The organism is Flavobacterium cerinum (assembly GCF_004028155.1).
Classification (GTDB): Bacteria; Bacteroidota; Bacteroidia; order Flavobacteriales; family Flavobacteriaceae; genus Flavobacterium; species Flavobacterium cerinum.
On the sequence record NZ_SBII01000005.1, the window covers coordinates 229569 to 281328 of the forward strand.

At 34.6% G+C, this 51760-nt stretch carries 65 protein-coding genes (1 of these 65 running past the window's edge); 28 read left to right on the top strand and 37 right to left on the bottom strand.

Annotation, left to right across the window (positions count from 1 at the left end; genetic code table 11):
• The 5 genes from rocD to EPI11_RS09715 all read right to left on the bottom strand — a co-directional run.
• Window positions 1-385, bottom strand: partial view of an ornithine--oxo-acid transaminase gene (gene rocD / locus EPI11_RS09695; RefSeq protein ID WP_128389766.1) — the beginning only. The gene continues 860 nt to the left of window position 1, outside the view; 385 of the gene's 1245 nt are visible here — the first part of the coding sequence; it begins with the start codon at window positions 383-385; its stop codon lies off the left edge, out of view.
• 167 nt (window positions 386-552) lie between these two features.
• Window positions 553-1050, bottom strand: coding sequence for a DinB family protein (locus tag EPI11_RS09700; protein ID WP_128389767.1), 498 nt, complete (start codon window positions 1048-1050; stop codon window positions 553-555).
• 45 nt (window positions 1051-1095) lie between these two features.
• The gene (locus EPI11_RS09705) at window positions 1096-2076 is read right to left on the bottom strand and encodes a helix-turn-helix transcriptional regulator (protein ID WP_128389768.1); all 981 of its coding nucleotides are present in this window, start codon (window positions 2074-2076) and stop codon (window positions 1096-1098) included.
• Between the two features lie 106 nt (window positions 2077-2182).
• On the bottom strand, window positions 2183-2599 hold the full coding sequence (locus EPI11_RS09710; protein WP_128389769.1) for an OsmC family protein: 417 nt from the start codon (window positions 2597-2599) through the stop codon (window positions 2183-2185).
• 95 nt (window positions 2600-2694) lie between these two features.
• Window positions 2695-3249, bottom strand: a complete 555-nt coding sequence (locus EPI11_RS09715; RefSeq protein ID WP_128389770.1) for a DUF1697 domain-containing protein — start codon at window positions 3247-3249, stop codon at window positions 2695-2697.
• Between the two features lie 67 nt (window positions 3250-3316).
• On the opposite strand from EPI11_RS09715, the gene rlmD reads away from it, so the two are divergent.
• The 3 genes from rlmD to EPI11_RS09730 are packed head-to-tail and all read left to right on the top strand — an operon-like array spanning window position 3317 to window position 5982.
• Entirely contained in the window at window positions 3317-4729 is a 1413-nt protein-coding gene (rlmD, locus tag EPI11_RS09720; RefSeq protein ID WP_128389771.1) for a 23S rRNA (uracil(1939)-C(5))-methyltransferase RlmD, read from the top strand.
• 19 nt (window positions 4730-4748) lie between these two features.
• The gene (locus EPI11_RS09725) at window positions 4749-5270 is read left to right on the top strand and encodes a DUF6452 family protein (protein ID WP_128389772.1); all 522 of its coding nucleotides are present in this window, start codon (window positions 4749-4751) and stop codon (window positions 5268-5270) included.
• Window positions 5236-5982 carry a DUF6048 family protein gene (locus EPI11_RS09730; protein ID WP_394343637.1) on the top strand — a complete coding sequence of 249 codons (747 nt, stop codon included), beginning with the start codon at window positions 5236-5238 and terminating at the stop codon, window positions 5980-5982. The genes EPI11_RS09725 and EPI11_RS09730 overlap by 35 nt, the downstream gene beginning before the upstream one ends.
• A gap of 55 nt (window positions 5983-6037) precedes the next feature.
• Here the strand turns inward: EPI11_RS09730 and EPI11_RS09735 are convergent, their stop codons facing one another.
• Window positions 6038-8200: a DUF7619 domain-containing protein gene (locus EPI11_RS09735; RefSeq protein WP_128389773.1), complete on the bottom strand. Its 2163-nt coding sequence runs from the start codon at window positions 8198-8200 to the stop codon at window positions 6038-6040.
• 85 nt (window positions 8201-8285) lie between these two features.
• The gene (locus EPI11_RS09740; RefSeq protein ID WP_128389774.1) at window positions 8286-8948 is read right to left on the bottom strand and encodes a DUF4294 domain-containing protein; all 663 of its coding nucleotides are present in this window, start codon (window positions 8946-8948) and stop codon (window positions 8286-8288) included.
• 82 nt (window positions 8949-9030) lie between these two features.
• Between EPI11_RS09740 and EPI11_RS09745 the strand changes: the two genes are divergently transcribed.
• Entirely contained in the window at window positions 9031-10122 is a 1092-nt protein-coding gene (locus tag EPI11_RS09745; protein ID WP_128389775.1) for a M42 family metallopeptidase, read from the top strand.
• A gap of 52 nt (window positions 10123-10174) precedes the next feature.
• Here EPI11_RS09745 and EPI11_RS09750 read toward each other — a convergent pair whose 3' ends face one another.
• The 4 genes from EPI11_RS09750 to EPI11_RS09765 all read right to left on the bottom strand — a co-directional run bounded on the left by EPI11_RS09750 (window position 10175) and on the right by EPI11_RS09765 (window position 13188).
• Entirely contained in the window at window positions 10175-10561 is a 387-nt protein-coding gene (locus tag EPI11_RS09750; protein ID WP_128389776.1) for an ankyrin repeat domain-containing protein, read from the bottom strand.
• A 198-nt stretch (window positions 10562-10759) separates the two neighbouring features.
• The gene (locus EPI11_RS09755) at window positions 10760-11707 is read right to left on the bottom strand and encodes a phosphoribosylaminoimidazolesuccinocarboxamide synthase (protein WP_128389777.1); all 948 of its coding nucleotides are present in this window, start codon (window positions 11705-11707) and stop codon (window positions 10760-10762) included.
• Window positions 11708-11886: 179 nt separating this feature from the next.
• Entirely contained in the window at window positions 11887-12219 is a 333-nt protein-coding gene (locus EPI11_RS09760) for a DMT family transporter (protein ID WP_128389778.1), read from the bottom strand.
• 18 nt (window positions 12220-12237) lie between these two features.
• Complete coding sequence (locus tag EPI11_RS09765; protein WP_128389779.1) at window positions 12238-13188, bottom strand: PhoH family protein; 951 nt, start codon at window positions 13186-13188, stop codon at window positions 12238-12240.
• A gap of 103 nt (window positions 13189-13291) precedes the next feature.
• Here EPI11_RS09765 and EPI11_RS09770 point away from each other — a divergent pair, with 103 nt between their 5' ends.
• The 6 genes from EPI11_RS09770 (at window position 13292) to dnaN (ending at window position 18956) form a co-directional block, all read left to right on the top strand.
• Window positions 13292-14119, top strand: a complete 828-nt coding sequence (locus tag EPI11_RS09770) for an SAM hydrolase/SAM-dependent halogenase family protein (RefSeq protein WP_128389780.1) — start codon at window positions 13292-13294, stop codon at window positions 14117-14119.
• 77 nt (window positions 14120-14196) lie between these two features.
• On the top strand, window positions 14197-14493 hold the full coding sequence (locus tag EPI11_RS09775) for a putative quinol monooxygenase (RefSeq protein WP_128389781.1): 297 nt from the start codon (window positions 14197-14199) through the stop codon (window positions 14491-14493).
• Between the two features lie 12 nt (window positions 14494-14505).
• The gene (locus tag EPI11_RS09780) at window positions 14506-15351 is read left to right on the top strand and encodes a class I SAM-dependent methyltransferase (protein ID WP_128389782.1); all 846 of its coding nucleotides are present in this window, start codon (window positions 14506-14508) and stop codon (window positions 15349-15351) included.
• The gene (gene gldF / locus EPI11_RS09785; RefSeq protein WP_128389783.1) at window positions 15332-16057 is read left to right on the top strand and encodes a gliding motility-associated ABC transporter permease subunit GldF; all 726 of its coding nucleotides are present in this window, start codon (window positions 15332-15334) and stop codon (window positions 16055-16057) included. The genes EPI11_RS09780 and gldF overlap by 20 nt, the downstream gene beginning before the upstream one ends.
• Window positions 16057-17742 (top strand): gliding motility-associated ABC transporter substrate-binding protein GldG, encoded by a 1686-nt coding sequence (gene gldG / locus EPI11_RS09790; RefSeq protein ID WP_128389784.1) that lies wholly within the window; start codon window positions 16057-16059, stop codon window positions 17740-17742. The genes gldF and gldG overlap by 1 nt, the downstream gene beginning before the upstream one ends.
• 95 nt (window positions 17743-17837) lie before the next feature.
• Complete coding sequence (gene dnaN, locus EPI11_RS09795) at window positions 17838-18956, top strand: DNA polymerase III subunit beta (protein WP_128389785.1); 1119 nt, start codon at window positions 17838-17840, stop codon at window positions 18954-18956.
• Between the two features lie 85 nt (window positions 18957-19041).
• Here dnaN and EPI11_RS09800 read toward each other — a convergent pair whose 3' ends face one another.
• Window positions 19042-20814, bottom strand: a complete 1773-nt coding sequence (locus tag EPI11_RS09800; RefSeq protein ID WP_128389786.1) for a MutS-related protein — start codon at window positions 20812-20814, stop codon at window positions 19042-19044.
• A gap of 55 nt (window positions 20815-20869) precedes the next feature.
• Complete coding sequence (locus tag EPI11_RS09805; RefSeq protein WP_128389787.1) at window positions 20870-21706, bottom strand: universal stress protein; 837 nt, start codon at window positions 21704-21706, stop codon at window positions 20870-20872.
• Window positions 21707-21887: 181 nt separating this feature from the next.
• Here EPI11_RS09805 and mnmE point away from each other — a divergent pair, with 181 nt between their 5' ends.
• The 3 genes from mnmE (at window position 21888) to EPI11_RS09820 (ending at window position 25240) form a co-directional block, all read left to right on the top strand.
• Entirely contained in the window at window positions 21888-23276 is a 1389-nt protein-coding gene (gene mnmE / locus EPI11_RS09810; RefSeq protein ID WP_128389788.1) for a tRNA uridine-5-carboxymethylaminomethyl(34) synthesis GTPase MnmE, read from the top strand.
• 255 nt (window positions 23277-23531) lie between these two features.
• Window positions 23532-24083, top strand: a complete 552-nt coding sequence (locus EPI11_RS09815; protein ID WP_128389789.1) for a helix-turn-helix domain-containing protein — start codon at window positions 23532-23534, stop codon at window positions 24081-24083.
• 2 nt (window positions 24084-24085) lie between these two features.
• Window positions 24086-25240, top strand: coding sequence for a tyrosine-type recombinase/integrase (locus EPI11_RS09820; protein WP_262707701.1), 1155 nt, complete (start codon window positions 24086-24088; stop codon window positions 25238-25240).
• Here EPI11_RS09820 and EPI11_RS18980 read toward each other — a convergent pair.
• From EPI11_RS18980 to EPI11_RS19155, 4 genes are all read right to left on the bottom strand, one after another.
• Entirely contained in the window at window positions 25227-25382 is a 156-nt protein-coding gene (locus tag EPI11_RS18980) for a hypothetical protein (protein WP_164879145.1), read from the bottom strand. The two genes, EPI11_RS09820 and EPI11_RS18980, sit on opposite strands and share 14 nt — an antisense overlap.
• A gap of 38 nt (window positions 25383-25420) precedes the next feature.
• The gene (locus tag EPI11_RS09825; RefSeq protein WP_128389791.1) at window positions 25421-26086 is read right to left on the bottom strand and encodes an IS6 family transposase; all 666 of its coding nucleotides are present in this window, start codon (window positions 26084-26086) and stop codon (window positions 25421-25423) included.
• A 109-nt stretch (window positions 26087-26195) separates the two neighbouring features.
• On the bottom strand, window positions 26196-26972 hold the full coding sequence (locus EPI11_RS09830; RefSeq protein ID WP_128389792.1) for an alpha/beta fold hydrolase: 777 nt from the start codon (window positions 26970-26972) through the stop codon (window positions 26196-26198).
• Window positions 26973-26982: 10 nt separating this feature from the next.
• Entirely contained in the window at window positions 26983-27234 is a 252-nt protein-coding gene (locus EPI11_RS19155; RefSeq protein ID WP_241657606.1) for a mechanosensitive ion channel domain-containing protein, read from the bottom strand.
• A 49-nt stretch (window positions 27235-27283) separates the two neighbouring features.
• Here EPI11_RS19155 and EPI11_RS19210 point away from each other — a divergent pair, with 49 nt between their 5' ends.
• The 7 genes from EPI11_RS19210 (at window position 27284) to EPI11_RS09860 (ending at window position 30909) form a co-directional block, all read left to right on the top strand.
• Window positions 27284-27418, top strand: a complete 135-nt coding sequence (locus EPI11_RS19210) for a hypothetical protein (protein ID WP_262707699.1) — start codon at window positions 27284-27286, stop codon at window positions 27416-27418.
• A 177-nt stretch (window positions 27419-27595) separates the two neighbouring features.
• A complete protein-coding gene (locus EPI11_RS09840; RefSeq protein ID WP_128389793.1) occupies window positions 27596-27964 on the top strand; it encodes a hypothetical protein in 369 nt (122 codons plus the stop codon).
• 43 nt (window positions 27965-28007) lie between these two features.
• Window positions 28008-28484: a hypothetical protein gene (locus tag EPI11_RS09845; RefSeq protein ID WP_128389794.1), complete on the top strand. Its 477-nt coding sequence runs from the start codon at window positions 28008-28010 to the stop codon at window positions 28482-28484.
• 6 nt (window positions 28485-28490) lie between these two features.
• On the top strand, window positions 28491-28808 hold the full coding sequence (locus EPI11_RS09850) for an ankyrin repeat domain-containing protein (protein WP_128389795.1): 318 nt from the start codon (window positions 28491-28493) through the stop codon (window positions 28806-28808).
• Between the two features lie 9 nt (window positions 28809-28817).
• Window positions 28818-28961 (top strand): hypothetical protein, encoded by a 144-nt coding sequence (locus EPI11_RS18985; protein WP_164879146.1) that lies wholly within the window; start codon window positions 28818-28820, stop codon window positions 28959-28961.
• 117 nt (window positions 28962-29078) lie between these two features.
• The gene (locus EPI11_RS09855; RefSeq protein WP_128389796.1) at window positions 29079-29822 is read left to right on the top strand and encodes a hypothetical protein; all 744 of its coding nucleotides are present in this window, start codon (window positions 29079-29081) and stop codon (window positions 29820-29822) included.
• A gap of 442 nt (window positions 29823-30264) precedes the next feature.
• Window positions 30265-30909, top strand: a complete 645-nt coding sequence (locus EPI11_RS09860; RefSeq protein WP_241657607.1) for a DUF6766 family protein — start codon at window positions 30265-30267, stop codon at window positions 30907-30909.
• 394 nt (window positions 30910-31303) lie between these two features.
• On the opposite strand, the gene EPI11_RS09865 is transcribed toward EPI11_RS09860, so the two are convergent.
• Window positions 31304-32362, bottom strand: a complete 1059-nt coding sequence (locus tag EPI11_RS09865; RefSeq protein WP_241657608.1) for a fatty acid desaturase family protein — start codon at window positions 32360-32362, stop codon at window positions 31304-31306.
• A 389-nt stretch (window positions 32363-32751) separates the two neighbouring features.
• On the opposite strand from EPI11_RS09865, the gene EPI11_RS09870 reads away from it, so the two are divergent.
• From EPI11_RS09870 to EPI11_RS09905, 7 genes are all read left to right on the top strand, one after another.
• Entirely contained in the window at window positions 32752-33315 is a 564-nt protein-coding gene (locus tag EPI11_RS09870; RefSeq protein ID WP_128389798.1) for a YciE/YciF ferroxidase family protein, read from the top strand.
• Window positions 33316-33703: 388 nt separating this feature from the next.
• Entirely contained in the window at window positions 33704-34438 is a 735-nt protein-coding gene (locus tag EPI11_RS09880) for a DUF72 domain-containing protein (protein ID WP_128389799.1), read from the top strand.
• A 128-nt stretch (window positions 34439-34566) separates the two neighbouring features.
• Window positions 34567-34977: a response regulator gene (locus EPI11_RS09885; protein ID WP_128389800.1), complete on the top strand. Its 411-nt coding sequence runs from the start codon at window positions 34567-34569 to the stop codon at window positions 34975-34977.
• Between the two features lie 10 nt (window positions 34978-34987).
• The gene (locus EPI11_RS09890) at window positions 34988-36091 is read left to right on the top strand and encodes a sensor histidine kinase (RefSeq protein WP_128389801.1); all 1104 of its coding nucleotides are present in this window, start codon (window positions 34988-34990) and stop codon (window positions 36089-36091) included.
• Window positions 36092-36934: 843 nt separating this feature from the next.
• Window positions 36935-37441 (top strand): hypothetical protein, encoded by a 507-nt coding sequence (locus tag EPI11_RS09895; protein ID WP_128389802.1) that lies wholly within the window; start codon window positions 36935-36937, stop codon window positions 37439-37441.
• A 91-nt stretch (window positions 37442-37532) separates the two neighbouring features.
• Entirely contained in the window at window positions 37533-38369 is an 837-nt protein-coding gene (locus tag EPI11_RS09900; protein ID WP_128389803.1) for a hypothetical protein, read from the top strand.
• Between the two features lie 45 nt (window positions 38370-38414).
• Complete coding sequence (locus EPI11_RS09905) at window positions 38415-38801, top strand: hypothetical protein (RefSeq protein WP_128389804.1); 387 nt, start codon at window positions 38415-38417, stop codon at window positions 38799-38801.
• A 192-nt stretch (window positions 38802-38993) separates the two neighbouring features.
• Here EPI11_RS09905 and EPI11_RS09910 read toward each other — a convergent pair whose 3' ends face one another.
• From EPI11_RS09910 to EPI11_RS09985, 16 genes are all read right to left on the bottom strand, one after another.
• A complete protein-coding gene (locus EPI11_RS09910) occupies window positions 38994-39500 on the bottom strand; it encodes a hypothetical protein (RefSeq protein ID WP_128389805.1) in 507 nt (168 codons plus the stop codon).
• Between the two features lie 18 nt (window positions 39501-39518).
• Window positions 39519-40460: a hypothetical protein gene (locus EPI11_RS09915; RefSeq protein ID WP_128389806.1), complete on the bottom strand. Its 942-nt coding sequence runs from the start codon at window positions 40458-40460 to the stop codon at window positions 39519-39521.
• A complete protein-coding gene (locus EPI11_RS09920) occupies window positions 40450-40902 on the bottom strand; it encodes a hypothetical protein (RefSeq protein ID WP_128389807.1) in 453 nt (150 codons plus the stop codon). The genes EPI11_RS09915 and EPI11_RS09920 overlap by 11 nt, the downstream gene beginning before the upstream one ends.
• Window positions 40903-40932: 30 nt before the next feature.
• Window positions 40933-41838: a hypothetical protein gene (locus tag EPI11_RS09925; protein ID WP_164879147.1), complete on the bottom strand. Its 906-nt coding sequence runs from the start codon at window positions 41836-41838 to the stop codon at window positions 40933-40935.
• Complete coding sequence (locus tag EPI11_RS09930; RefSeq protein WP_128389809.1) at window positions 41774-42412, bottom strand: hypothetical protein; 639 nt, start codon at window positions 42410-42412, stop codon at window positions 41774-41776. Before EPI11_RS09930 ends, EPI11_RS09925 begins: the two co-directional genes overlap by 65 nt.
• Window positions 42412-42795, bottom strand: a complete 384-nt coding sequence (locus EPI11_RS09935; protein WP_128389810.1) for a hypothetical protein — start codon at window positions 42793-42795, stop codon at window positions 42412-42414. The genes EPI11_RS09930 and EPI11_RS09935 overlap by 1 nt, the downstream gene beginning before the upstream one ends.
• A 134-nt stretch (window positions 42796-42929) precedes the next feature.
• A complete protein-coding gene (locus EPI11_RS09940; RefSeq protein WP_128389811.1) occupies window positions 42930-43430 on the bottom strand; it encodes a hypothetical protein in 501 nt (166 codons plus the stop codon).
• 155 nt (window positions 43431-43585) lie between these two features.
• Window positions 43586-44146 carry a hypothetical protein gene (locus EPI11_RS09945; RefSeq protein ID WP_128389812.1) on the bottom strand — a complete coding sequence of 187 codons (561 nt, stop codon included), beginning with the start codon at window positions 44144-44146 and terminating at the stop codon, window positions 43586-43588.
• A gap of 100 nt (window positions 44147-44246) precedes the next feature.
• Window positions 44247-44507, bottom strand: a complete 261-nt coding sequence (locus tag EPI11_RS09950) for an Imm51 family immunity protein (protein ID WP_164879148.1) — start codon at window positions 44505-44507, stop codon at window positions 44247-44249.
• Window positions 44508-44720: 213 nt separating this feature from the next.
• Window positions 44721-45026, bottom strand: a complete 306-nt coding sequence (locus tag EPI11_RS09955) for a hypothetical protein (RefSeq protein ID WP_128389814.1) — start codon at window positions 45024-45026, stop codon at window positions 44721-44723.
• Between the two features lie 183 nt (window positions 45027-45209).
• Window positions 45210-45767: an SMI1/KNR4 family protein gene (locus EPI11_RS09960; RefSeq protein WP_128389815.1), complete on the bottom strand. Its 558-nt coding sequence runs from the start codon at window positions 45765-45767 to the stop codon at window positions 45210-45212.
• Window positions 45768-45884: 117 nt separating this feature from the next.
• Entirely contained in the window at window positions 45885-46406 is a 522-nt protein-coding gene (locus EPI11_RS09965) for a hypothetical protein (RefSeq protein ID WP_128389816.1), read from the bottom strand.
• Window positions 46407-46732: 326 nt separating this feature from the next.
• Window positions 46733-47317, bottom strand: a complete 585-nt coding sequence (locus EPI11_RS09970) for a hypothetical protein (RefSeq protein WP_128389817.1) — start codon at window positions 47315-47317, stop codon at window positions 46733-46735.
• A 21-nt stretch (window positions 47318-47338) separates the two neighbouring features.
• Complete coding sequence (locus EPI11_RS09975) at window positions 47339-47971, bottom strand: hypothetical protein (protein WP_128389818.1); 633 nt, start codon at window positions 47969-47971, stop codon at window positions 47339-47341.
• A gap of 69 nt (window positions 47972-48040) precedes the next feature.
• Window positions 48041-48313 (bottom strand): hypothetical protein, encoded by a 273-nt coding sequence (locus tag EPI11_RS09980; RefSeq protein WP_128389819.1) that lies wholly within the window; start codon window positions 48311-48313, stop codon window positions 48041-48043.
• 57 nt (window positions 48314-48370) lie between these two features.
• Complete coding sequence (locus EPI11_RS09985; RefSeq protein ID WP_128389820.1) at window positions 48371-48835, bottom strand: Imm26 family immunity protein; 465 nt, start codon at window positions 48833-48835, stop codon at window positions 48371-48373.
• Between the two features lie 455 nt (window positions 48836-49290).
• Between EPI11_RS09985 and EPI11_RS09990 the strand changes: the two genes are divergently transcribed.
• Window positions 49291-50292: a hypothetical protein gene (locus EPI11_RS09990; RefSeq protein ID WP_128389821.1), complete on the top strand. Its 1002-nt coding sequence runs from the start codon at window positions 49291-49293 to the stop codon at window positions 50290-50292.
• A 263-nt stretch (window positions 50293-50555) separates the two neighbouring features.
• Here the strand turns inward: EPI11_RS09990 and EPI11_RS09995 are convergent, their stop codons facing one another.
• The 3 genes from EPI11_RS09995 to EPI11_RS18990 form a co-directional block, all read right to left on the bottom strand.
• The gene (locus EPI11_RS09995) at window positions 50556-50909 is read right to left on the bottom strand and encodes a hypothetical protein (RefSeq protein ID WP_128389822.1); all 354 of its coding nucleotides are present in this window, start codon (window positions 50907-50909) and stop codon (window positions 50556-50558) included.
• Between the two features lie 3 nt (window positions 50910-50912).
• On the bottom strand, window positions 50913-51272 hold the full coding sequence (locus tag EPI11_RS10000) for a hypothetical protein (protein WP_128389823.1): 360 nt from the start codon (window positions 51270-51272) through the stop codon (window positions 50913-50915).
• Between the two features lie 11 nt (window positions 51273-51283).
• Window positions 51284-51760, bottom strand: a 477-nt coding sequence (locus EPI11_RS18990; RefSeq protein WP_164879149.1) for an imm11 family protein, incomplete at its 5' end; no start/stop codon positions are given.

Here is a 51760-nt window from a genome sequence, read left to right on the forward strand (position 1 = left end):
TTTCATAAGCCCATTTACGGCAAAGTTTAATAGCGGTTTCAACAGCTTCAGCACCTGTATTCATTGGCAGAACCTTATCAAAACCAAAATACTTTGTAACAAACTCTTCATACTTCCCTAATTTGTCATTATAAAAAGCACGAGAAGTAAGCGTAAGCGTTTGTGCCTGGTTTATCATAGCACCAACTATTTTTGGATGACAATGTCCTTGATTTACAGCAGAATAAGCTGAAAGAAAATCATAATACTGTTTCCCTTCTGCATCCCATACATATACGCCTTCACCTCTACTTAAAACCACTGGTAAAGGGTGGTAGTTGTGAGCTCCGTATTTGTCTTCTAAAGCAATGGCATCGGCCGAATTCAATTTTTCTAAAACTGACATTAAATTGTAATTTTTGTTTTCAAATAGCAATTCCTGCTTATGGAGAGAAATCATCCTATGAGCATGCAAATTACTAAAAATAAAATAATCCTATGGTTAATTTAAGGTAAATGCAAATAAAAAGCCCCATTTGCTTAAAATGGGGCTTACTGTTGAGTATATTATCTTTAAAAACTCACATCATCTGCACTTGGGCCATAGCTACCGGGAATTGGTATATTAAGTAATCTTAAATAAACACCTAATTGTGCCCTGTGATGTATGATTTGAGAGTAAGACATTCTAATTACCTCATATTTTGTATCTGTACTATATATCTGCTCACCGCTCCTCAATACCCATTCTTTGGTGAAATTCTTAATATCAGCACGTGCTAAAGCTTCTCTCCCTTTTTTAAGTGAGTCTTCAAAATAAGCTAAAAGCTCTTCTGTTGTAGTAACCTCATGAGGTGTGTAAGGGTTATTTTCAAAATCCAGCTCGTCAGTATCAATAACCATCTCTACCCATCCAGGTAATTCGGCAACATGAGCAGCAAGACGTTTAAGTGTCATGCTTTTTGGGTGTGGCTGCCAGTCAAATTTATCTGCCGGAACACGGCTAAGCATTTTACGGGTTGTTAGTGCTTCCTGATCCATTTCTTTTTGTAATAATTTGATAAGTTCCATAATAATGTGGTTTAATTAGTTTTATAGTACAAATTAAATCATGGTTTATGACAACCCTATGTCAACAGTGTTTTTTGCAAGTGGATTTTTTTTCAATATTTTCTCAAATATTTTCATTACCTGGTCTTTTAAAGATTGAGGTTCAATTATTTCTGCCTGATCGGCAAACATAATAAACCATCGTGCAAAATATTCTATTGATTGTGTTAAGAAAGTCATTTCAACATGTTGGTCTATTATAACTTCTGAAACAAATCCATGATAATGCCTATGCTCCTGCAAGTAAAGAGCTATATTCTTCTCTACGAGAATTACTGCTTTTTGCATTGTAAAGCTAGCTTTCATGTCTTCTTTGAGTGCCTGAAATTCTTTTAAAGATGTACGCTCCTGTTGAGTGTCTTCAGTAAGTTTAATGTCAATAATCCTATCTGCTCTAAATTGCCTGTAAGCGTCTCTTAAATGGCAATAGCCAATGGTATACCAATTCTCATGTTCGTGAAAAATACCTATCGGCTCTATTGTCCGTTCGCTGTTATCCTCATTACCAAAAGCACGATAAATCATTCTTACATTTTTCTTTTCGGCAATAGCTTTAAGTAAAACATCCAGTATGTTACCCGGTGGAGTATTATTCCTAACCCTGTCTTTTACTATGATCTGTTCTTCAAGATTTTCAACCAAATCCTTTTCAGTTCCGCGTAGAACCGACTTCACTTTATACATCGCTGAACTAAAGTTTTTTTGAAGGGAACTATCTGTGAACTTTTCCATCAGTTTATCAGCAGTTAAAAAAGCCATCGCCTCTTCCTGAGTGAACATAATTGGTGGAAGTCTATAACCATCTACAATAGAATAACCTACACCCGCCTCTCCATATAAAGGAACTCCGGCTTCTTCCAGGGTACGTATATCACGATAAACAGTCCTTAAACTTATGTCAAACCTATCAGCCAGGTCCTGAGCTTTAACTACTTTTTTAGACTGGAGCTGTATAAGTATTGCCGTTATCCTGTCGAAGCGATTCATAATATAAATTTAGTGGTTCAAATATAGATGTTTTTATTTCTTTAAAGTGAAGCTGAAAATAAAAAAAGCCCCTTTACGGGGCTTACTATGAAATCAAAAAATGAACTTAACTCCTTACCAATGTGGCGGAAGATGTAATAGCCGTATTTAGTAATTTTGATATAGGGCAATTTCTTTCTGCCTTAGTTACCAATAACTGAAATTCATCAGTTTCAATACCACTCACCTTACCTACAATAGAAAGATGCGAACCCACGATACTTCCATTTTGAAAATCGATATCGCACTTTGTTTCTATACTGTCTACACTAAAACCAGCCTCGTTAATATAAGCTGTAAGCTGCATAGTAAAACAGCCTGCATGTGCTGCTGCAACAAGCTCTTCCGGATTTGTACCGTTACCATCCTCGAAACGGGTTTTAAAAGAATACTGAGTATTATTTAAAACGTTACTTTGAGTTGAGATTTTTCCATCTCCTTCTTTAAGAGAACCTTTCCAAACGGCCGTTGCATTTCTTTTCATTATAATTATTGCTTTATTTAATGGATACCTAAATTACAAATTCATTGAATATTTAAAATATACTTTAACAAAAAATTAAAATTAAAAGCAATTGCTTAGGGATTTTCCATTAAAGAAAGTAATTTTAGAGTAGTATTCCAATTACGTGTAGTAGCTCTTACTTTTAGTTTGTTCTCAATTAAATTATTTGATAGCTTAGAATCTGATGCTCTAGATTCCAACTTAAAATAAAGAATATCATCTATAATTTCTATAAGATCATTTGCTATTGGTGCCTCTTTTAATTTTTTAAAATTCTCTGCTAATGGTTTTTCAGAAAGAAAAGTCACATATATTTTCTTAAATCCAGCCTCTTCTTCGACCCTGCCTTCAACAAAAGGATTATTATCAACAGCCTTTATTAAATCTTTAATTTCCAGGATAAATACCAAGACATCAAAGCCATAATGCTCCTCAATTATAACTTCAATTGATCTGGCCAGATGGTCTTTTCTGTTTTCTGAACTTTTAAAAATAACATTACCACTTTGTATATATGTCTTTACATTTTCAAAGCCTTCAGATGACATTAATTTCCGCAGATCTTCCATCTTTATAATTTTCTTTCCGCTAACATTAATGCCGCGAAGAAGGGCTAAGTATACAGGCATAAAATTTGTTTAATGAGATTCATTACAAAAATATTTAAATTTTATAATAATACCTTATTTTTGCCGAATGGGAAGAAAGAAAACAGACAAGATAGTATTTGAAAATATATCGGTACTGGATGCCGGTGCAAAAGGTGTATCAGTAGCTAAAGCACCCGATGGGAAAGTAATTTTTATACCCAATGTGGTTCCCGGTGATGTAGTAGATATACAGACTTTTAAAAAGAAAAAATCATATTACGAAGGTAAAGCCATAAAATTCCACGAATTTTCTAAACATAGAATAGAGCCTGTATGCAGTCACTTTGGCAGCTGTGGAGGCTGTAAATGGCAAAATATGGAATATTCTCAGCAGTTATTCTATAAAAACCAGGAAGTTTATAATAACCTGAAACGTATTGGTAAAGTAGACCTTCCTGATTTTGAAGCTATAGCCGGATCAGAAAAGCAGTTTTTTTACCGTAATAAAATGGAATTCTCTTTTTCTAACGCCCGTTGGATGACGGATGCCGAGATACAAAGCGGTGAAGAATTTGACAATCGTAATGCCCTAGGATTCCATATTCCAAAAGCCTGGGACAAAATTCTTGACATAACACATTGCAGCTTACAGGAAGATCCTAGTAACGATATTCGTAATGAAATAAGGGAGTTTGCAAACACTCATGATCTTTCGTTTTTTAATCCTAGAAATCACGAAGGTTTATTGCGTACGCTTATGATCCGTACGGCTTCAACTGGCGAGATCATGGTATTGGTACAGTTTTTTGAGGATGATAAAGATAAAAGAGAGCTATTATTAAACTTTCTTGCAGAGCGCTTCCCTTCCATTACTTCATTACAATATGTAGTAAACAGCAAGGCGAACGATACATTATACGATCAGAATATTATTTTATATAAAGGACGTGATTACATCCTTGAAGAAATGGAAGGACTTAAATTTAGTATTAATGCTAAGTCATTTTATCAAACAAATTCAGATCAGGCTTATGAGCTTTATAGCATAACCCGCGATTTTGCCGGTTTAACTGGTAACGAACTGGTATATGACCTTTATACAGGGACAGGAACTATAGCACAGTTTGTTTCTAAAAAAGCCCGTAAGGTGGTTGGTGTAGAAGCCGTACCTGAAGCTATTGCTGATGCTAAAGAAAACGCTATACGTAATAACATTACAAACTGTGAGTTCTTTGTAGGAGATATGAAAGTAGTATTTAACGAAGAGTTCATTGCTACCCATGGCAAGCCGGATGTTATTATTACCGACCCTCCACGCGATGGTATGCATAAAGATGTTGTAGAGCAGATATTAAAAATTGCTCCGGATAAAGTAGTATATGTTAGCTGTAACTCAGCTACTCAGGCTCGTGACCTTGCTTTAATGGACGAAAAATACAAAGTTACCCGTGTACGTCCTGTAGATATGTTCCCACAAACACACCATGTGGAAAATGTCGTACTTTTGGAAAAAAGATAATTAAACCAGGTACTTTCATATGAAAAGACTAATAGTTTCTATAGTACTCTTACTTATTATTTCTACATACTTGCTAAGCTGTGAGAAAGATGATATCTGTGTTACTCCTACTACTCCAAGTATTGTCATTGAGTTTTATCAAAAAGATAGTCCTACATTACCAAAAAATGTTGATGTAAAATTCTATGTCTTAGGTTCAACTAAAACAGATAGTATCACTAACAAGGCAACTATGAAATTGCCTTTAAAAGTAGATGCAAATACTACTCAATGGTATTTAACATACAAACAGATAACAGGGGCTGGTACATTTATGAATACAGACATATTGGAATTTAATTATCAAACTAAAAACACATACGTTTCTCGTGCCTGTGGTTTTAAAACAACTTTTACACTTGATCCTGATACAGAAGAAAAAAACGCAATTGACATCCCCGGCCCGGGAAAAGATGGTCTTTGGATACCTGTATCTGGTTTTGATGTATTAAAATATAACATAGAAGATGAAAATGAAGCACATATCAAGATCTATTTATAGCCTATTATTGCTTGCGTCATTTTCTGTATCTGCACAGGAAAAAAAGGCAGACAGTACTGCAGTTGTTACGCCTCCTGTAAAATCAGACAGGTATGGTATCCGTGTAGGTGTAGATCTTCATAGACTAAGCCGTTCTCTTTATGATGATAAATTCAGAGGCTTTGAAGCTGTAGCAGATTATAGACTTACAAAAAAAATATATGCTGCAGGAGAGTTAGGTACTGTAGATTTTACTATTGATGACGATCAGGTTAACTTTACGACTAAAGGCAGTTATTTTAAAATAGGTTTTGACTATAATGCTTATGAAAACTGGCTTGACATGGAAAACATGATCTATACTGGCATTCGTTATGGCTTTTCATCGTTTAGTCAAAATCTTAACTCCTATACAATATATGATAAAAACCCATATTTTGATGAAGTAACAGTATATCCAAATCAAAAATATAGCAGCCTTACAGCGCATTGGGCGGAACTTATAGGTGGTATAAAAGCAGAAGTTTATGACAATCTGTTTTTAGGCTTCAGTGTTAGATTAAATATTCTATTTACAGATAAGAAACCTAATAATTTTGATAATCTTTACATTCCCGGTTTTAACCGTACTTATGATGGTAGCTTTGGTGTAGGTTTTAATTATACAGTCTCTTATTTTATTCCACTTTACAAAAAGAAAATAGAACAACCAGAGGTTAAGACGAAAAAATAAAACATAAAAAATGCCACAGTTATCTGTGGCATTTTTTATGTTTCTAGTTAATAGTTTATTTTACTATCAGTTTTTTTGTTGATTTTGTTCCCTGCATATTTATAGTTATAAAATACACCCCGCTTCTTAAGGATAAAATATCTATATCAGCCTCATTATTCTCTATTGAACTGGTAAGTATTGTTTTCCCTAAAACATCTGCAATAACAACCTCGGAAAGTGTCCCTCTAATATTGTTCAATTTTAAGTTTACGCTACCTGACGCAGGATTAGGGTATATCATGAAATTTATAAGAGTATTTTCTTTAACACCAGCAACATTTTGTACCGTAGTTGTTACAGTATTTGTATCAATTGCTGGATTAAAATCAAAGTAGATGTGTGCTTGTGCTGCCATAATATCACCTAGAGCAATATCTGCTTTTGGTTTTATTTTATAAATGATATATCCATGGCTTGCCGGTTCATTACTTAAGCTATCTGCTAAATGAATATTATCAAATAAAAATTCAACTTCATTAGCTGTACGATTCGTTTTATAATCATGGCTTGCTGCTATAGGCTGAAAAGTAGACCAGTCTAGGTTTTCATCAAGTGTATTAGTAACTCGAATATTAATTGCATCAGCAGTTCCCGTGTTTTGAAAACGAACTACATAATTTAGGTATTCATTTGCCTGCTCTTCGGTGATATACTTGCCTTCACGAACGGTTATATCATTTGGATCATAAGAATTTACAACAATCTGATTTAAAACAGATGTATTATTTACAGGATTAGAATCTCCTGATGCAGGATTAATTGTTGCAGTAAATACTAATACATCTTGTCCGTTAACAACCGGTGGCTGCTTAACTGTAAAGTTTAGTAATATGTTTTTTGTTTGAAAAGGAAGCAGATTTGAATAAGTAAAAGTCAATGTATTGCCGGACAGAACCATTGCAGGTGAGGTATTTACGAATGTTAGTTTACTGCTGTCAAATTGCAATGAAATAGTTCCATTTGCTGTTACAGTGCCTAGGTTTTCATAGAAAATAATATAGCTTGCGGCAAAACCAGGTCGCGCCTGACTTGTTGGAACAAGTGCCACACTAACTTCATTTATAATTTCTGAAGGTGAAATACAGAAATTCGCATCCTCTTCAACTGCCGGCATTGTGAAAGAATAAGAACCCGGAGTTGCTGTATACATATTTGCAGGACTGGCAGTAACGGTATTTACACCATCAGGAACATTTATAAATTTATAATGGCCATCTGCATTGGTATAAGTTGTATAAACAATATTATCATGAGTATAAGAAACAGGCATATTAGCAGCTGCTGCTTCAAATAAGTCACACCCATTTCCATCAAGATCTAGTGAAGCAAAACCAGATATACTATTTCCTGTACATTCAATTGCGCTTATTTGAAATGGAACCAACCATGTACAGTTCCCGTGTATGATCATTGCATATAATGTTTGTGAATCTGCAACTGTATTTACAAAAGCATCGTAGTTAATAATAGCGTTGTTAGTATTTTCTGAATCGGCTTGGGTTAAGAAAAAATATGTTGTAAAGTCTGTAACACCACCCATAATTTGTGGTACTATATCACTAAGATTAAACATTTCAAAACCATCACCATTTTGATCACATGCATATAACGGTGTTGTCTGCATTGTTGGAGGCGCTAAAATAGTTACAACAAAACTACTTTCGTCTGTACACACCCCACTTTGAGCAAACACATAAACAGTTTGTGTCTGAGTAATTACAGTACCAATAGTAATTATTTGTCCTGACCCGTTTGCTCCTGTAAAATAATTCCCTTGTTGTAGAGCAGGTAATGTATAAAATTCACACGCAGTTACATTTGGCATATCCGGAAGGAAAATCCCTGATGACCAGTTTATCTGGAAAACTGTAATCGCAGTACTGCCATCTGTGGTATTTGTAACCTTAGCAAAAATAGTTTGCTGCTGTGGAGAAACAAAAGAAGTAGGATTACCTATAGGGTTTGTACCATTTGCAGCATCAGCCTGGGTTTTATAATAAGTAACAATAAATCCATTAGGGTTTTGATTTCCTAAAATAATAGGGGTTTGTACCGTAAGATTAAAAACTTCAAAACCACATTGTTGAATGTTTGGAGCAGGATTAGCAACTGCCTGTGAAAATCCGTTAAGGGTAAGCAATAAAAAAACGGCTAAAAAGAGTAATTTATTTTTCATAGTAAAGGTTTGGTTGATTAACACACTTTAAACAGTTAAAATGTTAAAACCCCTACTATGATTTAATCAATTATATAAAATATAATTAATCCTTCTTGTTTTTTTCTCTCCAGTTTTTGGTAATAGCTGTATAATTTATTGCGAATGCCGGGTCTTGTTTTACTAGCTTTCCAGCTCTAAATGCCTGTATTAAAAAGCCTTCTATATGATAATCTTCCGGTACAGTGGAAGGACTGTAGGTTAATTTAAGATTTATATCAAACATTTTTGCAATCCGATTGGACCAAAAAGCTTTCCACCCGCTTTTATGTTCTTTAATCAGATCAAAAGTAGATTCACCTGTCTGCCTGTATATGAGCTTTACTAATATCTGACCTTCCTTTCTCGAAAGTTTTTTTAGCTGACCTTCAAACTCGTCCTGAAGGTATCGCTCAACAATCTTAGAATACTTTTTCTTTTCCTTCTCTGTTTTCAGTTTAGACATGTTTACACTAAGCAGAGTAAGTCTTTCGGCAGCAGTTTTAGCAAACGGATATACTTTTAGAGTCCTTCTTTTAAGCAAAGCTAGATTTTTTCTTTCTTCGGCTGAAATTGTATCTTTTACATTCGAAATTACAAGTTCCTGCATCTCTACATTAAAAACAATAGAGTCCGTCACAGAACCTTTAATAGTGTCTGTAACAACTTCCTGAGCTTTAACTCCGAAAGCAGTTAATAATAGTATGAAAATGTAAAATTGTGTTTTCATTGATTGAAAAAATTTATCCCAAAAATATACAATAATACATAACTCTGTTATCAAATTTATAATTTAGCAAAAAAATAAATTTATGTCATCAAAATCTATACTAAACGATACTTCAATTGCCTTTTTAGAAGAATATTTAAACAACCCTTCCCCTACCGGATATGAATCCGGAGGTCAGAAAATATGGATGGAATATCTTAAACCTTATGTTGATACTTTTATTACAGATACGTATGGTACAGCTGTAGGTATTATTAATCCTGAAGCTCCTTATAAAGTAGTAATAGAGGGACACAGTGACGAGATATCATGGTATGTAAATTACATTACAGAAAACGGATTAATTTATGTTATTCGTAATGGCGGTTCTGATCATATGATTGCGCCTTCTAAAAGAGTTAACATTCATACAAAAAATGGTATTGTAAAAGGTGTATTTGGATGGCCGGCTATACACACACGTAACCGTAGTAAAGAAGAGCCAGCAAAAATTGAAAATATTTTTATTGATCTAGGCTGTTCAACAAAAGAAGAAGTAGAAAATCTTGGTGTACATGTAGGTTGCGTTATTACCTATCCAGACGAATTTATAATCTTAAACGAAAATAAGTTTGTATGCCGTGCCATTGATAACCGTATTGGTGGTTTTATGATTGCTGAAGTAGCACGCCTCCTTCATGAAAACAAAAAGAAATTACCTTTTGGCCTTTACATAACAAATTCGGTGCAGGAAGAAGTTGGTCTGCGTGGTGCAGAGATGATTACGAAAACTATTCGACCTAATGTGGCTATTGTAACTGATGTATGCCATGACAGCACAACACCTATGATTGATAAACGTATTGAAGGTGAAACACAAATAGGAAAAGGCCCGGTTATTACCTATGCACCTGCTGTACAAAACAACCTTAGAGAACTTATTATAGATACTGCAAATAAAAAAGAAATACCTTTCCAGAGATTAGCATCGTCAAGAGTTACAGGGACAGATACTGATGCTTTTGCTTATAGCAATGGCGGAGTGGCTTCGGCTCTTATATCGCTGCCGTTACGTTATATGCACACAACAGTCGAAATGGTACATCGAGATGATGTTGAGAATGTAATCAAACTTATTTATGAGACATTATTGACTATGGAAAACGAAGAAACTTTCTCTTATTTCAAAGCCTAAAAAAAAAAGCATCCGCCGTGGCGGATGCTTTTTTTACTTTTTTAAGACTTGATTAAGAACTTAGCGCTGTTTTAAGTAATGCAACAACTTCTTTAGAGTTTGAAGCTTCTGCATATTTTAAGGCAGTAATTCCTTTTTCGTCTTTTGCTTTTACGTCTGCGCCTTTTTCAAGTAACAATTTAATGATCTCTACATTGTTATAGCGTGCTGCTATCATTAGAGGTGTTAAACCGTTTGATTTTTCATGTACAGACGCTCCATACTCGATAAGTTTTTTTACAGTTACTAAATCTCCTTTAGCAATTGCCATTCCAAGTGGTGTGTTTGTTTTGTACCCTGATACTAACTCAAATTTTTGGGTAGCTTCAACATTGTTTGCAATTGTTACATTACTAAATGCTACAAGAGCAAGGCCTAAATAAATGATTGATTTTTTCATGATGATTGATTTGATTGATTGATGATTTTTTTTAGATTGATTAGATCGTTTAAAGTAATAGACGCTCACATCCATGTAAACGTTACAGTAAATATTTATTTTAACATATATTTAACATTTATAATCTTACTATGCTTGCATATATAAATAAAAAAACCACCTTTAAAATAAGGTGGTTTCAATAAAATTTTAGGCTATTTATTTTTGAAGAAATGCAAGCACATTTTTTTCTATTCTTTCATTAATATTTGAGATATCGGCCTTACCAAACTTCTCACCTATTATTTTTTCATATAATTCTATATATCTTTCTGATACACTTTCAATGTATTCATCGGTCATTTCAGGTATAACCTGGCCTTCTTTACCTTGAAAATCATTAGCTATAAGCCACTGACGAACAAATTCTTTAGAAAGCTGTTTTTGACCTTCACCTTTATTTTGACGTTCCTGGTAACCTTCTGCATAAAAGTAACGCGAAGAATCAGGAGTATGTATTTCATCAATCAATAAGATCTTTCCATCTTTAGTTTTACCAAATTCATATTTGGTATCTACTAATATCAATCCACGTGATGCAGCTATTTCAGTTCCTTTTTGAAAAAGAGCACGAGTGTATTTTTCTAATATAACATAATCTTCTTCAGATACTATACCATTAGCTAAAATAGCATCACGTGAAATATCCATATCATGTTCACCATTCTCAGCCTTAGTTGTTGGTGTAATGATTGGTGAAGGGAATTTATCATTCTCTTTCATTCCTTCTGGAAGTTCTACTCCGCATAATATTCTTTTGCCCTCACTATATTCACGGGCAGCATGGCCTGACATATAGCCACGGATAACCATTTCTACTTTAAAAGGCTCACAAAGGTGACCTACAGCAACATTAGGATCCGGCGTATCAATAAGCCAGTTAGGTACCACATCTTCGGTAAGACGCATAAATTTAGTAGCGATCTGGTTAAGTATTTGTCCTTTGTAAGGAATACCTTTTGGCATAACAACATCAAAAGCAGAAAGCCTGTCTGTTGCTACCATTACCAATAGTTCGTCGTTTATATTATATACTTCTCTTACTTTACCTCGGTAAACCGATTTTTGGCCCGGGAAATTGAAATCAGTGGATGTGATGGTATTCATCGTTTAGTATTTGCGTTTTTACAATTGCAAAAATAAGAAAGTTAATTTGATTTTTAAAAAAGAGTTTGCTAACCTCTCAACGTTACTTTTTACGATGAATTTTTTAAAAATAAAAAGGTTTTAGAAATATGAGAAATCACATTTCTAAAACCTTTCATTACATAATCAGTACTTTATATTTAATGACTGGACGTTTTTGAAAAGACATTTATTACTACAACACCTGCAATAATAAGTGCCATACCTATCATAGCTGGTAAATCGGGCTTTTGTTTGAATAAAAATATTCCTGCAATTGTAATTAAAACAATACCAATACCAGACCAAATTGCATATGCGATACCTACCGGCATAGTTTTTAAGGTTAAACTTAAAAAATAAAAAGCTGTTAAGTACCCAGCAACTGTTATTAAGCTTGGAATTAATTTTGTAAACTGTTCAGACGATTTTAATGCCGACGTAGCAATAGTTTCAAAAACAATAGCAATCAATAAATATATAAATTGTTTCATGCGTATTCCTTCAACGGTTTAATCATGATTTTCGATACTCTTATAAGAATCTATAATTTTCTTAACAAGACGGTGGCGCACAATATCTTTGTCATCAAGATACAGTATACCAATACCTTCTACATCTTTAAGTATTAATAATGCTTCTTTAAGTCCGGATATGGTTCTGCGTGGTAAATCTACCTGCCCGGGATCTCCGGTAATCATAAATTTAGCATTCTTACCCATACGCGTTAAAAACATCTTCATTTGCGAATGCGTCGTGTTTTGTGCCTCATCAAGTATTACAAAAGCATTGTCCAGTGTACGTCCCCTCATAAAAGCTAATGGTGCTATCTGGATTATACCTTTTAAAATATAATCTTCAAGGGTTAAAGGCGGTAACATATCACGCAGTGCATCATATAACGGCTGCATGTAAGGATCCAGCTTTTCTTTCATATCTCCCGGAAGAAAACCAAGATTTTCCCCCGCTTCTACAGCAGGACGGGTTAATATGATTCGCTTCACTTGCTTGTCTTTTAGTGCTTTTACAGCTAATGCTACACCCGTATAGGTTTTACCGGTACCGGCAGGTCCTACAGCAAATACCATGTCGTTTTGGCCCATGTAGTCAACCAGCTTCTGCTGATTTGGAGTAAGCGCCTTTATAAGCTTACCACCTAAACCATGCACTAAAATTTTATCATTTGGGCTCATTTGCTCCATCGTACTATTGTCGCCATGAATTACACGTTCAATAACATTGAGATCAATATTATTGTATCGTGAAAAATGCAACATTAGTCTTTTAAACCTTTTTTCAAATTCGTCCAGCATTTCCTTTTCGCCAAAAGCTTTCAGGGTAGTGCCACGGGCAACAATTTTGAGTTTTGGGTAATACTTCTTAATGGTGTCAAGATGAGAATCCTGTGCTCCCCAAAAATCTTTAGGGGCAATGTCTGTCAGTTCAATCGTTCTCTCGTTCAAAAGCAGTTGATTTTAATTAGAAATGATAGCTATATAATTATTAGCTTTGCAATCAAATTTAGTGAAATTAAATCTCGCTTCTGTAAAAGTTTTACACAATTTTATGTCAATAATTACCCTTACAACTGACTTTGGACTCAAAGACCATTTTGTAGGCGCTTTGAAAGGGAAAATTATTTCCGGTTTCAATGACGCCGTGATTATTGATATTTCCCATGATATCGATTTATTCAATGTATCTGAGGCCAGTTACATTATTGGTGCGGCTTATAGCAGCTTTCCAAAAGGTACGGTACACCTCATTGGTGTAGATGCCGAATTAACTAAAGAAAACAGGCATATAGCTATGCAATGGAATGACCATTATTTTATTTGTGCAGATAATGGAATACTCAGTATGCTTACTCAGAAAATCGTTCCGCAAAAAATTGTAGAAATAAACATACACGACCGCCTGCCTTCCGGCTCTACAGAAATGGATGTTTTTGTAACTGCAGCCTGCCATATTGCAAAAGGCGGTTCACTGAGTGTTATAGGTAAAGAAATTTCTGAAATTAAAGAAATGAACGAACTTGTGCCTGTAGTCGCAGCAGATAACAACTCTATTAAGGGTTATGTGGCTTATATAGATCATTTTGGCAACTGTGTAACTAATATATCCCAAAAGTTGGTAAAAGAAATTGCTAAGGGGCGTGATTTTGAAATTACCTTTAGTACAAAAACAATCAAATCGGTAAGAAAAGGATATTCTGATTTTACAGTAAATGAACGTTTTGCGCTTAAAGATTACGAAGGCGAAAAATTGGCAATTTTTAATGAGGCTGGTTTTATTGAAATCGCTATATATAGAAGTAACCCCTCTACAGTTGGAACTGCAAAAACACTATTGGGCCTTAAATTCAGGGATGTTATAAACGTTAAATTCAAATAGATTTTTCAAATTAAAAGGGCAATTCTAAAGGCGAGCTCCCTTGATATTTTAGATTATATATAAAACAAAAAAACTGTATGTTTGTACGAATAGTAAAGATGGGGTTTCATGAAGATAAGGTAGATGCCTTTCTTGATAATTTTGAAGAAGTTAAGCAAAATATACGAAATTTTCCAGGCAACCGTTTCTTAGAGTTATATAGGGATAAAAACGACCCTACAATATTTTTCACTTATAGCTATTGGGAAACTGAAGCAGATCTTGAAAACTACCGTAAGTCGGAACTATTCATTGAAGTCTGGGCATTTACTAAACAGTTATTCAGGCAAAAAGCAGAAGCCTGGAGTGTAGATAAACTGGTTAGCTTACAATAAAAATAATAAATAATGAATTCATTAGTAAGAAAACTATACTACGCACTCCCTGTAAATTTAAGATATACAGCGAGAAGAATGGTATATTTGCCTATTGATCTTTTTAGGGATAAAAAAAGTTTAGTACCTCCTAAAGGAAAAATATTTATAGGACGTGGTGATTTTCTGGCAACTGGTGAAACGTTCTTTAAGCATTTTAAAAATTATGGTAATTTAACTCCTCAAAGCAGCATTTTGGATATTGGTTCAGGTATTGGCCGTATGGCTATTCCATTTACTAATTTCCTTGATAAGAATGGTACTTATGAAGGTTTTGATATTGTAAAACAAGGAGTAGAATGGTGTAATAAAAACATTTCCAATCGTTATCCAAATTTTAATTTCACATGGATTCCTTTGAAAAATGAACTTTATAATGCCAGTACAAACGATCATGCTTCAAAAATAACCTTTCCCTACCCTAATAACTATTTCAATTTTGTATTTCTAACTTCGGTTTTTACCCATATGCTTTCTGAAGATGTAGAAAATTATATAAAAGAAATAAATAGAGTCTTAAAAACTGACAGCGTTTGTTTTGCAACCTTTTTTATTTTAGATAATGAAAGTCAGGAGGCTATGTCTTCTAAGGGAACAAAAAACTTCAAATTTAATTTTGGAAATTATTCTCTTATGGATAAAACCGTAAAAGAGGCTAATGTTGCATATAAAAAAGAGTATATCTTTGAGCTTCTAAAAGCAAATAATTTAGACATTTCACATTTCATAAGAGGTAACTGGTCAGGGATTTATTCAGAAGGCCTGGATGAACACCAGGACATTATTATATTTAAAAAAAATGAAATCAATATTACTTAGAGAAATCAAGTCCTTTTTCGGTTCACCGATAGGATATTTGGTTATCGCTATTTTCTTATTGCTAAACGGCCTGTTTTTATGGGTTTTTGATGGCGACTTTAATATATTAAATAGTGGCTTTGCAGACCTTAGTCCTTTCTTTACATTATCACCATGGATATTTATTTTCCTTATTCCGGCGGTTACCATGCGTAGCTTTTCTGATGAAAAAAAGCAAGGAACAATTGAACTATTATTTACTAAACCATTAAGCATTTGGCAAATAGTAAATGGAAAATTTTTAGGTGCTTTACTACTTATTGTAATAGCCTTAATACCAACTATTGTTTATGTGTTAGTTATATCTTCTTTTGGAAACCCCGAAGGAAATATTGACATGGGCAGTACCATGGGTTCTTATTTTGGTTTACTATTCTTAATTGCAGGATATACATCTATTGGTATCTTTACTTCTACTCTTTCAGATAATCAGATCGTAGCTTTTATAACGGCTGTATTTGTATGCTTCCTGTTTTATTTTGGATTTGCCGGTGCTGCTAAATATACAGGAGAATTTGGTGGTTTTATAGGAGCTTTAGGTATGGATTATCATTTTAAAAGTATGAGCCGTGGTGTACTCGATACAAGAGATATTATCTACTTTGTAAGCATCACTGTATTATTCCTGTCGTTAACTGTTTACAAATTAAAAGCTCTTAAAGGATAATGGAACAAAGAAAACAAAAAAACCTTAAGCAGCTTATCGTTACACTGGTAGTTTTACTTGTAGTAAATTTTGCAGGTAACTATTATTTTAAGCGATTTGACCTTACACATGATAAGCGTTATACCTTATCAAGCACTACCTTAGATATCATTGGCGATGTTCAGGAGCCTTTGTATATCGATGTATTTTTAGAAGGGCAGTTTCCAGGGGAATTTAAAAGACTGCAGGACGAAACAAGACAGCTTCTTGAAGAATTCCATGCAGCAAACCCAAACATCATATTCCAGTTCACTAATCCTTTAGAAGACGAAAAAGGACGTGATCAGGCCATGCAGGAACTTTATAAATTAGGTATGACACCTATCAATGTAACAGTTGACGATAAAGGCAAGCAGTCTCAGGAAATGGTTTTCCCATGGGCTTTAGCTAACTATGGTAAAAAAACGGTTAAAATTCCATTACTTAAAAATTTAATGGGTGCTTCAACCGCAGAGAAAGTCGTAAGTTCTGTGCAACATTTAGAATATGCACTTGTAGATGCTATAAATAAAGTAACTAAAGAAAAAGAGAAAAAAGTAGCTATTATAAAAGGCAATGGTGAAATGCATGATCTTTTAATGGGAGACTTCATTAAACAAATACGCGAAAGCTATTACATAGGTCCGTTTACACTGGATTCAGTAGCCAAAAGTCCGCAACGTACTTTAGAATCTCTTAAAGGTTATGACCTGGCCATAATCACAAAGCCCACAGAAGCTTTCTCCGAAGACGAAAAAGAAGTATTGGATCAATACATCATTAATGGTGGTAAAACCCTATGGATGATCGATGCTGTACAAATAGAAATGGACAGTCTTTATAATGCTACAGGCTCTACCTTAGCCTTTCCACGAGATCTAAATCTTAATGATATGTTCTTTAAATACGGTTTCAGGATAAATCCTGATCTTATTAAAGACGAAATGGCTACACCACTTAAATTGGCTTCGGGTGAAGAAGGCAGTGCAACACAATACCAGGAGCACTTATGGAAATTTGCTCCATTTGTATATCCAGAATCAGACAACCCGATCGTTAAAAACATGAGCGGTATTAAATTTGATTTTGCGAATGGTATCGATACCCTTAAAAATGGTATCAAAAAAACGGTATTATTACGTTCGTCTGAACTATCCAAAAAAGTTGGTACACCTGTAGAAGTCAGACTAGATATGGTGACCGAAGAATTTAACCCTAAAAACTATCTGACTAAAGGTTTTATACCAATGGCAGTACTGTTAGAAGGTAAATTTCATTCTGCTTTCGAGAACCGTGTTCTTCCGTTTAAAGATCCTACATATAAAACAGAAGGTAAAGCCGGAAAAATGATCGTTATTGCCGACGGTGACATTGTAAAAAACCAGTTGGATCAAAATTATCAGCCTCTTGAATTGGGTTACGATAAATGGACCAAGAATTTTTATGACAACAAAGGTTTCCTTATGAATTGCGTAAATTACCTGCTCGATGATAACGGACTTATTAACATCCGAAGCAAGGATGTAGACCTCCCATTATTAGATAAACAAAAGGTCTATGATAATTATTCAACCGCGCAGTTTATAACTATCGGATTACCAATAGTCATTTTAGTAATATTCGGAATACTGTTTACATACCTTAGAAAAAGGAAATATTCTAAATAGTGTTAATAAAAAATGTTGCACTATTCCATTTGATTACGATATATTTGTGAAACGTAAAATCTTTTGGTTTTGCAATTAAATAAACAAAAAACAAGATGAAATTTATAGTATCCAGTTCATATTTGCTAAAACAACTGCAAGTACTAGGAAGTGTTATCAACAGCAGTAATACACTGCCTATACTTGATAACTTCCTTTTTGAATTAGACAATACTGAATTAAAAGTATCAGCTTCCGATTTGGAGACCACAATGTCTGCTACACTAGAAATTGATTCGGAAAGTAAAGGAAGCGTTGCAGTACCTGCTAAACTATTGCTTGAAACTTTAAAAACGTTTCCTGAACAGCCGCTTACTTTCACTGTAGAAGACAACAATACAATAGAGATAAGCTCTAACTCTGGTAAATATGCATTAGCATATGCTTCTGGAGATGAATTTCCCAAAGCCGTAACGCTTGAAGATCCTTCATTTACATTAGTACCTGCCGACGTTTTAGCTACTGCAGTTAGCAAAACCATTTTTGCTGCAGGTAATGATGATCTACGTCCGGTTATGTCTGGGGTATTTTTTCAATTCTCTCCTGAAGGACTTATTTTTGTAGCCACAGATGCTCACAAACTGGTTAAGTATTCAAGAACAGACGTGAAAGCTTCTCAAGTAGCCGATTTCATTATGCCTAAGAAACCACTTACCATTCTTAAAGGTATCCTTGGTTCATCTGATGCTGAGATCAAAATTGAATACAACGATTCAAATGCAACTTTCTCTTTTGATAACTATGTATTAACATGCCGACTTATAGATGGTAAATACCCAAACTATGAGGCTGTAATACCTAAAGAGAATCCTAATAAATTATTGATCAGTAGAGCACAGATTTTAAGTTCTGTTCGTCGTGTGGCTATTTTCTCAAATAAGACTACCCACCAGATACGCCTTAAAATTGCAGGAACTGAATTAAATATTTCCGCTGAAGATATTGACTACTCAAACAAGGCTGAAGAGCGTTTGACATGTGATTATCAGGGAGACGATATGCAGATAGGTTTTAACTCACGTTTCCTTACTGAAATGCTTACAAATTTGCAGAGTGACGAAATAATGCTTGAAATGTCATTACCTAACCGTGCTGGTATCCTTACTCCGGTAGACGGTCTTGACGAAGGTGAAACTGTTACTATGCTTGTTATGCCGGTAATGCTTAACAATTAAACACGCTATTTAATCAACCCTTTTTATACTAAAAACCACAGTTTTATACTGTGGTTTTTTACGTTTTAGCAGTCAATAAAAAGAATTATATAACCCCCATTTTCTCCATAAGAAAAGTGGCACTTTTATTACGACAGATACCGTCGCGAAGCTGATAATCAAAATAGAGTTCATTATCTACAATTTTGGCTTCAAAGCAACGATTTACCAAACTATGAGGATATTCTCCAACTATATTACAAACTTCAATGTCATGAGTTGCTATAGCTCCCGTAGCTTTAAGGGCTATCATTTTCTTAACTACCTTAATTGTACCCGTTCTTTTGTCATCAGAGTTTGTTCCTCGCAAAATTTCATCAAGTAATACAAAAGCATGTTGATCCTGTAATTTATCCATAATATACCTAAGACGCTTGATTTCGGCAAAGAAATAAGATTCACTATCAGATAAAGAATCTGACAATCGCATAGAAACCAATACAGGTAATGGATGTATATCTGCATTAGAAGCACAAACCGGTGCCCCTGCTCCTGCTAATACCATATTGATACCCAAACTACGTAAAAAAGTACTTTTACCCGACATATTTGAACCTGTAAGGATCATGAAGTCTGAATTGAAACTAATATCGTTTCCAATACGATTTTCTTTTTTAAGTAAAGGATGAGCAATATTTCTAAATGCAACAATATAGTTTGTATTGAGGTTCGGGAAAATAAAATCCCCATTGTTATAATATAAGTTACCAAAACTACTTAAGGATTCAACCTCTGCAATAATATCAAGCCATAGTGCAACATTTTGCTCATTATTCTTTTTCCATTTATACAATGCGTTAAGGGAATGAAAATGATAAAGCATTATACCATTAAGAAATATTGCGCCTAATGCATTATCAATACTGTCTAATCTGGAAAATAATGATGCTAATTCTTTAATGTGCCCGCTGGCAGACTTCCCTCCTGTTACAAGATTTTTTTTAAGTAGTTGAAGTTTTTTACTAGTAAATTTTTCATTCTCTAACTGCTCTATAATCAATCCATAATGATGGATTATGTCATGTATTTCTGTAGTATGTTTCACTTCATTCTTTATAAGCTTTAAATAACTTAATAGAAAAAGAAGATTAAATAAAAACAGCCATCCGGCTATTGTCGATAAAGTCTGATTATTGGTTACTAAATAGCTAATTATACAAATTGTAAGCACAACCGGTATTAGGATACCAATGATAATTGAAACTACCGATAGGGTCTTAGTTTTACTATTTGCCCATGATATAAGTCTTGTATAAACAGCAAGATTATCTTTTCGGGCTTTACCTAGTGCCATGATCTCCTGTCTTAATTCAGGCTTAGAAGCAAGTTCTTTTACAGCATCCTGATTAAGTATTATTTCCTCATCTGAAAGAATACTTTGAAGCAATTCAGCTAACTTTTCATTACCCTTATAGGTTTGAGTGCGGTTTATATTATGAAATAATGAACGCTGCCCAAATATATCAAGATCGTGTGAGTAAGGATGTCTAAAATCTACAAATTCCGCTCCATCTTCAAAAGGAATTATTTTTCCTTCCAGATAGGCTATTTCATCTGAATTAATTTTTACAAGTGTGGCTGCTCTAAGTTTTTTTTGATGTACCAGAGCATGACGCTTCATAAGCAATAAAAAAAGAATAAAACAGATAGCCATAAGACTAAATTGTAAGGTTGACTTTTCTGGTTGGATACTATAGTAACCTAAAATAATAAAAGCAACAGCTATTAATAGCCTTGAGGCACTAATTATATTGTATCTAAAATTTAGTTTTTTAAGTTCAAGCTGAAAAGTTTCCTTACGATTTTTGTAGAATTCCATATTTTAGGCAAAAGAACAAATATAGCATAAAAAAATCCTGCCGAAGCAGGATATACTAGCCTTCATGAAACACCAACAGCGGTATTTTAGTGTGATAAGCCATCTTTTTCGTAAGGCTTCTATGGAAAAGACTTTCAAAAAAACCTCTTTTATGAGTACGCATTACTAATAGTCCTACTCTTTGATTTTCAGCAAAATCAAGTATCGTCTGTTCAATATGATCTCCATCAATATTAAAGAAATCAATATTTTCATCACGATAAAATATTTTCCATTCATTTATTCTTTCGTCAATATCAGCAGGATCATCAGGATTCTTAACATATAAACAAGCTACATTCGCTTTAAACTTACGAGCAATATCAAGAGTTTTAGTCAGCGCATCGTTGTCTTTATCCTTGTACTGTGTGGTAAAAGCTATATTTTTAATTGGGTGGTATTCTGCCTCTGCTGGAATACCTAATACAGGCACCTTTGCATTAGCAATTACTGAAGCGGTAGATGAACCTAAAAATGTTTCTTTAAGCCCGGTTGCTCCTTTAGTCCCCATTACTATAAGGTCTATTTTTTCATCAATACATACTTTATTTATATTGTAAACAAGGTCACCGTATAAAAGGATATTCCTCATCTTCACATGCCCTAAGTTTCTTCTTTCAGCCATTAGATGAAGTTCAGGTAATTCTTCTCTAAAGCTTTCAAACTGGTTCATTTCTACAATGTCAAAGATTTCTTTAGTAGATTCCGGTAATGTAGGTGTTTCTACAATAGGCAAATCATATACATGAAGAATTACAAGTTCTGCATCAAAAGAGTCGGCAAACCGAAGCGCATAGATAAATGCTGTATTAGCTGCTTCAGAAAAATCAGTAGGGAAAAGTATTTGTTTCATGGCATATAGAACTCAAGGATTATTAGGTTAAAGTTACAAAAAAGTATGAATTTTTCTTACCTAATTGTACAGATGTTAACATAAAAATAATTTTTAATTATTAAATCCGGGACTAGAAAACACTAAAGTACCAATTAATGCCAACTGAATTCTAAATGCTATCTTTGCAAAAAGAATTTCAATGATTCCACAGGATACTATTGTTGCATTAGCCACCCCTTCTGGTTCAGGTGCAATTGCTATTATACGAATTTCCGGTAAAGATGCTATCACTATTGCAGCAAGTGTATTTACTTCTATCAAAGGTAAAGATATTACAACCCAAAAAACCCATACGCTGCATTTAGGTCATATTACTGATGATAATAAAATATACGATCAAGTCTTATTGTCTCTTTTTAAAGGTACTAATTCATATACAGGTGAAAATACCGTAGAGATTTCGTGCCACGGTTCAGTATATATACAGCAACAAATTATCCAGTTATTACTTCGTAAAGGCTGTCGCATGGCTAATGCCGGCGAATTTACACTTCGCGCTTTCTTAAATGGAAAACTTGACCTTTCTCAGGCTGAAGCTGTAGCCGATCTAATAGCATCTGACAATGAAGCATCCCATCAAATTGCCATGCAGCAAATGAGAGGAGGTTTCTCTAATGAAATTGCAAAGCTACGTGAAGAATTATTAAATTTTGCTTCATTAATAGAACTGGAATTAGACTTTGCAGAAGAAGATGTTGAATTTGCAGATCGTACTCAATTTACGGATTTACTGAATCGTATAAATTTTGTATTAAAACGTCTTATTGATTCGTTTGCTGTTGGAAATGTTATCAAAAATGGTATTCCGGTGGCTATCGTAGGAGAACCAAATGTTGGGAAGTCTACCCTACTTAATGCTTTACTTAATGAAGAACGAGCCATTGTATCAGACATTGCAGGAACAACTCGAGATACAATTGAAGATGAACTTGTAATTAATGGAATTGGATTTAGATTTATTGATACTGCCGGCATCAGGGAAACTGAAGATGTTGTAGAAAGTATTGGGATCCGAAAGACTTTTGAGAAGATGGAACAGGCGCAGGTTGTTGTTTATCTTTTTAATGTCGCACAATTTGGAATTCAGGGATCAGAATTGAAAACTGAAATAGAAAAGATAAAAAATCAATTTCCGCTTAAGCCCTTAGTCATAATTGGAAATAAAGCTGATAAACTCACAGAAAATCAAAAAAAGGAAGCTTTGGAATTGATACCAGGACTGTTATTAGTATCAGCAAAAGAAAACATTGGCGTAGAAGAATTAAAAGATAAACTTTTATCGTTTGTAAATACAGGTGCATTACGAAATAATGAAACTATAGTAACTAATACACGCCATTATGACTCGCTTCTAAAAGCACTTGAAGAAATACAAAAAGTACAATTTGGATTACAATCAGGTATTTCGGCAGATCTTATGGCCATTGATATACGACAGGCTCTTTATTACTTTGGTGAAATTACTGGACAGGTTACTAATGATGAATTACTAGGTAATATTTTTGCGAATTTCTGCATCGGTAAGTAACAGCACAAAACAACACAAAATACTCATCTAAAAAATACGTTAAATCACTACATATCAATTATGTAGTGATTTTTTTATACCCGAAAATTTCGTTTTATTTGCGCAACTTTGTTCTTATTTGTACCTCCCTTGTACCTCGAAAACGATTTTAACATTAAGGTACAAATGACTGGACAAATTATGGCACAGTTTGGCACGTCCTGACACATCAGGGCACGCCGGGACACTTTATGACACGCCAAATTATAAAACAAGATGAGTTCAAATATCAGGATAGAAAAAGTATGCGAATACTGTAGGAAAATATTCATAGCGAAGACTACGAAGACGCGATATTGCGACCTAAAGTGCAATAGCAGGGCCTACAAGGCCATTCAGCGGGAGGCGAAATTACAGGTCAGCTCACTAACGATGAAAAAAGAGGTCCAGGAATTTGATGCCAGCATTACAAAAAAAGACTTCCTGAGCATTGATGAAGCAGCGAAGCTTCTCGGTGTTAGCAGAAGGACATTTTACCGCATTATTGACCACGGAGAAATTATAATCAAGAAGCTGGGACGCAGGACCATTGTCAGGAGGTCAGATGTGGATACCTATTTCGAATTTCCTGATATAATAATCCCTGACAACAAGCTTCCTGATCTTAATGATTGTTACACCGTCAATGAGATGCATGATAGGTTTGGTATATCTAATGGAGCTTTATATAATCTTATCAGGAGAGAGCAGATTCCCAGGTTTGTCAAAGGAAGTCATACTTATGTAATTAAAGCTGACATTGAAAAAGTATTAATGAAGAAGATTTAATGATGAAAAAGGCTAAGAAAATTAAAGTCACTTTGAGGAAGAAACCTATATCAATGGGAAAACGCATATCCCTTTATCTAGATTACTACCCTCCTATTTATGATGCAGCGACTAATGAGTTCACGCGAAGGGAATTCTTAAGACTATATCTTATCACACGTCCAACAAATGCAATTGATAAGATCGTCAATGAAGAAAATCTAAATACAGCTAAAATGATCCAGGTCAGAAGACAGACCGAACTAATGAAAGATGATATCTATACAGAATTTGAAAAGGGTCTGTTGCAGATAAAGGAAATTGGTAGCATGTCTTTTATGCCCTACTTCCAAAAGCAAGCTGATAAAAAAATTGGAACGAATTATGATATTTGGGAATATGCAATGGGATATTTTAGGGATTTCCTTGACAGGGATGATATTACATTCTCAGAGATCACTTCTGTGTTAGTGGAAGATTTCAGGGATTATATGCTTCAGGCAAAAAGCAAACGTATGCCAGACAGAAAACTCTCGAATAACTCTGCACAATCCTATTTTAATAAGCTGAAGGCGACTCTGAAACAGGCTTATAAGGAAGGTTTGCTACATGTCGATATAAATAGACAGGTGGATTACATTAAAGAGCAGGAAACCCAACGAAATTTTCTTTACCTCGAAGAAGCACAGCGCTTATTTGTGACGGACTGTCCTAAAGAAGTTGTTAAGTCGGCAGGACTATTCTCGATACTTACAGGGATGCGTTATTCTGATATTGAGAAACTGGAATGGTCAGAAATCGAATACTCTCAGTATGATGGGCCTTTCATTCGTTTTAAACAACAGAAGACTGATAGGCAACAAACACTCCCGATTTCTGAACATGCTTTTGAACTTTTGGGAGATAGAAAAACTCCACAACAAAAGGTTTTTGATGGGTTGCGAAAGTGGGACATTGACCGTTTTATTCCAATCTGGACAGCGGCAGCAGGTATTACCAAACACATCACCTTTCACTGCTTCAGGCATACCTATGCCACGTTGCAGTTAAATTTAGGTACGGATATTTTTACGGTGTCCAAACTTCTTGGTCACAAAAGTATCAGGACAACACAGGTCTATACCAAGATTATAGACAAAGCAAAAAGGGAAAGCACCGGCCGTATCAAACTCCGTTAGCTTTCCCTTTTCTTGCAACACCCAGCCTATTATCTTTTAGATACGTTTCAGCATTTGCTGCACAATCTGCTACGGTTTTCACTTTTCCTTCTTTGATCCATTCCTTTAATTCACTTCTGCTGAAATAAAGGTTCTGTCGCATCTGTTTGTAAAGATCCAAGATATTCGAGCGCTCTAAATTTATACTGCCAGTCTACAGAATGATTTGAACATAGTTAACCCAGGATTAATCATCTGATTCTTTCTCAACATATGTACAACTTCAATTCCATTCAAAGTACGTTTAGCCGATTCAAAATTTTTAAAGCCTAAACCGTTTTGTATTCTCCACTTAATAAAACGATGATCCTGTTCAATAATATTGTTTAAATATTTACATTGTCGAATCTTTATCTTCGAGAAAGAACGCTTATTATAAACCTTTATAGCTCCAGTATTAGAACCACTTTTATCAATAGTAATTACTCTCGGTTTGTAATTATTATTGATTGCTTTTATTAGAAAAGATTGGGCACTCATCCTCTGTCTCCTTTTTGTCAGCAGAAAATCAACAGTATTCCCCAGTTTATCAACTGCTCTATACAAATAACACCACTGTCCCTTAACTTGAATATAAGTTTCATCCATTCTCCAACTATTACCAACTCTGAGTTTACGTTTCTTCATCTGTGCCACAATAAAAGGCGTAAACTTATATACCCATCTTTGAATTGTAGCATGGTCGACCTGAACGCCACACATTTTCATTATTTCCTCGACGTCTCTATAACTTAGGGTAAATCGTAACTTGAAATATACTGCCTGAAGAATTATAGATTTCGGATAACAATGACCTTTAGTGTTCATTATATTAAAAATTTAGAAGACTAAAGGTAAAACTTATTCTTAGATGCGACAGAACCGGATTTCACTAAAACTGGTTCTTTGTCACTGTTGGTGAAATCCACGGATCTTATTATTCTTTAATGAAAGTGAGTATTAAATCTGAAACAATTTTTGATTGATCTTTATGAACTTCATGGCCGCCAAATGGGATATTTAATAATTTTCCATTTTTTAAAAAACTTGCCAACGCCACAGCACTTTCACGGGAAAATAGATGATCTTCGTCTCCTCGCACTATTAATGCGGGGCAGTTAATCTGCTTCACATTATTACCGGGATATCCTCCTGTTTCTGATTCGTCTAACCACATGTGTTTGAGATTGTCTACCAGGATTTTAAAATCAATACTGGGGTTAAGAGACTCATAGAGTTGATACGATTCTTTAAATTTTTCCTCCCAACTTTCGGGAGTTACTTTTAGAAGAAAACCGCGTATTAAATCGAGGTCTTCTTTTCTCCATGGTGCTGCAATAGAAACAAGCTTACTTACCCTTTCTGAATCAGAAATTGCAATACGGTGAGCTACCATTCCTCCATCACTAAAGCCAATTAAAATAATTTTGCTGATTTTTAAGTGATCTAATAATCTCTCTGCGTCATCTTGCATCATCTTATAGGTTAGAGGTTGACCTCCCAAGGTTGATTTTCCTTGTCCTCGGGCGTCCATTGCAATAATTCGGAATTCTGATAAAAAGTTGCTGATAATAGGCTCAAAATCTTCAAGTGTGCCAAAGCCGCCATGTAACATTAGAATAGGAAAACCTGAAGGATTACCCAACTCTTCATAATAAATTGATGCGGCGTTAATTGATATACTTTTCCCTGTCTTATGTTTCAATATCTGCATAAATTTCAAGTTAGTTGATTGCTATAATTACTGATATAACACTGACTTTAAGATAATTATGAAAATTGGAGTTCTTTCTACAAGTGCAACACGAAGTTACGAAAAAGAGGCATTCCTGCAAAAACAAAGCAGTAATATTGTCAAAGGTATCTTTGCTATCACTTCGGATTTGTGTATCCCTAAGATTAAGTGTGACCACTTTACCTTTAATCCCATTGCTTTCTATTATATCCCCTATCGAAATGGGTCTATTAAAGGCCAACAGTATACAGGCCAGGAAATTATCACCGACGTCCTAAAGACCAAAACTGATGACAAAAGGACCTGTTCTTGCTATTGAAAGTAATGTTTGGGCAAATCTGGTAAGACCGACAATTCGGAACTGGAGAAGTATTCCTATTACGATCAGGAGTGCTTTCACCAGGGTTGGCAATGAAGGTCGCTAAAAGTGAATCATGCATTTTAAGCCTAAGACGTGAATCGTCCAATATATTTTCCCACAGGATTGTTAATTCTGTAGTATCGCCAGACTATCTGCCAGCCCTAACACATTATTGGCAAAGAATTGGGATTAAGATAACGTATACTATATTGTATATAAAGTACTTTTAATAAAAAATGTTATGGATACTTATATTATGACCTTTGTCAATTATGAGGCTTTGGCCCTGCCGACCAGCAACACTTTAGCCAGCTCTATGGTGGAAAGAGCAATCCTTCAGGAAATGCTGGATCATAATTTGACACTAGCCGATTTTAACTGGTCGGGGGGATATAGTGTTGAAAATACAAGGTCATACTTAACACAACCATACAATTTTAAGGCTGTTGTGGAAATAAGGATGCCAATGGACTTGAGCATGATGAAAAGTCAGGAAAACATTTATCAATATTGTCTAAAAGCTTTACAGACCAAAAAAGTCCACTTAAGAAAAATTGAGCAGTTCGTCGAGACACATCAAAGTATTGTATGTCTTACCAGCCAAAATTAAAATGATTTGAAAGGCTGACACAAATTAGTAATAAAAAGAAGTCATGAAAACTATTGAAAAAATAATTATTGCCGCTGTAGTTGGTACAACCCTGATGACTTTGTACAGCTATAGAAAAGCCCAAAGAGAGAACTCAGAGTTTGTAGAACCAGTACTCATCAATAAATTAGTCGACAACTCAAAGCATCTTCCTGATATGCCGGTAAACCATCCTATAGGATGGCTGATGCACTATAGTATTGGAATAGGATTTGTCGCCGCCTATTGGCTCATCTGGCAAAAAGCACTGCACAAACCCACCTTTCTTAAAATTGCTATCATCGGGAGTGCAAGTGGCCTTATCGGCATAGTAACCTGGAAGTTACTATTTGCTCAACACGATAATCCGCCAAAGAATGACAGGGAAGCTTACTATCAACAACTATTTATTGCCCATATAATATTTTCTGCTACAGCCTTGGCAACCTACAAAAGACTAGATGATATGGAACGTAGTTCATTTAAGAGATACAACAGATAGATATGGATGAAATCTCTCAAGCACTCTTTTCAGCCTCCCGTCAAGGAAATGTCACTACTTATGTTTGCGACAATGTTTGTCCGTAATCAGATTGTGTGCTTGCTTTTAGAGATAGGTGCCAATAGAACAATTGAAGATTACAGAGGATTACCAGCACTTGATCTTGCTCAACAGCAGGGTAATATAGAAGAATATCCATACTTCAAGGACAGGGATCTAACCTTTATAAAAGGTTCGTTTAAATTAGGGTTCCTTGTTTTCCTTAGCGTTAATTATATAATAATATGGAACTCAACACAAACTAATTGCGGTAACTTTAAGTAAAAAGCAATTATGAATACGCAGATAACACTTTATGCACTTCAAAAATTTGAGCAAGGCAGGCATAACGAAACAGTCTATTATACAGAGTGGGACGATGTGCTTTATGATACCCGAGCAAGTCTGTTGATATGCCTGATGCAAATGGGACAGTAATTACTGAGTTTGAAGTAGAAGCGAGTGAACTCGAAGAAATTCGCATGACGGATACTGAATCCCTGGATGAATTACTGAGAAAAAGTACAACAAAAATTAAACATTATTTCAAATAATATGAGAACACTTGATATAGTAATTCGGTTGAACGGCCATCAGGAACAAATGGAAATGACTGTAGAAAAAAACACTAATTACAGCACTTTTTTTAATAGACTGCAAAAGGCAATTGATAGCCAGGCAGCAGATATTGTACATAAAGGTGACTATTTTCGATACGATCAGCACCTGCTTCCCAAAGATGATAACAATTTTGCCACCTATATATTGTTTAGGGACATAACCCTTAATGATACAGATAATGACCAGATGCTCTGGGCAGTTTTAAAGGAGTATATCCAAACTAATAAATTCCCCGAAGTAAGGGAAAAGAATGAGCATCATCAATTAATTGAGTTATCTTCTGTGGAAAGCATTGTTTCCAATAATACTACTATTGCCGAAGATATTGAAGAGATACTTATTCGTATTCCCGGATCAAGAGAACTACTGGAGTTTGATCCCTCCAGCAGCGAAAACAATAAAATACTTTATGACAAACTTGTTAAACTAATTTATGACAAGGAAGCAGAAATCATGTATAAGGGTCCGAAACTAATTTTTGCAGATAATAGAGACCTGTTTATTTCTCCTGACGATTTTTCAATTTACGTGTTATTCCGTTCCAAACGTGACTTTAACTATGAAAATAAGGATTTGCTATGGAGTAATTTAACAAGCGATCTAAAAACACACTCTTCAATAACAATGTATAGAGCTGCAAAGAATTATCAGGTTATACTTTTTACGCCTGATGAATAAATCTACTGGCTTCCAATACTTATAGTGAAGATGACGGGTAGTCAGCTTTGTCGAGGAGGCTGTAATGGGGTCATTCACTTTCCACCCGTTCGTGAATGATGTTAATCCTAACGTCGGCGCTATTATGCGGAAACCGATCAGCAACACGACATTTTACAAATAATGGAAGTTAGAGGGTTATATAATGGATGCCGGTTTGACCGGCTTCCATATTTTAGATTTAAAATGCTATTTGACTTATACCCAGCAATCCAGCACTACCTTAACGCAACCAGGTTCTTTATTTTTAAAATCTTACAGTTTTAGTACCTTGTCCTGTTGACTGTAAAATTGTGTGGCTAAATCATAGCATTGTTCTTAAAAATGCTTAAAGTATCCCTAATGTTTCATTAAAGGAATTGCAAAGAAAATAGGCAATGATGTAACTTTAATAAAAAATCCCATGAAGAATTTTTTACGAAACAATGCGCTATCCTTTTCTTTTCTGATGCTCTTTATAATTTGCATCATAGGGCAGGTAATCTTTGGAATTAAAGAATACAATAAGGAAATTACGGATGAGGGTGGTGCAGCGGTAAGTCTTATACAATATTTATCATCCGGGCACTTCTTGCAGTCCACCTTTGAAAACTGGGAAAGTGAGTTTCTGCAGATGGCATTTTTTGTGATTCTTACTATTTTCCTTATGCAAAAGGGCTCCTCGGAAAGCAAGGACTTAGATACTAAGGAAGAAGTTGACCGCGAACCCGACCCAAATCGTAAGGATGTACCATGGCCTGTAAAGAGAAGCGGATGGATCTTGGGATTATATAAGCATTCACTTACTATTGTGCTTTTGCTATTATTTTTACTCAGTTTTGCAGCACATTTCTATGGCAGCCTCAAGGATGAAAATACCCAGCTGGCCTTAAAAGGAAAGCTTTTAGAATCTGCTTCAGATTATGTAGCTGATTCGCGATTCTGGTTCGAATCCTTCCAAAATTGGCAAAGCGAATTCCTTTCGGTGTTTGCCATTATTGTACTGTCAATTTACCTGAGGCAAAAAAGGCTCACCACAATCAAAGCCCGTGGACGCCCCACATTATGAAACCGGAGAATAAACAAAATATAATATGCTTCAAATATCGTATTGCAATGCAGTAAGGAAATAGCTGAGCAAGGTCTGGAAATCGCCTTTATCCCATACGGCGAAGTATTGCGTGGAACTGCGGAAGAAATTATACTCCAAACAATCGATCGGGCTGCCGAACTGATCATCGGACAACTAACTAACACATAAGTAAAATAAGATTCGACTATATAATATCGGTGATTGCCTGTGGCAGATCATCAAAATATGTTTGTCATACTGGTATTTTACCTTAGGTTATCTTTCCCAATACCTATAAATGATTTTCTGCATCATACAATATAGTTTTGGCTGTCGCATTCATAAGGGCATTGCAAGTAATAATAGCCGTTATCATGATAATATATCTGATTTAGCCTGCTGTACATATTTTTTTAGTGCTTTCACGACTGAATCTTCTAAGGATTCGATAGTGTGATTTTAAAGCTGCGAAAAAGCTAGGGTTTTCAATATATGGAATATTGAATTCCAGCGCTGTTTCCTTTACGATACTACTGATTTTGCCGTAATGAGTATGACATATTTTAGGAAAGAGATGATGCTCGATCTGACGGTTCAGTCCACCCAGTAAAAAGGAGACCAGCCTGTTCTGTGCCGCAAAATTGGCTGTAGTATGCATTTGGTGCTCCGCCCAGGCTTCCTCCATATTTCCACTCTTAGAAGGTACAGGGAATTCAGTCCCCTCCACCACATGGGCAAGCTGAAATACTAAACCCATAGTCAAGCCCTGGGTTAGATGCATTATCAAAAAGACAATTAGGAACTGCCACCAGGATACACTTAGTACAATAAGGGGCAAAGCGATAAAAAGAAAGTAATAGAGTAACTTATAAAAGAAGAGGTTGAAGTATTCTATTTTGGGATGTTTTACTGCGGTCTGCCCTATCCTGGCCTGAAAGAATTTCTTAAAATCCTTGCGAAAAGCCCATGACAATGATGCCAAGCTATACAGCGGGAAAGCATACCAGTGCTGAAAACGCTGTACTTTATTTACAGGATCCTCTTCAGATAATCGTATCAATCCAGATGCTACCTCAATGTCTTCATCGTGACCGGGAATATTGGTATAGGTATGGTGTACTCCATTATGAGTTATAGACCATACATAAGGACTCGCTCCTAATAAATGAAATACACCACCAAGTAGTGCATTAACAATTTTATTTGACGAAAAAGCCCCGTGGATAGCGTCATGGCAGATATTAAATCCTACAAAAGCACTGAACACACCAAGTAGGGCTCCTATTAGCAAAAGGGGCCAAAAGCTGAAAATATTGCTTATAAGAAGTATATATAGGCAAAGGAAGCCTCCAAGAAAGATTAGGGTTTTTACCCACATCATACCGTTTGCATTTGGCGATAAATTGCTTTCGCTGAAATAGCACTCCACTCTTGAACGGACCGTAGCCATAAAGGGAGATTTGGACTTGTTATTAAATTTTAAACGGGTGTACATAATAGTTGTGCTGCTGCATATTCAGTAATCGGGGGTATCTGTTACACTATGATTAAAGAGAAGGGAATTCTATATTATCGGAAAACCGTAATTTTTTCGGAATGCCTGCTATATTGCTGCAGAAATAGGTAAAGAACAAAAAGCAAGCCATAATATACATGATACCATATATTTAACATGATCCCAACAAGCTAATATAATATCTTCATTTAACATTTTTTAAATCCAACATGCCTTTTTTTAAGATACTTTATCAAAAGCTTAAGAATGATTTATATCTACAGACATTTACAAACCAGTAACTTGCCTTATAAATAAATAGCCATTTAAAAAAAGTATTTATTATGAAAAGTCAAACAACAAATGACTCTGAAACAAAAGGGTCTACGAGAAAAGTAGCGCCAAAGTCAAGCGCTGCTGAAGGTCTTAGGGAATTATTTATTGACGAGCTTAAGGACATCATCTATGCAGAGCGCGCTCTTGTTAAAGCATTGCCCAAAATGGCTAATAATGTCCAAAATGCAAACCTTAAATCTGCTATTGAGGAACATTTAACCCTCACTATGGGACATGTGGATCGTTTAGTTCAGATTTTCGGTATCCTTGAAGAGACTGATCGGGGTAAAAAATGTGAAGCTATGGAAGGACTTATTAAAGAAGGTGAAAGTATCCTAGAAGATACTGAACCTGGACCTGTACGCGATGCCGGCATTATCTCTGCTTCACAAAAAATAGAGCACTATGAAATCGCTTCATATGGAACGCTTGTTGCATTTGCTAAAACATTAGGTGAAGATGATGTGGCAGCATTACTCAAACAAACACTCGCAGAAGAAAAAGATGCCGATCAAAAATTAACTGAAACCGCTTATAACAGTATTAACTTCGAGGCATCAAATAAGGTTTAAAAATTATACTCCAAACAAAAAAATCCTCACTAGTAAAACTAAGGAGGATTTTTTCTATTTACAATTTATCTAATTAAAAAATTGTGTATACCTGCATTGCATAACACTTGGTAATTTGATTGTTATGCCAACAAATAATTATCTATAAGTAACTTAATTTTTTTAAGTAGGGATACGTACCAATCCCCTTTTATAAGAGTTCCGAAAAGTTTTCTTAATTAGCAAAAACTTAGGGATTTAGTCGTATGTAAATAGGTAACTTTAAACTTTACAAACTGACTTGCAATATGAAAAAAATGTCTTCGCTGTAATCTGCCTATGCAAAAAAATATACAGGAGTAAAAAAGCGTCGTAGTTTTTATTGTACTAACTGCCAAAGACTTTATTAATGAAAAAAGAAAAACCTTACATAGGATGCTCAAGCTATACCACTTTATCATGGAAGTACTTATTTTATCCCGAAGAACTATCTAAAAATAAATGGTTTGATTATTACTGTAAGCATTTTAATACATACGAACTCAATTCCACATTTTACAGGTTCCCTACAGTAAAAACCCTGTCAAATTGGTACAATAAAACGCCAGAAGATTTTATGTTTAGTGTGAAGGTGCCTAAACTTATTACTCATATTCACAAGTTTGAAAATTGTAAAGAAGAAATTGCAAAATTCTATGCTATATGTCATGAAGGACTACGAGATAAACTGGGTTGTGTGCTTTTTCAGCTACCGCCAAGTTTTAGTTACACAACTGCAAAACTCGAATTAATAATAAATTCATTAGATCCTGGCTTCAAGAACGTAGTAGAATTCAGAAATGAAAGTTGGTGGAGGGAAGATGTTTTCAAAACAATCAGAAAAAAAAATATAACATTATGTTCTGTCAGTTACCCTGGTCTGCCTTCGATTATTCTACAAACTGCAAAAATCGGTTATGTACGCATGCATGGCAATCCAAATCTATTTTATTCAAAATATGATATAGAGACAATTAATACTCTTAAAAAAGAAACAGCAAATAAATACTTCGAGGAGGTTTATATTTATTTCAATAATACGGCTTCTACTGCTGCAATAATCAATGCTTTGGAATTAAAAGAACTAATCAAAATCCATAAGTAACATAAAAAGGAATAATTTATGAGATATGATGCCTCATCACAACTATGTTAACTTAAGACAAAAGTGGAAGCATTTATTTAGTTTTCCCCCTATAATACCTTATCTTCACGTTTCACTAAAAGTTAGGTATGGAAAGAAAAATAAAAATTTTTATGATCGATGATGACCCGGATGATCGTGAATTTTTTCAGATTGCTCTTGACATGACGGGCATCCGTTATACTCTCAAAACTGCAGAAAGTGCAGTTGAGGCTTTAAATATATTTCCGGAATTTTTGGAACTCCCGGACTATATCTTTTTAGACTTGAATATGCCACTGATATCCGGAATACAATTTCTCCAGATTTTCCGTGAATCTGCTGATCTTAATAAAGTTCCTATAATCATATTTTCAACCTCTTCCTATCATAAAGATATAGAGGATACAAAAGCTCTTGGAGCATCACACTTTTTATCCAAAACCTCCGATATTGACAGACTATCAGAAGTAGTGGTTAGTATCCTTAAAGGAAATGATCTTCCATTTATTTTAACCTAATCCCTTTACCATGATAAATAGTACTAATTCGCTTCTACCCCAAGGCGAACAACTGTATAAAAAAATGATCGAAGAGGTTCAGGATTATGCTATCCTGCTACTCGATCTTGATGGCAATGTACAGAACTGGAATATAGGAGCTGAAAAAATTAAAGGTTATAAAGAAGCTGATATATTAGGGAAAAATTTCAGTCTGTTCTACCTGCCAGAAGATCGGGCTTCAAAGTTACCTAAAACACTGATAAATAGCGCTACTTTAAATGGCCGTGCCACACATGAAGGATGGCGGGTTCGCAATGATGGTAGTACTTTTTGGGGATCGGTAGTAATAACTGCCCTACATAGTGATGATGGAGATGTCATCGGGTTTACAAAAGTAACACGTGACCTTACCGAACGAAAGCTTGCCGAAGAAGAAAAAGCCCGTGATACCAGAAGTATAGAATTGCAAAATAGACAGTTGGAAGAGTTTGCCTATATTACTTCACACGATCTTCAGGAACCCATCCGGAAAATACAGACGTTTATTAATCTAGCAAAAAAAAATACAGATGATAAGGAACTACTCAATAATTATCTTGATAAAATGAGTATTTCAGCTGATAAGATGGTTTCTTTAATAAAAGATATTCTTAATTTTTCAAGGTTATCGTCTGACAAAAATCAATTTATATCTGTAAATCTAGTGGATATACTGACCGAAGTTATTGGTGAACTAGACCTGCTGATAGAGGAGAAAAAAGCAATAATCACAGTTTCATCTTTACCTGTCATAGATGCAATTCCGATACAAATGAATCAACTTTTCAATAATTTGATACACAATGCTATTAAATTCAATAACGGCTACCCTTCTATCGTAATTCAACATGAAATAGTGAAAAATGATACAGGTCAATACCATTTAATTACAATATCAGATAATGGAATCGGTTTCGATCAGCAGTATGCAGAAATTGCTTTTAAGCCTTTTAAACGGCTTACAACAAATCATTCCGGCACTGGCATAGGATTAGCGCTTTGCAAAAGAATTGTTGAAAATCATAATGGCACTATTTCAGTGGCTTCTGTCTTAGGAGAGGGTACAATTTTCACCATTTTATTTCCCGCTTAGCGCTGATAGGATAAACCATCGTTTATTGAATCTTTTGTAACAACCTGATTGTTTGATAATTGATAACTTAAATGAAAAGGCTAAATAAAGTAATACTTTCATTATCCGTTATTTAAATTAATGGAGATCCACTATTAAAAGTGGCTAATGTAATGCTTATCCGAGAAACGTTTTTCATGAGTACAGAGACTGATTGTTCTAACAATTATCTAACGTAGTTTTTGATTTTTTATCGTTGACAATTTTATTTTTTTTGAATACAGCAGACAGATATATACCTTCCAAAACTTAAAAATAGAATACTTTTTTATACGTTTTTAATAAAACGCTAAAAACACTGTTGAAACTCCCAACCAAAAACAGACGTTACCACAGGAAAGGAATCCTGTACATTACTCCTTTGGTAACTGATATCCCTGAAGTAATAGCCAACCTACTTAAATAAATTGTAGATCATATTACTCCCTACTGTGTCTAATCTGTGGTTAAACCTGCTCATATCGAGCATACGTACATAACCACCATCATTAAAACGCAGACCTAAAGTATCCCTACTTTGCTCATTATGAACGCGTAGTCTGTCTTGAAAGAAATTTTCAAGTAAATATTTCTTCCGTGATCAAATCGCTCTGCAGCCAATTGATGAGACAAAAATATCCTTCTATGCCATCTTTATTTGGATCTGACTTACTTGAATTGCTTTCAAAATTGTATTTTTACTATAATTCCAACCAGAGTATCATTCATAAATTTAACAGGTGTTGTTGTGAATTGCTTTGAAAATTATAACCTATGCGCTTTCAAATCAAACTTCGATTTTACAGGAAAACAGTACCGGCATATATGAAAACCGCAGGTGCTTTTTGCATCAGCTTTTTCTATTTATTGACCCTGTGTCAGTGTAATAGCCCAACTCAAAAAGAATCGGCGGCGGTGGCGGCTGAAACAATATCGGAAATTACAGCGGTTAAATCGCCTTTGCCAACTGCTAAAACCAAGGATAGTATATCAATAAATGTAAACCAAGAGACGCAGGCAATAAACTGGGCCACAATCAACACTGATTTTATAACCACTTGCCTGAATCCATTTCTGGCTTCGAAAAAGATTAAATCCGACTGTACTCATTGTGATAAAATCATGTTCAGCTTTTCTTTTGTTGTAGATGGTAAGGGAAAAATTCAAACTATATTGAAGGAAGGGGAAAATATCAGTTGTATCAGAATGAGTGAAACAGATAAAAAGAATCTGGAAAAAGAAATTCTGATCTATTTGAAAAAGCTGGTTTTACCAGCTTCATTTTATAAAACTATTTATAAAGGCAGCCTGGGTTTTATACTTAAATGTTAATTGAATCTTAGTGTATTGGCGTTGTTCGATTAGGGTAACGGTAAAAAGTGTTAGGAAAAAAACTGGTTTGGCTATTCATATTCATAATGCGATGAAAATAAGATACCGGGTATTTAAAGATTTTAGTAAGCAAGAAGTGCAGCAATTAAAGGTATTGGCAATAGATGTAAAGCAAGGTTTTGATGCCTTTCTAGTCGATGCTGACCATGCTAAACTTGCGGAAATAAAGAGCGTCATTGCTGAAGAATGGGAAAGTTCCATTAGTTTGGAAACTGAATTTTCTGAGAAAGACAGGTGCGGCTCTTCGTTTCTACATGTTTACCCTGCAAAGTTGTTGGGCTATCCCCAACCGGAATCGGCTGGATGTGAATTTCCTTTTGACCTGTATCCTTATTTCAAGGATGTTTTTGAAATTAAAAATACAGATCCGGAATTTGGCATGTTGAAAGGCCGACAAATAGGAAGTTATAAATTGAAAAAGGAACCGAGCTGGGACAGCTCGTCCATTGGTTCCGCATTCTGGATACAAGATTCAATCTTTGTTAAACCTGAAGTTTATAAAGCCATATTTGAACCCTTGGGGATAAAATCTCTGCCTGTATTGGAATATAAATCACATAATGTATTGAAAAGCGTATTGCAGTTGGTCCCCCAAGGTATATCTGATGCTGATCTGGATATTAAAGCAGAACATATCAATGAAATAGAAAGTATTGCAGGCTGGGAAATCAACAAATACATACTGAACGGAATTGGATTTTATCCAGATTTTAAGTCGGCACCTGGTGACCTTGATTTTTTTGAGACTAAAGAGTTTTTTGGAGCGGGAGGCTTTACCGTCAGGGCCACAATCATTTCTCAAAAGCTATATCAGCTGCTGGTAAAAAATAAGGTCAAAGGTTTAAGTTATGAACCGATGACCAGCTGAAATTTAATTGAATAGCAGTTGTGATCAGTAATCATCAAAAATAGAATGGATATAAAAAGCCTTTACGCTTCTTATGAAGCCCTGAAAAAATCTGAAAACCCATATGATACCATAGGGACTAAAATTGATCTGAAAGTTTTAAATGAACGATTACTAAACGACCCCGATCCTCAATTAAGAGGATACGCAGCCACAGCAATGCGGCAAATATGGTTCAAACATCCTAAATCTAAAGATGAGATTCTGAAACACATAAAGAAAGCAATTCCAGAAGAAAAGAAGGAGAAAGCGCTAGAGGGAATGATCATCACAGTTCAGGAACTATTAAAAAAGAAACTGGGTTTAAAGGAGTCTAAATATGGTGAAGTAACCGGGGATATAGAAGCATCAAAGGTTAAAACCATTACTGCGTTAAATAGCAGTGACCTTTAGTATTGATGAAATTTAGGATTTCAAAGACTAAAGTAAAAACATATCAATTTAGATATGACAGAACCAATCTTGTGTGCTATATCAAAAAGTTAAGCTAACAAAAAATGTTATTTAGATTGCAGTCCCTCGCTGCTGATCTTCAGACCAAGTTCATGTTTCGTTGTTAAAAGTGTCCCTTCGCTTCCCCGTGCATCATAAACCTGATGCTGAGAAAGAACAGATGTAATGAATGATTTCGTCCTTAGTTTTAGATAACCCATCAATATAGATTGTTTTAATTGCGTTGCCATACTTAAATTTTATATACGTAGCATCATATACACCTCTTTCTCCATTATATTCTTCGGCACAAACCATATTATGTATCCTATGCCATTCATAAAAAGAGTTCTTATGAGTAATCCCCGCTTTGTTAATTTTTAATATCGGTTTTTTACGAATATTGTATTTATAATTCCATAGATATCCCACGATAATAACCACTAAATTAAATAAGAAGAGGGCGAGAAAACCTACATCAATCAGATAAAATATAACAGAGGCAAGGCATGTAGAGAAAAAAATACAGCCAAAAAGGGTTTCCTGGGCAAGCACAATGAGCTCCTCTCCTTCGGTAACAGCCGGGAACTTTGAAAACAACTTAATTGTAACTTCGTTATCAAGCGGGTCTATACTCGCTTTTTCAGCATCTTTCTTCAAGCAGTTTCTTTATACCTATTACCAAACCTTCAATTCAGTGCTACCGGCCGGCCGGTATAAAATAGCTGGTTTTTCATCGCCATCTGTTCCGGCTTCTGTATCATATTCAACTCTTAGCATGTCCTTCTTATCTTTAGCCGTCCTTAGAAGCACTAATTTCCCGCCAGCAAAAAATACCATCTCATAATTTGTTATCGGATGTACTTTTCTATTTTTAACATCCAATCTTACTCTGCTAATATCAGCATTGTCACTTTTATCTGCGGCGATCAGTTCCTCTTTAGTTGCATATAAATAGGTGCAACTTTTTAAATCACTGTATTCAAATTCTTTTGCAAAAGACAAGCCATCACCTTTTACTAAAAGCTCCTTAAATTGCTGATATTTTTTTACCACTTTTTGTTCTATGTCTGCTATATTTTTTAGCTCCTGAGCCTGCTCCAGATCCTTGCTGAAATCGAAGGGGACCTTTGCTTCAAAAGGTATCTTTATTTCAAAGTACTTTAATTTTCGGTCGCCAATGTCTTCAGGTAACTCAGCGCTGGCCAAGACACGATGGGTGTCTACGCCATCCTCTTTATCTGCAGCATACCGTACTTTTAAATCAAGGTCGGCATTTGCGGCAATATACTCCTCTCCCTCCTTCGGAAACACCTGTACAGTAACTGTTTGCTTACCAGATTTTGGAATGTAGTTATTTAAGTAAGGGGCCATGCTTTCTCCATCGTTCTCGTAAAAAGTAAGCCAATGCGGAATGTCATTACACAAAACCAATACCCTGCAGTTGTTCTTATTTACCTGTAGAGAATAAAGCGGTCGCTTATCAAATTTCTTTATTTTATCATACATTTTGCTTTGAAATTCTACGATCTCTTTTTTATTTTGTTTTCCTTTTTCTTGTGCACAACTATTTATGATAACTATCAGAAAAAGCGCTGTTAATAATTTATTATAATACATAGTAATAATCTATTGGCGCCTTCCTTGTGGCATTGATTGCAAACCTCAAATCGTTTTTCGGAGTGCCATTGGTGGCTAGGTTCACAATCTCGTACAATGTTTTATCCAGATAAGAGTCTAGATCCTGTCCGCGGTCTATTAATATCGTCGGACTGTAACCACTCACGACCTGAAAGCCATGATAACCATGATTTTGCGCCAGCTCAACTTTAGTCACCAAGCCGGCGAGATCCTGAACCCGGTCATTCCCGTAACCAAAAGAAGCAGTCAGGGTTTTACCCACAAAATCCCTGCTATTGTCCAGGTTAATTAAACTCGGCAATCCAATTTCATCATGATTGAACCGCAGTTCAAAATAATGATGCTGGTTAAACTGCTGCTGTAGCTGAAAGGAATTAAAATGCAGAATCTGCTTATCTTCTACATTGATTTTTACAATCATCAAATTGAATATTACGATTAATTACCAGCATTATTGTTTCCAGATCTGAATATGGTCTATTACCTCATTCATTCCATTTAGTGTCTCTCTACGGATCAATTCGACGGAGCTTAAATGATCGTTTTGATCGAGAAAGTAAGCTGCATTCTCCTGGTAGAAATAATGATCAAATTTATCCTCATTTGCCAGGGAATCGAAATGTTCTTTTATCAGACCGGTCTTACCCAGATCAAAATCTTTGGAAATCACAACAGATTCATTCTCGGAATTATAATCAAAATATGCGGTAACGGGAATCATCAAATCGGGAAAGAGAGAAGACCTTACCTCATGTTCCGACAATTCAGCTCCCTGAATGTGGAAACGGTTATAAAACTCCGAAAACAAGCAATTAAAGAATAGAGAGGACTTTAATGTGTCTTCATATTCAAAGGCATTGCCATAAGCCAGTTCACCACGCTCCTTCAACGCCTCTAATTCTGCTGTTTGTGGTTCCTTTGCTATGGATTCTTTTAAAGAAATCCATTTTTGTTTTAGCTCAACGACATTTTCCAGCGCTTTTATTGAACCATTCTCTGTCAGCCTGATTTGCAGTTCTGATGTGATATTCTGATACCGGGTATTGTACTCCAGCATAGCTGGAGTTAGTGTCTCCGAAATTATTTCCGGCAATGAGAGCTGAATGATCTTAATGTTAAAAACAGAGGCTCCGGAAGAGCCTTTTCCAATTAACTTCAGCTCAAAATCCATTGCTATTTCATACTCGTCAAGAAGGTCCTCAGCGATAAGATCAATGAATTTTAAGGAATGTAAAGCCCTATAAGAATAAACAATACCTACATTTTTGTAGTTATATATTTTGGAATACATTTTAATTCTGTGTTTTATATTTTGGCGGATACAATAGCGGGAAGAGCGCGATAAACAAAAGTGCAATTCCATAAATGAATAATGGAATGAAAAGCCAGAACCAGGTATTGTAAACCTGTCCTCTTACCGTTGCATTTTCCGACAATATTTCTTGTGCATTTACCTTAGCTCCGTATATTTTTGTACATGACTTTAGTTCCGGCCATAAGATGTTATACCGACTGTTTTCCTTATAAACACTCTCTTTATTCAGATCAACAACGCTTTTTTCCTGAATTTTAAATGAAAGCTGAGCGCCCACCTGAAAGTCGTCCTTTCCAAATCTCCAGTTTTCAAATATACTTGCATCTTCCAGCAGAAACGTTCTTTTATATTGCTTCAAACGAATGTAATAGTACCTTGACTTACCACTATATTTTCCCACTCCACCACCTTTCGAGCCAACCAGAACCTCCGTAATTGTTCCACTTACTTCTTTATCATCTAAAGTCTTACCAATTGCGATATACTGCCAGGTAAAAAAGATCAAAATGATCACTAAGGACAATCCACCTTGAATACAAAGCCTGGAAACAGAGTCCAGGGGAAAAAATATTTTGGACCAAATCAGTGCAAAAAAATTAGTTTTATCTTCTTTCATTATTTTAATACGGCTACGGCATTCAATCCTAGTTTTTTAATTACTTCATTTTCCCAACCTTCTGCTCTGGCATCAATTGCATTATTTGCGGCACTCTTACCCACACTATTTGCAATACCAATGATCACCCCAACGGCCCAACTTTTTAAAAATCCTCCCACTACACCACCTAGTTTAGCGCGAAAGACCTTGTTTCGTTGTGCTTTATCATTCAACGCATTATTTCTGGCATTATTGGCTGCATTTTGTTTTGCCTGAGCGATGGCTTGTTCCCGCTTTAATGAGGCATCTTGCCTTGCCTGTGTTCTGCGCAAGGCAGCATCTCTTTTACTGGACTTATTGGCCTGACTTCTTGCATAATCATCTGCAGCTTTCCCCGTCAACTAAATCAACATTTATAAAAAAAGGCAAAAATTCTTCTGATTCCCATTCTCCCTCTTTTTCCAAAACACGATGAAGATTAGAAGGTAAATTCAACGTATAAAAGTCTATTTTGTTTATTAGCATACCTAGTTATTTAGAACAAAAAGAACTTGCATTCTTCGATTGTCGCAGGATAATTAAAACTGTTTATATATTCATAGTCTAATCCTTTTTTAAGTTCGTCTAATTCCGATTTATCTATTTTTTTTGAAATAAGGATTAAAAATGAACCAAACGCATCATATACAATATTTGCGTAGTCAGTAGGCGAAATATCCTTATCCATCTCCTTAGAGACCACTCTTATGTTGGCAAATTTCAGATTGCCTTGCTGATTAAATTTCGGCTCAGGTCTAAACTTATTGCTATCTGTATTAAAGGGTGAATCGGTGAAAAATTTATGGATTTCCGGATTAAATTTATTTAAATCTAACGTCACACTATAGTTGTATTTATCATCAACCATTATCTTCTTTTGAACCAATAAATTATCAAAAATATATTGCCACAAGTATTCTCTTACTTTGGAAGAAAGTTTAGGACTTTCCTCTAACTCAGTCTTCTTTACCATTGTACGCACTTCTACTTTTTGCATTTTCTCGATTTTTTAATAATGACCTTTTTTTTATCCAATCTTACTTAAATTATGTCCTCAGAACCCCAGTTGCAGGCTATAACTATATTTATCACTAAATATAGGTGATGTATAAACATTGCCCTATACAAGAACCATATTTGTTTAAATTTAGTTTATTTTGGCACACAATAAATATCTTTACCAACAGTTAGGTACTTACCATCAGTTCCATCATAAGTTTTTGCTGCAGTTGGTAAGGCATAAAAATTCCGTTCAGCAACATCTGCCGATAAATTTCTAGTAATAGAAGTTCGATAAACTTTTGCAGATGTCTTTTTTATCCATTTAAAGATCTCTTTTACCCATTTATCAGTATCATCTCTGCAGTAAGAAGCAGCTAACCTCCCATTCATCAGACAGTTTTTATGGTAGCTTGAAATTTTTGAACGTAGCAATTGTAAAATACCTTCTCCTGTATTTGCAAAATGATAATATCCACCTATTTCAACGACATTCTTTTCATAATTTGAAAGTGCCTGTAAATTTGCATTTAGAATAACCACTTCAGACAGAAGAGCTTCATCAATACTTTCAATTATTTTCGGTTTATTGGATTGGGTAGGCTTTGTGTCAATTAAAACAACTTCTGATAATTTTTGCAGATACTCCATAAAAAGTTTATTGTCATCATCAGTCATAAATATACTTACATCTTTTACTAAATTTTTATTCATATAGCGCCTCCTTATTAACCATAGTACGTATTTCAACTTTTTGCATTTTCTATATTTTTAACTGATGGGTTTAAACCCTAAATCTATCTGATCTAAACTGTTATTGTTTCAATTCCTGAAACAACTTCGTTAGATGAGATAATAATTCCTCAAAAGAACTTCTCGAAGTAGTTACAATGCTAAAGGTTTCTGCTTCAGGGTCAACATTTAGACCGCCAACAAGGTGTTGGTCCATTTTTTCAATTTCCTGCATTAAAAATTCCGTCCAGCCATATCCATTTTCATCAAACCCTTTTGCAGAAACAATTTTATTTAATACTACAAATCCAAGACTATCAGGACTAAATTGGGAAGAAAACAAAATATCACCCTCTTCTCACGCCCCCTCAACTAAATCCGAATGGAAAAAAAGGTGTAAATTCTTCTGATTCCCAACCTCCTTCTTCTTCAAGAATATGACGAAGATCAGAAGGTAAATTTAATGTATGAAAGTCATTTTTATTTAGGGGCATAGTTATCTTATTTAGAATATAATCCTTTTTTTCAATTCATCTAGTTCCGGTTTATATGTCCACTACCTGACCACTGCCTCAATCTTTTGAAAACATTGAAAATACTTAACAATACGTTTTAAAATTATTTCCTTTTCACTATCATCTATTCTCGTTCCGTCGTCCCACCTCTGTATAGATGTCTTAAAAACACTTCCGTTTCTTACCTGAATTTCAACAATTACCGCTATATTTTTTTTCTTATCAAAATAAAACAACTCCTCACCTCTACCAAGAATTTTTATTCTATACCGTTCTTTAAGATTATCTTCAATCATTGGGGCTGATGTAACCTCTCCTTTCAACTCATCGATGTATTCCTTGTTCATAATTAATGATGTTTTATATACCCGTTTTTTGCTAAGATCTTTCTCTGTATGGGCCACACTTTTTAGCACACGTTGAAAATACTAGTATCTCCAGAAGCTCCCAGCATCAATCTCTTTGTATGGCTTTTGTAGGACAATTGACCCAAGCCTTGGAACACCTTCGGTAAACAAGTTAGTAGTAAGTTATATTGCATATTTCCAGAATTGCAATCCTGCCGCTCCAAATTCTTCCTCAGCAAACTCTAGAAATTCATTTCTTACATTATTTCTTTTCGCGTAAAAAGCACTGCCAAGTCCTCGAATAAAATGAGTAAACGAGTCAGCAATTTTGATCTCAGTTCCAAAAGATATTTCTGGAGATACACCATAAACAGCACCATTATCTGGAGATAAAAGGGCCGTAAATGGATCACCTAAACCTATTACAATGAGATTCCTTTTTTTGATGTCATTATACCAGTATTGATCTTTAGAATTTAATTCCTCCAATTTTTCGAAATAATTGTCTTCATATCCGAATTGTACATTTTGTATAGAAAAATTCCCAAAGTCATATTTACAGATCAAATCCACAAAGTCCTTAGGTAATTTCTCTATTTCTAGCTCATCCATTAAACTATTAACATTTTTTTCATCTGCATCATTGCCTTTTAATAGTAAATCATCGACCATTTCTGGATCAACATCTTTGAATTCCGTGTTTAAGAACTCTAGCAGTTTTTCAATTGTTAATAATTTCATTTTATTCTATTTAGTGAAGATCTGATATTGCATCAGCAGTATTCTAAAATATCTCGCAGATTGTTAATTCCTGATTATAAACGTTTTTACTTCAAAAGTATTTACTTGTGTCACCCCTTATACTTTTGTATTACGCAACCATGGGGGTGCTTTCAGTTCAAATATTATCTTTGAATTTTTAACTACAGCCTTTAACCCCATAGTTTTAATCGATTTCATTTCGGGGGGAGTACTATAAAATTCCTGTAAATAGAGCAATGCTTTATGACTTGATATTTTTATCACATCATCGAACAACTTTGTTTTGTCTACTTTTAAATATTCCATCACAAACCATATAACTGATAAGTAAACAATATTCTCTCTTGGATCCAAACTAAAGTCTTCAATTGACTGCAAGGTTAAAGCAATTTCAATGTATTCATGTTTTTTTTCATTGTAAGCAAGCTCTGCTAACCCTTCAGATAGAGAAAGAATCTTCAAACTACATTTTGTATCAACAATTTCTTTTCTTATAGTTTCTCTTTCAATCTCATCCCCTTTTGTATATATATCAGCCAGTCTTTTGACATCTTTAAAATTAAAATCAGTAGCTATAATTAATGAGATAAGTTTTTTAGTATATTCTATATTACCCATAACAAAGTCTTTAATTATAAAATTCCAAGGTCTTTTTATTTAGTATTCAGCATTTTCTCTTAAAGTAAACGTCTTTAATCTCAAAAGCACAGTAACTGCAAGATTTTTATTTTTACGACATTTCAAATAACCCCTACTGTATCCCTTTTTTTTTAACCTTTCGTAAGTTTCTTTTCCCAAAAAGCGGTTGGCAGACTTATAGTAATCGAACTGTAAATTCGTACATGTAGTGTACACATAATATTCCTTAATTCTTAGATTTAAAAAAGGAAAACTTTCTACTAAAAGTATAATATACCTGTTTCTACAGATTCAATATTTCATTTTTAATCAGGAACATCTGGAACCAGCCACCTTTCCCGGGTCTGTGTTAAATAATTTTGATTCTCACCATTGTACGTTTTTGCCGCATCGGGCCATACCAAAAGCTGCTTCTCGGGCACATCCGCTTGTAAATCCCTTGTTCTGGACACTAAATAAACCTTTCGCCCGTATTGACCAATTATTTTAAAAACCTGTTTAACAAAATTAGCTGTCAATTCATCATTAACATGATAAGATCCACTAACATAGCCGTCTTTTAGACATTCAGTGTCATATCCTGCCACTTCAGAAGAGACATACTGTATTAATCCTTTGCCAATTATGGGAAACCCAAAATGAGGTCCTTCCTGCAAATTCACCAGAGTTTTATAATCTTCTAATGAAAAGATATCTGTATTTAAAATTGATTTACCCTTGAATCCTAAGGAAAGGTCATCTATGAATTTTATCTCTTTGGAATCGCTTCGAGACGTATCAATAAAAAGAATGTTTTTAAATTGAAGTCTTAATAGATTCGAAAGTTCAATTTCGTCTTTTTTTGTAAAAAAAACTCCTAAACGTTTAATAAAATTACTTCCTCTTTTCATTTTTAAAAATATATAGGTACTTTACAGATTCGGGTTAGGAAATGAATTTTCATATTGGGAAATAAAAATCAAATGATCATTGATAAAAGCCATTAGCTCATTTCCACTCGCATTTTTCCTTAACATTTCAATAAATGTTAACTCGATTTCAATTTCTCTAGCGTAGTGCTTAGCTAAAACATGTTCTTTTTCTTCATAACTAATACCATCATCTATATTAAACAGATGCTGCGAAACAATGGTATTAATTGTATTAATTAATAAATCAATGCATTTAACAATATACTTTTCGCCTTTTTTAGCATGAAAATTCAGGAGATTTTCAATTGAAGATAAAACATTAGCTGCAAGCATAAATTCATCACAGCTCCCATATAAATCATCAAATGGTATTGAATTTAATTCATCTGTAAACCCCTCTATAGTTGACCTTTGAATATCAATATTACTTAACAATGACTCTTCAAGATATTTTATAATACCACTAATAAGCTCATAATTTTTATTTGGAAATTCTAACTTTTCAAGTTCAATTAAATGATCAAACAGTTCATATAATCCAGAGATTCTTTTAACACAAAACAGGCCAAAAAAGCTTTTGTCTTTTTCAGATAAAAGTCCCAATGAAAGTATAACTTCTTTATTTACAATCATTATTTAATCATTTTACTGTTCCCACTACACAAGCGGCCATTTATTATATCAATCTTAAAGAATGTCTTTTTAATCTTTAAAATCTTGCCAATCATCCCCAATATGATTACGAAAGTATCGCATACCCAACTCCAAATCCGGTAAATCCAGAAGTGTTTTATCCAAGTCAAGAATCTGTTCCAAAGACAGAACCATAGCATCTTCAACTTCAGAATCTTCATCTCCTAACATCTGTAAATCACCATCCGTATCATAAACCACTTCAGTTATCGGTGATTTTTGCTTTACCACAAAAACTGTTGTTATCACAGGTTTTGTCTTATCAAATTGAGAAATTGTCATATTTAATTTTTTTTATTTTTAAGCACCCTCCTTTAGACCTTATCATTCATGTTTTAATTATTCTAAAATATTAGCAGATCGTTTAAATCCTGGCAATAAACGTTTATCTAAATACAGTGGATCCTTATATAAACTCCATCGTTGTATACCGAGATACATTTCAAGCAGCATTACCCCTGCGATTGACTCCCTCATCATTTTTTCTAAAATATCCGGATTGGAAAGGTCAATGTTTGTTATATGAGTATCCAATTTTCCAATTACCGGCCATTTGCCCTTCTCGAGTTCTTCATAATCCATTCCGCAAACCAAAAAAGGTAATCTAAAGTAGTTTTCATCCTCTAATTTTTTAATTAAACTTTCTTTATCAGGAGACATAAAATCATAAAAGCTCCATACAGTATGGTATATGCTTTCTCCAAGTTCGCGTACTTCAATTATTATCGCAAGCCCAAACTGGTCATTGGTAAGCGGAATGGTAACAACCATTCCCTTTTCCGGTTTAATCCTGTTTCTTTTCATTTGCTTATTTTCCTACACACACAGCCGCTGTACGCTAATCTTTATCATTGATTTTATGAAACCTATTTAGTGAAAAACGCATTGATTTTTAAACCAAAAACCTGCTATAAATCCTGTTTTTGTGTTTTCATTTTTTATTAAGCAAGAAGGTTGTTGTATCAAAAGAGCTTGTTTTGCTAATGAGTGTAGAACTAATATATAACTATTTTAATCGTTTATGGTCTTTAAAGTCAGAATTTATGATAGTTTTACTGGGTGTTCAAGGAAACAAACCACGTAACAGATTACGATAATAGTTATATTTACCTGATAAATTGAGTTTTTGGTTTACCCCGAACAAATTTTATATTTCTGTATTTAAATAAACCGGATAACATACTTCATCTCATAATGGCACATGAATTCGCTTCCATATCGGAAGGAAAGCCTACATTTGAAGTTATAACGTTTCATCCATGATTAAAGTCGGTTTCTGCATTTCAATAATGTGTTTTTTGATTTCCTGTTCTCCTAAGCAGGAAGGGGTTAATATGTTCATTGCATCTGATGCAGATGTTACCCGTGATAATTTCGCTGACTCATTGCTGAAGAAAATAAAGCATTATCCGGAAGAGCCATACTATTTTCTGGAAATAAAGGATATTCAGGGTTGTACTTTTGAAATTTTGGTGAATGACGTTCCAACATTTAAATTTTTTCAGGAAGCACAGGTTAGTGCTGAGGTAGATGTTCAGCTGATGATCTTAAAAAGCGGGCCACAAAAGATTACCTATAAGTTATATCCTATAGGAAAGCGTGAAAATGGGGATGTTATAGATAAGCTACCGGATTGGACAAAAGTTGATCTTAATCTGTTAAAAGTTAACATGAAGAAGGATGATCCTTACATGAGCAAAGAGGTTCTTATTGAACATCACAGTTTAAAGCAGCCTGATGGCAAAACGTTTATTGCTGCAGGACAGAACTATTATGAACATAGTTTCACGTTTGATGCCCAGGTCGCCTATGAAAATAAAAGCTGGAGCACTAGCAAAGATCTAAGCAAAATGGATCAAAGGGAACTGCTTCAAAAAACAAAAGCAGCTTATCAGCAGGTGTGGAACATGATCAATGATGGAAAGACAGACGATTATTTTGGACTAACTTTTAAATCTCAGGCCGAAATTTGTCAAAGTGGCTATACAAAGCAGCAGGAAATCCTTGATGTAGTAAAAGATGAATTACTGCTTTTTGAGGACTCTTCTTTTCAGATGCAACCAATGGAAAACTATAAGATGGTGCTGTATGGAGACGGTAAGCTGGTATGCTTGGAACTGACAAGTTCTGATTTTCGTTTAAGAAAGGAATATGCGTTATGGGGTAAATATAAGAATGAAAAAGGGAATACAATGGCGAGGTTTATCAGTCTCTACCTCCACATTCCCGAAGGAAAGACCGCATTTCAAGCCATCCGGTAGAATATTAGCAGCAAGCAAATATTCGTCACAGCTTCCATACAGATCATTAAATGGTATTGAATTAATGACCTAAACTCGTCTACATTCCATCAGAATGGTAAAATACCCTCAGACAAACCAATAGGTGTATATTTCGCTGTTTTTTCAAATATTCCAAAATAGTTTTCCATGTAATTACTCAATCTTTTGAGAATTTTCCGCTACCAACTGGTAATGGGTCTTTTCACTAATTGCCAATTCACCAATAAACTCTCGTCAAAGAATTACAGCTCCTTTTTGTCCTTACTAATTGTTAAGCCGAATTCAGTAAAAATATAGTGCGCCTTTCTTTCAATTTTAGGTTCTTTGGCAATCAGTAATTCTATTCCAATTTCGTTTGTAAGATCAGTATTAAACATAGATATTTTCCCAATAAACACCTCCAAGTTAACATAAAGTTGAGTAAACTTTCCCTTATCAAATCTATACCCCATATCATCGTATTGAATTATATATTTAGACGACAAATCAATATCTCCTCTATGGTCAGTACTTATCAGTTCAAACAGTATTGATAAATCAACCCCAAAACGGTAATCACCAATACTTTCATAGGGTATAAAATTTAAATACTCCATATTTTAATCAGCCATATGTTTATAATTATACTCATTAGCGACCTCTTCATCATATATTAATATTTCAAGAAACTTTTCCTTTTCGAAATTTAAATAAAGATTTAAATTTAAATGAGCAAAATAGTATAAATCTCCTCTTCTGATATATTCATTTTGGCTTAAAAAAGAATCAACCATATCAAATGTCAAGATCTGCCCATCAAAAATAAAACTTTCTACATTTCTTACAGACAATGTTACTATTTCATTTTCTTTATTAAGTTCAAAGTAATACTTAATACCTTCCATCTCTTCCTGTAGACATCTTTTTTTCTGTTTCAGAAAAACGCCATTAATCCTTGTATTGCTTACAACCTCAATCATAGTTTAAAATGTTACGCCTTCTTAAAAGTAATGCTATTTATCTGATTTGATTTTATATGTTCAACAAAAAGCTCTGATACTACAACTTTGTTATCAAAGGAATTTCGTACAATGTTGTATATCATTCCATATTCTTCAAGGGGCTCTTTTTTTAGTGCTATTTTCGAAAATTTATATGAACCATCAACAGGATGTTTTACAAATTCACTTTTATCCAGATCATAACAGTCCACTCTGTTATAAATATTTATGGCCGAGTAACTATCACATATTTTATCCTTATAATTAAAGGTAGATCTAAAAAATTGGACTTCTTTCGGGAAATTCATATCAATAATATTGACTAATCTATCGGATACAAGCCAACCGCCGCCAACAGATTCGATAAGATCATAAGTTAATAATTTATCAAACTCTACATCACTATTTTTTGCATCGTTGTATTTTAAAGGAAATTTTGCCTCTTCACTAATAAATTTTCCAATAGC

Bases quoted from the DNA above. Each gene is read 5' to 3' on its own strand.
- EPI11_RS09940 (WP_128389811.1), bottom strand. From the start codon at position 43,430: ATGCAAAAAGTAGAAGTGCGTACAATGGTAAAGAAGACTGAGTTAGAG.
- EPI11_RS09815 (WP_128389789.1), top strand. From the start codon at position 23,532: ATGAGTTCAAATATCAGGATAGAAAAAGTATGCGAATACTGTAGGAAA.
- EPI11_RS09725 (WP_128389772.1), top strand. From the start codon at position 4,749: ATGAAAAGACTAATAGTTTCTATAGTACTCTTACTTATTATTTCTACA.
- EPI11_RS09900 (WP_128389803.1), top strand. From the start codon at position 37,533: ATGAAAATAAGATACCGGGTATTTAAAGATTTTAGTAAGCAAGAAGTG.
- EPI11_RS09920 (WP_128389807.1), bottom strand. From the start codon at position 40,902: ATGATTGTAAAAATCAATGTAGAAGATAAGCAGATTCTGCATTTTAAT.
- EPI11_RS09715 (WP_128389770.1), bottom strand. From the start codon at position 3,249: ATGCCTGTATACTTAGCCCTTCTTCGCGGCATTAATGTTAGCGGAAAG.
- EPI11_RS09895 (WP_128389802.1), top strand. From the start codon at position 36,935: ATGAAAACCGCAGGTGCTTTTTGCATCAGCTTTTTCTATTTATTGACC.
- EPI11_RS09945 (WP_128389812.1), bottom strand. From the start codon at position 44,146: ATGAATAAAAATTTAGTAAAAGATGTAAGTATATTTATGACTGATGAT.
- EPI11_RS09710 (WP_128389769.1), bottom strand. From the start codon at position 2,599: ATGAAAAGAAATGCAACGGCCGTTTGGAAAGGTTCTCTTAAAGAAGGA.
- EPI11_RS19210 (WP_262707699.1), top strand. From the start codon at position 27,284: ATGACAAAAGGACCTGTTCTTGCTATTGAAAGTAATGTTTGGGCAAAT.
- EPI11_RS09845 (WP_128389794.1), top strand. From the start codon at position 28,008: ATGAAAACTATTGAAAAAATAATTATTGCCGCTGTAGTTGGTACAACC.
- EPI11_RS18980 (WP_164879145.1), bottom strand. From the start codon at position 25,382: ATGCGACAGAACCTTTATTTCAGCAGAAGTGAATTAAAGGAATGGATC.
- mnmE (WP_128389788.1), top strand. From the start codon at position 21,888: ATGATTCCACAGGATACTATTGTTGCATTAGCCACCCCTTCTGGTTCA.
- EPI11_RS09800 (WP_128389786.1), bottom strand. From the start codon at position 20,814: ATGGAATTCTACAAAAATCGTAAGGAAACTTTTCAGCTTGAACTTAAA.
- EPI11_RS18985 (WP_164879146.1), top strand. From the start codon at position 28,818: ATGAATACGCAGATAACACTTTATGCACTTCAAAAATTTGAGCAAGGC.
- EPI11_RS09970 (WP_128389817.1), bottom strand. From the start codon at position 47,317: ATGAAAAGAGGAAGTAATTTTATTAAACGTTTAGGAGTTTTTTTTACA.
- EPI11_RS09740 (WP_128389774.1), bottom strand. From the start codon at position 8,948: ATGAAAACACAATTTTACATTTTCATACTATTATTAACTGCTTTCGGA.
- EPI11_RS09980 (WP_128389819.1), bottom strand. From the start codon at position 48,313: ATGACAATTTCTCAATTTGATAAGACAAAACCTGTGATAACAACAGTT.
- EPI11_RS09730 (WP_394343637.1), top strand. From the start codon at position 5,236: ATGAAAATGAAGCACATATCAAGATCTATTTATAGCCTATTATTGCTT.
- EPI11_RS09700 (WP_128389767.1), bottom strand. From the start codon at position 1,050: ATGGAACTTATCAAATTATTACAAAAAGAAATGGATCAGGAAGCACTA.
- EPI11_RS09990 (WP_128389821.1), top strand. From the start codon at position 49,291: ATGATTAAAGTCGGTTTCTGCATTTCAATAATGTGTTTTTTGATTTCC.
- EPI11_RS09865 (WP_241657608.1), bottom strand. From the start codon at position 32,362: ATGGCTACGGTCCGTTCAAGAGTGGAGTGCTATTTCAGCGAAAGCAAT.
- EPI11_RS09855 (WP_128389796.1), top strand. From the start codon at position 29,079: ATGAGAACACTTGATATAGTAATTCGGTTGAACGGCCATCAGGAACAA.
- EPI11_RS09955 (WP_128389814.1), bottom strand. From the start codon at position 45,026: ATGAACAAGGAATACATCGATGAGTTGAAAGGAGAGGTTACATCAGCC.
- EPI11_RS09975 (WP_128389818.1), bottom strand. From the start codon at position 47,971: ATGATTGTAAATAAAGAAGTTATACTTTCATTGGGACTTTTATCTGAA.
- gldF (WP_128389783.1), top strand. From the start codon at position 15,332: ATGAAATCAATATTACTTAGAGAAATCAAGTCCTTTTTCGGTTCACCG.
- EPI11_RS09885 (WP_128389800.1), top strand. From the start codon at position 34,567: ATGGAAAGAAAAATAAAAATTTTTATGATCGATGATGACCCGGATGAT.
- EPI11_RS09840 (WP_128389793.1), top strand. From the start codon at position 27,596: ATGGATACTTATATTATGACCTTTGTCAATTATGAGGCTTTGGCCCTG.
- EPI11_RS09750 (WP_128389776.1), bottom strand. From the start codon at position 10,561: ATGAAAAAATCAATCATTTATTTAGGCCTTGCTCTTGTAGCATTTAGT.
- EPI11_RS09705 (WP_128389768.1), bottom strand. From the start codon at position 2,076: ATGAATCGCTTCGACAGGATAACGGCAATACTTATACAGCTCCAGTCT.
- EPI11_RS09870 (WP_128389798.1), top strand. From the start codon at position 32,752: ATGAAAAGTCAAACAACAAATGACTCTGAAACAAAAGGGTCTACGAGA.
- EPI11_RS09890 (WP_128389801.1), top strand. From the start codon at position 34,988: ATGATAAATAGTACTAATTCGCTTCTACCCCAAGGCGAACAACTGTAT.
- EPI11_RS09985 (WP_128389820.1), bottom strand. From the start codon at position 48,835: ATGAAAAGAAACAGGATTAAACCGGAAAAGGGAATGGTTGTTACCATT.
- EPI11_RS09760 (WP_128389778.1), bottom strand. From the start codon at position 12,219: ATGAAACAATTTATATATTTATTGATTGCTATTGTTTTTGAAACTATT.
- gldG (WP_128389784.1), top strand. From the start codon at position 16,057: ATGGAACAAAGAAAACAAAAAAACCTTAAGCAGCTTATCGTTACACTG.
- EPI11_RS10000 (WP_128389823.1), bottom strand. From the start codon at position 51,272: ATGATTGAGGTTGTAAGCAATACAAGGATTAATGGCGTTTTTCTGAAA.
- EPI11_RS09930 (WP_128389809.1), bottom strand. From the start codon at position 42,412: ATGAAAGAAGATAAAACTAATTTTTTTGCACTGATTTGGTCCAAAATA.
- EPI11_RS09905 (WP_128389804.1), top strand. From the start codon at position 38,415: ATGGATATAAAAAGCCTTTACGCTTCTTATGAAGCCCTGAAAAAATCT.
- EPI11_RS09780 (WP_128389782.1), top strand. From the start codon at position 14,506: ATGAATTCATTAGTAAGAAAACTATACTACGCACTCCCTGTAAATTTA.
- EPI11_RS09850 (WP_128389795.1), top strand. From the start codon at position 28,491: ATGAAATCTCTCAAGCACTCTTTTCAGCCTCCCGTCAAGGAAATGTCA.
- EPI11_RS09745 (WP_128389775.1), top strand. From the start codon at position 9,031: ATGTCATCAAAATCTATACTAAACGATACTTCAATTGCCTTTTTAGAA.
- EPI11_RS09805 (WP_128389787.1), bottom strand. From the start codon at position 21,706: ATGAAACAAATACTTTTCCCTACTGATTTTTCTGAAGCAGCTAATACA.
- EPI11_RS09820 (WP_262707701.1), top strand. From the start codon at position 24,086: ATGAAAAAGGCTAAGAAAATTAAAGTCACTTTGAGGAAGAAACCTATA.
- EPI11_RS09755 (WP_128389777.1), bottom strand. From the start codon at position 11,707: ATGAATACCATCACATCCACTGATTTCAATTTCCCGGGCCAAAAATCG.
- EPI11_RS09995 (WP_128389822.1), bottom strand. From the start codon at position 50,909: ATGGAGTATTTAAATTTTATACCCTATGAAAGTATTGGTGATTACCGT.
- EPI11_RS09735 (WP_128389773.1), bottom strand. From the start codon at position 8,200: ATGAAAAATAAATTACTCTTTTTAGCCGTTTTTTTATTGCTTACCCTT.
- EPI11_RS09775 (WP_128389781.1), top strand. From the start codon at position 14,197: ATGTTTGTACGAATAGTAAAGATGGGGTTTCATGAAGATAAGGTAGAT.
- EPI11_RS09880 (WP_128389799.1), top strand. From the start codon at position 33,704: ATGAAAAAAGAAAAACCTTACATAGGATGCTCAAGCTATACCACTTTA.
- EPI11_RS09770 (WP_128389780.1), top strand. From the start codon at position 13,292: ATGTCAATAATTACCCTTACAACTGACTTTGGACTCAAAGACCATTTT.
- EPI11_RS09915 (WP_128389806.1), bottom strand. From the start codon at position 40,460: ATGTATTATAATAAATTATTAACAGCGCTTTTTCTGATAGTTATCATA.
- EPI11_RS09965 (WP_128389816.1), bottom strand. From the start codon at position 46,406: ATGGGTAATATAGAATATACTAAAAAACTTATCTCATTAATTATAGCT.
- rlmD (WP_128389771.1), top strand. From the start codon at position 3,317: ATGGGAAGAAAGAAAACAGACAAGATAGTATTTGAAAATATATCGGTA.
- EPI11_RS09830 (WP_128389792.1), bottom strand. From the start codon at position 26,972: ATGCAGATATTGAAACATAAGACAGGGAAAAGTATATCAATTAACGCC.
- EPI11_RS09825 (WP_128389791.1), bottom strand. From the start codon at position 26,086: ATGAACACTAAAGGTCATTGTTATCCGAAATCTATAATTCTTCAGGCA.
- dnaN (WP_128389785.1), top strand. From the start codon at position 17,838: ATGAAATTTATAGTATCCAGTTCATATTTGCTAAAACAACTGCAAGTA.
- EPI11_RS09860 (WP_241657607.1), top strand. From the start codon at position 30,265: ATGAAGAATTTTTTACGAAACAATGCGCTATCCTTTTCTTTTCTGATG.
- EPI11_RS09960 (WP_128389815.1), bottom strand. From the start codon at position 45,767: ATGAAATTATTAACAATTGAAAAACTGCTAGAGTTCTTAAACACGGAA.